Here is a 44,688-nt window from a genome sequence, read left to right on the forward strand (position 1 = left end):
GGACGGGCCACGTCCTCGAGGATGACGAAACGCAGCCGGGACCCACGGCTCTTCTTGTCGCGTCGCATCGCGGCGAGCAGGGCGTCCCAGCGGTCGCCGCGGTAGGTCACCGGCAGGCCGAGGCTCTCGAGCACGCTCCGGTGCCGGGCGACCACGACCTGGTCGAGGCGACCGGCCAGCCGGGCGAGCTCGGCGACGTAGACCATGCCCACGCCGACCGCCTCGCCGTGCCGCCACGAATAGTGCTCGACCTGCTCGATGGCGTGCCCGAAGGTGTGGCCGTAGTTGAGGATCTCGCGGCGCGAGGCCTCCCGCAGGTCGGCGGCGACGACGTCGGCCTTGACCCTGACGGAGCGTTCGACGAGCTCGCGCAGCACGGGGCTGTCGGCCCGCCGGACCGCCTCGGGTCCGGCCTCGACGAGGTCGAGGATGACCGGGTCGGCGATGAAGCCGCACTTGACCACCTCGGCGAGACCGGCGACGAGCTCGGCCTCGGGCAGGGTCGCCAGCACGGACAGGTCACACAGGACCCCGGCCGGGGGGTGGAAGGAGCCGACGAGGTTCTTGCCCTCGGGCGTGTTGATGCCGGTCTTGCCGCCGACGGCGGCGTCGACCATGGCGAGCAGCGTCGTCGGCACGTGGACGACCCGGACGCCCCGCAGCCACGTCGCGGCAACGAACCCGGCCAGGTCAGTCACGGTCCCGCCGCCGACGGCCACCACGGCGTCCGAGCGGGTGAAGCCGGCCCGCCCGAGCGCGCCCCACAGTTCGGCCGCCACGACCGCCGTCTTGGCGTCCTCCGCGTCGGGCACGACCTCGAGGTGCACGCTCATCCCGGCCCGGGTCAGGCGATCGCCGATCAGCTGCGCCATGACCGCCATCGCCGAGGCGTGCACGACCATGACCCGCTCGACCCCGTCCGCGAGCAGGTCGGGCACCTGCTCGACGATCCCATGCCCGATGACCACGTCGTAGTCGTCTCCGACCGGGATCGTCGTGGTCGCGCTCATCGAAGCCCCCCGAGCCGGTCGACGATGTCATGCGCCACCTCGAGCGGGGTGCGGCCGGCAGTGTCGACGCGCAGGCCGGCGAGCCTGTCGTAGACCGGACGGCGGGTGTTCATCATCGCGATCCACGACGCGCGGGGGTTGACCGACAGCAGCGGCCGGGACCGGTCGAACCCGATGCGCCGGGCGGCGTCGGCGATGCCGACGTCGAGGAAGACGACGGCGTGCCCCTCGAGCAGCTCCTGCGTGTCGGGGTCGATGGGCGCTCCCCCACCGAGTGCCACGACGCCGGGCTCGGCCTGCAGGGCGCGGGCGACCTCGGCGCGCTCGAGGGCCCGGAAGGTCACCTCCCCGTCGTCGACGAAGATGTCCGAGACCGACCGTCCCTGGGCCGCCACGATCGCCTCGTCGGTGTCGTGGAAGGCGACCCCCAGCAGTCCGGCGAGCTCCCGGCCGGTCACCGTCTTGCCCGAGCCCGGCGGCCCGATGACCACGGCCACGGGCCGGGTGGACGGGTCGGGACGGGTGGACGGGTCGGGCCGGGTCGACCGGTTCGACTCGCCGGGCTGGCCCGGCGCCGATGTCACCACGTGCGCAGCCGCTGCGGGACGGAGGCCAGATAGCTGTCGTGGTTGCGCCGGGTCTCGGGGACGCTGTCGCCGCCGAACTTCTCGACACACGCCTGCGCGAGGACGAGGGCCACCATCGCCTCGGCGACGACACCGGCGGCCGGCACGGCGCAGACGTCCGAGCGCTGGTGGATGGCCTTGGCCGGTTCGTCGCCGGCGACGTCCACGGTGTCGAGCGAGCGCGGCACCGTCGAGATCGGTTTCATCGCGGCGCGGACCCGCAGGACCTGACCCGTCGACATGCCGCCCTCGGTGCCGCCGGCGCGGCCGGTCCGGCGCTGGATCGTGCCGCCCTCGGCGCGTTCCATCTCGTCGTGCGCCGCGGAGCCGCGGCGCCGCGCGGTGGTGAACCCGTCCCCGACCTCGACGCCCTTGATGGCCTGGATACCCATCAGCGCGGCCGCGAGCTGGGAGTCGAGCCGGCGGTCCCAGTGCACGTGCGAGCCGAGGCCCGGGGGCACGCCGTAGGCCAGGACCTCGACGACCCCGCCGAGGGTGTCGCCGTCCTTGCGGGCCTCGTCGACCTCGGCCACCATCGCCGCCGAGCCGTCGACATCGAGGGTGCGCACCGGGTCGGCGTCGAGCCGCTCGACGTCGTCCGGGTGCGGCAGCGGCGCGTCGTCCGCGACGCCGGCCGTGCCGACGGACACCGTGTGCGAGACGAGCCGGATGCCGTAGGCCTGCTCGATGAAGTGGGCCGCCACGGCGCCGAGGGCAACGCGTGCCGCGGTCTCGCGGGCCGAGGCCCGCTCGAGGATCGGCCGGGCGTCGGTGAATCCGTACTTCTGCATGCCGACGAGGTCTGCGTGGCCTGGCCGGGGACGGGTCAGGGGCTTGTTGCGCGCGAGCTCCTTCTCGGCATTGACGTCGTCGGCCGCCTCGAGGGACGCCTCGTCGACGGGATCGGGGCTCATCACCGTCTCCCACTTCGGCCATTCGGTGTTGCCGATCCGGATCGCGATCGGGGACCCGAGTGTCAGTCCGTGACGCAAGCCGCCGAGGAACTCGACCTCGTCCTGCTCGAAGCTCATCCGGGCCCCGCGGCCGAAGCCAAGGCGACGCCGCGCCAGGGCGGCGCCCACGTCACGGCTGGTGACCTCGACCCCGGCGGGCAGCCCCTCGAGGACCGCCACGAGGGCAGGGCCGTGGGACTCACCGGCGGTCAACCAACGCAGCATGGCGCGATCCTGTCACGCAGCACCGGGCCGTCCCTCAGCCACCCAGCATCTGGAACCGGACGAAGACGGCCGCCAGCACCCCGATCAGGATGTAGGGGCCGAAGGCGATGTGGCTCTTGAGGGTCAGCCGGCGCAGGGCCAGACCGACGAGGGCGACGATCCCGGAGGCGACGTAGGCGGCGACGAGGGCGATCACCGGCGCCCCCCAGCCGAGGTAGCCCAGGGGCAGCGAGACCAGCCCGCCGAGGGTCGCGTCGCCGAGGCCGAGGCCACCCGGTGAGATCAGCGCGAGGACGATGTAGACGAGCCACACGCCGACTCCGCACGCAAGGGCCCGACCGAACGAGCCCCAGCCCCCGTCCGTCGCGCTGGCGACGAGGAGCAGCACCACGAGGGCGGCAACGCTCGGCAGGGTCAGCCCCTCGGGCAGCCGGTGCACGTCGACATCGATCCAGAAGAGCGCGACACCGACGACCGCGAGGAGCAGGTATGCCGGGAGCAGGGCACCCGCGGCGAGCCCACCGAGCTGCCACGCGAGCAGACCCCAGAGCACCGGGACCGCCGCTGCGACGAGAAGACTCCACCTCGATGGTGGGCGGTCCTGCTCGTCGTCGAGCCGGTAGGTCCCACTGGTCAGGATGCGCGCGAGGAGGACGCCGACCAGCGCGCCGACGACGACCACGACGACCACGATCCAGACGGGTGCGGGCGCGGCGGTCGTGAGGGTCATGGCCGGTCCGGCGCCGCGAGCGCCGCGGCCAGGGCGCGTCGCATCGCCTCCAGGGGAGGCGGTTCACCAGTCATCAGCCTGACCTGCTCGCCCGCCTGGTGGAGGAGCATCTCGGTGCCCGACACCACGGCATACCCCTTGCTGCGGGCGATGGTCATCAGGGCCGTGACCCCTGAGCCGTAGACGACGTCGAGCAGCACCCCGCCCCCGTCCGGCAGGCAGGCCGACAGCTCGGCGGTGGCCTCCGGGGGCGTGGTGTTGACGACCAGCTCGACGTGCGACGGCCAGAGCCCGAGCGGCGTCTCCCGGACCTGCAGTCCCAGGTCCTGCGCGGCGGCGACCGTCGAGGGTCGAGCCGCGGCGCGCACCATGAACGTCACCTCGCACGCCCCGAGCCGGGCGGCAGCGGCGACGGCAGAGCGGGCCGTGGCTCCCGAGCCGACGATGACGGCGGACCGCACCGACCCGACGCCGACCTCCCGCAGTGCCTGGACGATCCCGTGGACGTCGGTGTTGTCGCCTGCCCAGCCGTCGGCGGAGCGCACGAGCGTGTTGATCGCGCCGGTGGTGCGCGCGACCTCGCTGGCGCGCGTGGCCACCTCGAAGGCGACCTCCTTGAGCGGCATCGTCAGGCTCAACCCCCGCCATGCCGCGTCCAGGCCGGCGACATGGGCCACGAAGGCGTCGGACCCCACCTCGACTCCGTCGTAGTGCCAGTCGGTGAGACCGAGCTCGCGGTATGCCGCGTTGTGCAGCACCGGGGAGAGCGAGTGGGCGATCGGTGAGCCGCGGACCCCGGCGCGATGTCGCACCACCTGCGCCGCGGTCACCGGCTCAGCACTGCCCCTTGTTCGCGGCGCACCAGGCCTGGAACTCGGCGACGCCCTTGTCGTGGTCCTCCTTGGTGACGGCGAACTTCGTCTCACCCGAGGTGGGGTTGACCGCCACGAAGAAGAGCCACGGCCCGGGCACCGGGTTGGCCGCGGCCTCGATGGCGGCTGCCCCCGGGTTGCCGATGGGGCCCGTCGGGAGGCCGTCCATGGCGTAGGTGTTGGAGCCGTTCACGACCAGCCGTTCGGCATCACTCGTCGTCAGGGCCCGCTTCTGGGCGCCGTAGCTGACCGTCGAGTCCAGCTGGAGCCGCATCGGCTTGGCCAGCCGGTTCTCGATGACCCGGGCGATCTTGGGACGGTCCTCCTCGCGGCGGCCCTCGGCCTCGACGATGCTCGCGACGATCATCGTGCGCTCGATCTGCTCCGGCGCGATGGCAAGGCGGGTCAGCTCGGCGACCGACTTCGAGACCATGGCACGCAGCTGCTCCGCCGCGCTCGCCTTCGGGGCGAACTCGTAGGTTGCGGGGAAGAGGTAGCCCTCGATGTTGCCCTTCGCGGCGGCGGGCAGGCCCAGGGCCGCGGCGTCCTGGGCGGCCTTGTCGTAGTCGGCGAGGGGCACGCCCGTCTGCGTCGACAGCTGCGCGAACGTCTCGCCCTTCCAGAGGCCCTCACGCAGCGTCACCCGCGGCGCGGTGCGGTTCTTGCTGTCAGAGAGGAACGCCACGGCGTCGGAGGCCTTCATCTGGGTGAGCATCGTGTAGCTGCCCGGCTGGATCGAGATGCTCGCTGGGTTGTCCTTGGCTGCGTCCGAGAAGGCCTTCGCCGACTTCACGACCCCGGCCTGCTCGAGCGTGGACCCGATTTTGGGCGCGAAGTCTCCCTCGCTGACGATCACCTCGACCGCGCCGCTGCCCGGGCCCGCGTAGTCGTTGCTCTCGCGGATGCCGCTGACCATCGGCTTGAGGACGCTGAACGCGGCGACGGCCGCCACGGCGACGAGTGCCAGCGCGGCGAGGAGCACGACGAGGCGCTTCGCGGCGCGCCCGGCGCGTCCCCCGCGCCTGCGGCCACGACGGGCCGGCAGGCGCCTGTCGTCGGCGTACTCCTCGTCGAAGGCGTGGTCGTCGAAGGCGTGGTCGTCAAGGGCGTGGTCGTCCTCGATGGCCTGGACCAGCTCCGCGGCGTCGTAGCCGTCGTAGCCCTCGTGGTCGACGTCGTCGGTGTAGCGGTGGTCCTCGGCCCAGGCGCCGGCGTCGCCCGAGTGGCCTCGTCCGTGGAGCAGGCCGAGGTCCTCGTGGTCGAAGACCTCCTCCTGGCCCCGTCGCCCGGGCGCCGACTCGCGCGGGTTCGTCATCGCCTGTGCTCCTTCGTACGGGGTCGTCGCGGGAGGCTGACCGGCTCGCCGGGTGCCCGGCCGGAGAGCCCCTCGGCATCGAGGGCGGACTGCAGGATCAGCACCGCGGCGGCCTGGTCGACCACCGCCCGGTGCGCGCGACCGGCCACACCGCTATCGCGTAGTTTGCGGTGCGACTCCACCGTGGTCAAGCGCTCGTCGACCAGCCGCACCGGCGTGGGGGCGACGAGCCGCGCCAGGTCCAGGGCGTAGGCCCGCGCCAACCGGGCCGCTTCACCCTCATGTCCGGACAGTGACCGAGGGAGCCCGACGACGATCTCGAGGGCATCCCGCTCCCCGGCCACGGCCGAGATCCGGGCCTGGTCGGCGCGGGTGTCGGACAGGTCACGCACGAGCGTCTCGACGGGCGAGGCGAGCAGTCCCGACGGGTCGCTGGCCGCGAGGCCGACCCGGACGCTCCCGACGTCGACCCCGAGGCGCACACCAGGACGTGACATCCGTCCAGTTGACCACACCACGGGCCCGAGGTCGTGGACCTCAGGCCTGCCGGGCACGCAGGGCGTCCTCGATGCCCCCGAGGGCCTCCGAGACCTTCGACGGGTCCGTCCCGCCCCCCTGGGCGAGGTCGTCCTTGCCGCCGCCGCCGCCGCCGAGCGTCTGCGCCGCCCGACGCACGAGGTCGCCGGCCTTGACCCCGGCGTCGCGCGCCGCCGCGTTCGTCGCGACGATGACGACCGGGCGCCCGTTCGCGACGGTCGCCATGGCGACCACAGTGGCCCGGTCGTTGCCGAGCCGGGTGCGCACGTCGAGGACGAGTGAGCGCAGGTCGTCGGCGGCCAGCTGCGCCGCGTCGTGGCTGACGAAGGTCATGCCGCCGATGTCCCGGCCCGAGGCCACGAGTCGGGACGCGCCGGCCAGGGCCTTCTCCTGTCGCGCCGCGGCGATCTCGCGCTCGGCGTCCTTGAGGCGGGCGAGGATGCCCGAGATGCGCTCCGGCAGCTCCTCGGGGCGGGCCTTGAGGACCTCGCTCAGCTGACCGACGATGGCGTGCTCGCGGGCGAGGAAGGAGTAGGCATCGGCCCCGACGAGGGCCTCCACCCGCCGGACCCCGGAGCCGATCGACGCCTCACCGAGCAGCTTGACGAGACCCAGCTGTCCGGAACGCTGGGCGTGCGTGCCACCACAGAGCTCCCTGGCCCACTCCCCGACCGAGATCACCCGGACGGCGTCGCCGTACTTCTCGCCGAAGAGCGCCATCGCCCCGATGTCCCGCGCCTGCTGCTGGGTCATCACCTCGGCCTGCACCGGCAGGTCCTCGAGCAGCAACGCGTTGACCTCGGCCTCCACGTCGCTCAGGACGCTGACCGGCACGGCCTGTTGGGCCTTGAAGTCGAACCGGAAGCGACCCGGCGCGTTCTCCGAGCCGGCCTGGGTCGCCGTGTCCCCCAGCGCTTCGCGAATCGCCTTGTGCACCATATGGGTTGCCGTGTGGGCACGCGAGATGGAGCGACGTCGCTCGACGTCGACCTCGGCATTGGCGACCATGCCCGTCGCGACCTCACCGAGGACGACGGTCGCGCGGTGGACCACCAGCCCGGAGATGGGCCGCTGCACGTCGCGGACCTCGATGACCGCGCCGTTGGCGAGCTCGACCCGCCCGCCGTCCGCGAGCTGGCCGCCGCCCTCGGCATAGAACGGGGTGCGGTCGAGGACGAGCTCGATGTCGTCGCCGGTGCCGGCTGCGTCGACGTTGCGGCCGTCCCGGATGATGCCTGCGACGCGCGACTCGGAGACGACCTCGTCATAGCCGGTGAACTCCACGTCACGTCCGAGCGCGTCGGCCACGTGGCGGTAGACGCCGGTGTCGCCGTGGGCGCTCTTCTTGGATTTGGCGTCGGCCTTGGCGCGGGCGCGCTGCTCGGCCATCAGCCGGCGGAAGCCCGGCTCGTCGACGGCCACGCCCTGCTCGGCCGCCATCTCGAGGGTGAGGTCGATCGGGAATCCGTAGGTGTCGTGCAAAGCGAACGCCTGGGCGCCGCTGAGCGGCGTCGATCCCGCCGGGTCGGCCTCCTTGAGGCGGGCCACCGCGGTGTCGAGGATGGTCGTGCCCGAGGCGAGGGTACGACGGAAGGCCTCCTCCTCGGCATACGCGATCTGGCTGATCCGGGCGAAGTCGGTCCGCAGCTCGGGGTAGGACCGGCTCATCCGCTCCATGCTCACCGGGAGCAGGTGGGGCAGCGACGGCTCGTCGAACCCCAGCAGCCGCATCGATCGGACGGCTCGGCGCAGCATCCGGCGCAGGACGTAGCCGCGGCCCTCGTTGCCCGGGGTGACCCCGTCGCCGATGAGCATCAGCGAGGTCCGCACGTGGTCGGCGACCACCCGCAGCAGCACGTCGTCGGGGTGGCTCTGCGACGCGATCTTGCTCGGGTTGGCGCCGTAGGTCTTGCCGGTCATCTCCGCGGCCCGGGCGAGGACGGGGAAGACCTCGTCGGTCTCGTAGAGGTTGTCGACGCCCTGCAGGACGCTGGCGAGCCGCTCGAGCCCCATGCCCGTGTCGACGTTGCGCGCCGGGAGGGGCCCGCGGATGTCGAAGTCCACCTTGGCGCGGACGGCGCTCAGCTCGTCCTGCATGAAGACGAGGTTCCAGATCTCCATGAACCGGTCCTCATCCACGGCCGGCCCCCCGTCCCGGCCGTACTCCGCGCCGCGGTCGATGAAGATCTCGCTGCACGGCCCGGCGGGCCCGGGAATGCCCATGTGCCAGTAGTTGTCGGCCTTCCCGCGCCGGACGATCCGCTCGGCCGGGATGTCGGTCAGCTCGAGCCAGAGGCTGCGGGCCTCCTCGTCGTCCTCGTAGACGGTCGCCCACAGCTTCTCCGGGTCGAGGCCGTAGCCCCCCTCGGCCTGCGAGGTGGTGAGCAGCTCCCAGGCGTAGGCGATCGCGCCCTCCTTGAAGTAGTCACCGAACGAGAAGTTGCCGTTCATCTGGAAGAACGTGCCGTGACGGCTCGTCCTGCCGACCTCCTCGAGGTCAGGTGTGCGCACGCACTTCTGAACCGACGTCGCCCGGGTCCACCTCGGGGTCTCCTGACCGATGAAGTAGGGGACGAACGGCACCATGCCGGCGGCCACGAACAGCAGGTTCGGGTCGTCGAACGGCAGGGGGGCACTGGGGACGACGGTGTGGCCCTTCTCCTCGAAGAAGGTCAGCCAACGGCGCCTGATCTCGGCGGTTTCCATGGGTGTTCGCTTCCTGGCGTGAGGGGTTCCGGCTGGCGGCTGGGTGCGGTGCCGCGCGCTCGTGAGGGGTCCGGCGCGCCGGGCCCCTACCGGGCTCGCGGGCCCGACGGGTCGTCGAGCAGCGCCCGGATGCCCTCGGCGTCGAGCCGACGGTCCTCGGGGAGGGTGTGGGTGTCGAGACCGAGCGCGAAACGCAGCTCGTCCTCGCGCTGGTCCATCCCCTCGCGCACTGCGGAGGCCAGCTCACGCAGCCCGTCCCCGAGGTGGGCGATGCTCTGTGAGATGCCTTCGGGCGTGTACTGGTGCGCGGCCCGGCTCACCTTGCGGACGACGAGGACACCGACCGTGGCGCCGACGCCGATCCAGAAGAGTCTGCGCATGGCTCAGCCCCGCCGTCCCCGGCCGCCGGCGTGGCGGCCCTGGCCCCGCAGTGCGGTGCGCACGCCGTAGCTGAACGCTGCGACCTTCACGACCGGGGACCCGAGGGTCGCCGCGAAGAGCGACGTCAGCGCGTTGACGTTGGTCGACATGCTGGCGACGTTGGTCGTGATCGTGTCCACGCGCACGAGCTGCTCGTTCGTCGCCGCGACCGTGCTCGTCACCTCACCCAGGAGAGGGACGGTCTGGTCGGACACGCCCTTGACGCCGAGCTTGGCCTCGTCGAGGATCTCGCCGGCCTTGCCGACGACGCTCCCGAGCCGGAAGACCAGGTAGGCGAAGGCGAGCGCGGCGATGACGCCGGCGATGTCACCGACGGTGACTTCGGCGAGTTTCATGAGTACACCTCTGAGGGCTCCTGTATGCCGTGTGCTCGGCTCGTTCGGACGTCGCCAACCCTAGCCGACGGGGCGCCACGACGGCTGACGGGCGCAGGCGCCGAGCGGCTCAGACCGCCTCGGCCGTAAGGGTGGTCTTGATCTCCGGGAAGTGGCAGGCGATGGTCTGCCCGCGGCCCCCTCCGGGCTTCGACTCGAGTGGCGGCTCCGTCGTGGCGCAGACGTCCTGGGCCTTCCAGCACCGGGTCCGGAAGCGACATCCGCTGGGGGGGTCGATCGGGCTGGGCGGGTCTCCCTGCAGGCGGATCCGCTCCTTCGGGGGGATCCCGCGCACGACGTTGATGTCGGGCGCCGCCGAGAGCAGCGCCTGCGTGTAGGGGTGCTGCGGCTCGTTGTAGATGCTCGCCTTGTCACCCATCTCGACGATCTTGCCGAGATACATCACCGCGATCGTGTCGCAGAAGTGGCGGATCACACCGAGGTCGTGGGCAATGAAGACGAAGGAGAGGTTCAGCTCCTCCCGGAGGTTGGCCAGCAGGTTCATCACCTGCGCCTGGATCGAGACGTCGAGCGCCGAGACGGGCTCGTCGGCGATGATCAGCCTGGGCTCCACCGCCAGGGCCCGGGCGATCCCGATGCGTTGGCGCTGGCCGCCGGAGAACTCCGACGGATAGCGGTTGATGTGCTCCGGGTTCAGTCCGACAAGCTCGAGGAGCTCCTTGGTGCGGGCCTTCTCCCGACCCTTGGCGAGCCCGTGCACCTGCAGCGGGGTCCGCAGGATCGCGCCGACGGTCTGGCGGGGGTTGAGGGAGGAGTAGGGGTCCTGGAAGATCATCTGAATCTCCCGACGCAGGGGGCGCAGCGCCTTCTCCTTCATCACGGCGATGTCCTGGCCGCGGTAGCGGATCGCGCCGGAGGTCGGCGCCTCGAGCCGGGTGATGAGCCGCGACGTCGTCGACTTGCCGCAGCCCGACTCGCCGACCAGGCCCAGGGTCTCGCCCTCGGCGACGGTGAAAGAGATGTCGTCGACGGCCTTGACCGTCGACCGGGTCAGGGACAGGCCCTGGATCTCGCGCACGGCGAAGTGCTTGACGAGGTGCTCCAGCTCCAGCAGGGGCGCCCCGCCGGAGCGGTCCCGCCGCACCCGAACTGCCACGTCCTGCACGACCGCGTCCTGCACGACAGCGTCCTGAACCACTGTGTCCCGCGGGACAGGGGGCTCGGCGTGGTCGGCACTCGAGGTCATGAGGAGATCTCCTCGATCATCGTCTGCTCCGGGTCGGGCAGGTGGCACCGCAGCTGACGTCCGTTGCTGAGCGTCCGCAGCTCGGGCAGCGTCGAGACGCACAGGTCGCCGGGGACCTGGTCCCGGAAGTCGCAGCGGGGGTGGAACGAGCAGCCGCTGGGCAGGTGGACCAGGCTGGGCGGCGTGCCGCGGATCGCCCGCAGCTCGTCCACCTCGTCGGAGGCGGACGGGATGCTCAGGAGCAGGCCCATCGTGTAGGGGTGGTTCGGCTGGGAGAGGACGTCCTTGGCCAGGCCGCGTTCGACCGCGCGCCCGGCATACATGACGAGGATGTCGTCGGCGACCTCCGCGACGACGGCGAGGTCGTGGGTGATGAGGATGACCGCGGAGCCGAACTCCTTCTGGAGGTCGTTGATGAGGTCGAGGATCTGCGCCTGGACGGTGACGTCGAGCGCCGTCGTCGGCTCGTCGGCGACGAGGAGCTTGGGGTCGTTGACGAGGCCGAGTGCGATCATGGCCCGTTGGCGCATCCCGCCGGAGAACTCGTGGGGATACTGCCTGGCCCGCCGGTCGGGGTTCGGGATGCCGACCCGCTCGAGCATCTCGACGGCGCGCTTGTCCGCGATGGCCCGGGACACGTCGTGGTGGGCCCGGTAGGCCTCGGCGATCTGCTTGCCGACCCGGAAGAACGGGTGCAGCGATGACTGCGGGTCCTGGAAGACCATCGCCACGGTGCTGCTGCGCAGCCCGCGCATCGTCTCCTCCGTGGCCCCGACGATCTGGGTGCCGTCCAGGACGATGCTGCCGGTGATCATGCTGCGCTTGGGGTTGTGCAGGCCCAGCAGGGTCATCGACGAGACGGACTTGCCCGACCCCGACTCCCCGACGATGGCCAGGGTCCGGCCGAGGCGGGCCTCGTAGCTGAGGTTCTGGACGGCGTTGACCGGACCCTCGTCACTGGGGAAGCGCACCGAGAGGTCGTCGACCTTGAGGACGACGTCAGCGGCGGCGACCTTGACCTGCCACGCCGCCGAGCTGTCCGATGTCGGTTGGGCGCTCATGCGAGCCTCACCCTCGGGTCGATGGCGGAGTAGAGCACGTCGACGAGGAGGTTCATCAACACCACGATGACCGCCGACATCAACACCGTGCCCATGATGATCGGCAGGTCGTCCTGGCCCAGTGAGACGATCGCCAGGCGGCCCATCCCGTCCAGCTCGAAGATCGACTCGGTGATCAGCGTGCCCGACAGCAGACCGGCCATGTCGAGGCCGAGGATGGTCAGGACGGGGCTGAGCGCTCCGCGCAGGGCGTGCTTGTAAGTCACGGTCGTCGTGGAGATGCCCTTGGACCTGGCGGTGCGGACGTAGTCCTGGGACAGCGTGTCGACCATCTGCGCCCGGGTGTAGCGCACGTAGGTCGTGGCGTAGACGAGGCCGAGGATGATGGCCGGGGCGATCATGCCGACGAGCCACGGACCGATGCCGTCGGAGAACGCGGCTGCCCTGGGCAGGATCGAGTTGAGGCGGGTGAGGTAGAGCGCGAAGAGCAGGGCGACGATGTAGAAGGGGATGGCCCCGACCACCTGGGAGACGCCGACGACGGTCCGGTCGGTCTTCGTGCCCCGTCGCCTGGCCGCATAGACCCCGGTGGTGATGCCGATCGAGAGGAAGACGACCATCGACATCAGGGCCAGGGCGGCCGTCGTCGGGAAGCGGCTGAACACCTCCGTCTTCACGTCCCGGTGGCTGCGGAAGGAGTAGCCGAGACACGGCGCGGTGCAGCGCTTGGTGGTGCCGCCGTCGATGACGTCACGGCCGACGAACAGCCCGGTGAAGTACTCGGAGAACTGCACCGCGATCGGCCGGTCCAGGTGCAGGGACTTGCGGATCTCCACCAGCTTGGCCTGGTCGCAGCGCAGCTCCCCGCACAGGGACTGCGCGGGGTCCGCAGGACCGGCGTAGAAGAGCACGAAGGTCGCCACCAGGGTGACGAGCACAACGCTGGCGGCCAGCGCGAGGCGGCGCGCGATGTAGATCAGCATGGGGTGTCCTCACGGCGCTGTTCCAGGGTCAGCCGTGGGGTGTGGGCGCAAGCCCACACCCCACCACTCGAGACGCGTCTCCCAGTCGTCAGACCGGGCCGGTGGAGCGACTTACTGGTCGACCCAGATGCCGTCGAGGATCGGCATCCCGTGGTTGGCATCGTTCAGCACGTTGTGCACCTTGGTGCCGAACGTGAAGTTGCCCTTGTCCCAATACCACGGCAGGACGGGGACGTAGTCGGTCAGGAGCATCTTGTCGAACTTGCCCCACTCGGCGCCCTGGTCGGCGATCTTGAGCTTCTGGATCCGCGCCATCTCAGCATCGAGCTTCGGGTCGGAGAGGTTGCCCCAGTTGGTCCCACCCGTCGAGAGCTGGGTCGAGGACACGGTGGGTGGGAAGATCGAGTCCGCGGACGGCCAGTCGAAGCACCAACCGCCGGCGGGCGACTGGCCCATGTTGGTCGGGGCGTCGGGCTTCGACACGAGCTTGCGGCGCTCCTTGTTCGGCACCCCGAGGTCCTTGACGGTGAAACCAGCCGCCTGGAGCTTGGTCTTGCGGATCTGGTTGATCGTCTGGGCCTTGTTGCTTGGGTCGTCGTTCGTGTAGTAGTAGGAGAGTTCGAAATTCTCCTTGCCTGCGGCCTTGAGCATCTCCTTGGCCTTGGCCTGGTCACCGTTGCCCTTGCCATCGAGGCCGGGGACCGTGAAGTCGAGCCAGCCCGGGATCTGCGGTGGGATCAGGCTGTGCGCTGGCGTCTGCGACACCTCGGTCCCGCCGTTGGCCTTGTTGATGTCATCCCACGGGTAGGCGACCGCGAGGGCCTTGCGGACCTCAAGGGGCATCTTGCGGGTGTCGAGGTTGACGGCGACGGTGCACGACGACGGCCCGCTGACGAACTGCTTCGCCTTTGCGCCGGTGACCTGGTCGATCAGGGAGGAGTCGACGCCGTCCCAGTTGAGGCTCGTGGCGTCGACGCCGTTGCTCGCGAGGATCGCCGTCTGGGTCTTGACCTCGTCGACGCCGAACTTGAAGTCGTAGCCGTCGAGGTACTGGGTGCGGGCCGGGTCGCTCGAGGCGTCCCAGTTGGGGTTCTTGACCAGCTTGAGCTCGGAACCCTGGGTGAACGACTCGATCATGTAGGGACCCGTGGAGAGCGCCTTCGCGCCGTAGGACGTGTCCTTGGTGTCCTTCGCCTCCGGGATGGGCGAGACCTGGGTGAAGGTCGTGAAGTAGGGGAGGGTCTCCCACTGCTTCTCGAGGTGGAACACCACGGTCGAGTCGTCGGTGGCCTCCACGCCGCCGAAGGTGTCACCGGACTTGAACGGGCCCTTGTAGTCGGCGCCGCCCTTGAGGAAGTCGACCTGGTAGGTCGGACCGGTGTCGGTGAAGGCGAAGGAGCGCTTCACGGCATACGCGACGTCCTTGGCGGAGACCGCCGAGCCGTCGCTGTACTTGATGCCCGGCTTGAGCTTGAAGGTCCAGGTGAGGCCGTCGGCGGAGACCTGACCGAGGTCGGTCGCGAGGTCGGGCACGAGCACCTGCTTGCCGTCGCGCTGGACGAACTGGGTCAGCGACCGCATCGTCAGGCGGGTCATGATGATGCCGGTGTCCTGGTAGAACTGCGCGCTGGGGTCCATGTCGGCCGGCGTCGTGGAGTAGGGGACGGTCAGGGTGCCGCCCTTCTTGGCGCCCGCCACCTCGGGAGCGGGCCCCTTGGCGTTGGGGTCGAGCGACGCGGCGGCGGTGTCGACTGCGCCCCCCTGGGTGCTGTTGCCCGACGAGCCGCTCGCGTTGTTGGCCGGTGCAGAACACGCTGCAACGAGGCCGATTGACGCAGCAGCTCCCACGGCGAGGACGTGAGTCCAGCGCATATGTGATCCTCTTTCATCTGCAGTCCCGACGACGTGTGGTCGGGAGCTTCGTGACGGTGGCGGGAATCCGCTACCGACGGGTGTTGGGGTCGAAGGCGTCGCGGATCGCCTCGCCGAGCAGGCTCAGGGCCAGGACGAGGATGGCGATCGAGGCGACGGGCGGCCACAGGAAGAGCGGGTAGGCCGCGTAGGTGTTCTGGGCCAGGGCGACGGTCCGCCCCCAGGACGCAGTGGGCTCGACGAGCCCGGCGCCGAGGAAGGACAGCGTTGCCTCGGCGGTGATGTAGGCCGGGACGGCGATCGACGCGGAGACGATGATCGGGCCGACGAGGTTGGGCAGGATCTCGCGGAAGAGGATCTGCCGGGTCGGCACGCCGATGACTTTGGCGGCCTGGACGAACTCCCGCTCCCGCAGCGAGAAGACCTCGCCGCGGATGAGCCGGGCGAGCCCGATCCACCCGAAGAAGATGAGCACCCCGATGAGCACGGCGAAGCGCACGGTGGATGTCTGCTCCGACGTGAGGATCTGGCCTCCGCCGACGCGGTTCGTGACGATCGGGACGAGCGCGATGACCAACAGCAGGTAGGGCAGGCTCAGCAGCAGGTCGATGACCCAGCTGATCACCTTGTCGACGACGCCGCCGAGATAACCCGCGAGGAGTCCGAAGATGATGCCGAACATGGTGGAGGCGATGGCGGCCACGAAGCCGATGACCAGTGATGGTCGGGAGCCATAGGCCCAGAGGGCGAAGAGGTCACGGCCGGTGCGTGGCTCGACGCCGAACCAGTGGTCGGCCGTCGCGCTGATCAGCGGCAGGGAGTTGCGTGCAGAGATCAGGTCGGAGTGATAGGCGTTGAGCGTCTCGCCCTCCAGCGCGACGAGCAGCGGAGCGAAGACCGCCACGAGGACGAAGAAGACGAGGACGGCGAAGCAGCTGGTGGCGAGTCTGTCGTGCCGCAGTCGCTCCCATGCGATCTGCGACGGGGACCTGCCAGAGCGGTGGTCGTCACCCGTGATGCCGGGATCCGGCTCGAGGGCTGTCCCGATGCTGTCGGTCACCACCACCGAGGGTCCAAGCGACAAGATCGACTCTCCGTCCTGGTTGGGGAGGCTGGCTACTGCGTCGGGGACTGGCTGGCTACTGCGTCGGGAACTGGTCGTCTCCTTGGCCGTCAGGGCTGGTCATGCAGCCCGCGTGAGTCGCACCCTGACACACAAATGTCGGTGTTGAGCGGATACGTGGCCCTAGCGATGACAAATCGTTACCGGGTAGGGCGTCACGACACGTATTTGTGACGTTGACGGTGGCGTGGCGCTGTGACGTGGATGGTGAGATGTGGACGCCGTCCTGGGCACTCCTCAGTGACCCCGCAGGCGGTCCTTGAGCCACGCGAGGCGCACCGAGAGCCGCTCCTCGAACCCGCGACCGGTGGGCCGGTAGTACTCGGTCGTGCCGGCCAGATCGTCGGGCAGGTACTGCTGGGCGACGACGCCGTCCTCGCCGTCGTGCGCGTAGCGGTAGCCGTCGCCGTGCCCCAGCCGAGCGGCCCCGGCATACCCGCTCCCCCGCAGGTGGACCGGCACGGGCCCGCCCTTGCCCGCCCTGACGTCAGCGATGGCCTCGTTGATGCCGAGGTAGGCGGCGTTGGACTTCGGCGCGAGCGCGTTGTGGACGACCGCCTGGCCGAGGATGATCCGCGCTTCAGGCATGCCGATCTGGGCCACGGCGTGCATCGCCGCGACTGCCGTCTGCAGCGCAGTGGGGTCGCCCATGCCGACGTCCTCGCTCGCCGCGATGACGATGCGGCGGGCGATGAACCGGGGGTCCTCCCCCGCCTCGAGCATCCGCGCGAGGTAGTGCAGCGACGCGTCGACGTCGCTGCCGCGCATCGACTTGATCAACGCGCTCGCGACGTCGTAGTGCTGGTCACCGGCGCGGTCGTAGCGCACGGCTGCCTGGGCCACCGCCTGCTCCACCTGCGCCAGACTGATCTGCAGGGGAGCATCGGTATGCCGTCCGGCCGGCTCGGCGTCCACGGCCACCCCGGCGGCCGCCTCGAGCGACGTCAGGGCCCGCCGCGCGTCCCCGCCCGCCATCCGGACGATGTGCTGGCGGCCGTCGTCGGTCAGGGTGTGCTCGCCGGCCAGCCCGCGCGGGTCCACGAGGGCGGCGTCGACGACCTCGACGACCTCCTCGTCGGAGAGGGGCCCGAGGGTGACGAGCACCGAGCGCGACAGCAGCGGCGAGATGATGCTGAAGGACGGGTTCTCCGTCGTCGCGGCGACGAGGATGACCAGCCGGTTCTCGACCGCCGGCAGCAGGGCGTCCTGCTGCGCCTTGGTGAAGCGGTGGATCTCGTCGAGGAAGAGCACCGTCTGCCGACCGTAGAGGTCGCGGTCCCTTGTCGCGGCGTCCATGACCGCTCGCACGTCCTTGACGCCGGCGGTGACCGCCGAGAGCTCGACGAACCGCCGCTCGGCAGCGGTCGCGACGAGGTGGGCAAGGGTCGTCTTGCCCGTGCCGGGGGGGCCCCAGATGATCGCCGACAGCGGACCGGCGGTGCCGCCGCTGCCCTCGATGAGACGCCGCAGCGGACTGCCCGGCCGCAGGGCGCTGGCCTGGCCGCGCACCTCGGCCAGGGTGCGCGGACGCATCCGCACGGCGAGCGGCGGGACGCCCGCACCGGACGGGTCCGGCGTGCCCTCGGTGCGGGCCGCCGCGAACAGGTCCTCGCCACCGACCTCGCTCATCGCGCCGACCGTCCTCACCTGGGTCCTGCGGGTCCGGGCGGGCATCCGTGCACGCGCCCCACGGTGCAGGCTATCCGCAGCCGGGGCCCGGTCCGGGACCGAGCGGGACGGCGTGCGAGGCTGGCCCGGTGCCCGACAGCGTCCCCACCCGCGTGACGCGACTTGCCCGGCTGGGCGCGACGTCCGCACGCCACCCCTGGCGGTTCATCGCCACCTGGGCCGTGCTGAGCGTCGTCGCCTTCGCGGTGGCCGTCGGCGGGGTGACGGGCGAGTCCCTCTTCGAGCGGTTGCAGTCCGGCTCGCCCTCGGGCCCCGGTGAGGCCCGGGCGGGCAGCGACCTGCTCAGCCGTTCCGAGCCGACGCTCGAGACCCTGATGCTCCAGGTCCGCGGCGCCGACCTGGTCTCCCCGGACGGGCAGCGGGCGGCCGCCGCCGTCCAGGCCGCCGCCGCCACGGCCACCTTGGCCACGATCCCCGGGGTGGGCTCCGTGACGTCGCCCCTGCTGCTGCCCGAGGGGGTCACGAACCCCCAGTCGGTCCCCCTGCTCTCCGGGGGCACCCCGACTGCGGGCGGCTTCATCACCGTGGCCCAGTTCAGGCCGGGCCTGACCAAGACGGAGCAGGCCGCCGCCGACGCGGCCATCCGCTCGTCCTTCGACGGCATCGTCGCGGCCCTGCCCGGCGCCACCGGCGAGGTCGGCGGGGTCACGCCGCTCGTCGACGCCATCACCTCGCAGGTCGAGACCGACCTGCGGGCCGGGGAGGGCATCGCCCTGCCCTTCTCCTTCATCCTGATGGTCTTCGTCTTCGGTGGCTTCGTCGCGGCCGGCATGCCGATCATCGGCGCCGTCACCGCGATCGGTGGCGCGCTCGCGTCGCTCTTCGCCTTCTCCCACGTGATCAGCCTCGACGCCAGCGTCGTCAACGTCGTCACCCTCCTCGGGCTCGGTCTCTCGATCGACTACGGCCTGCTCACCGTGAGCCGGTTCCGCGAGGAGCTTGCCGTCATCGGCGCGGCTGACCACGACCATCGGCGGCACCGCTTCAGCCGTGAGGAGGTCGTGACGGCGACGTCCCGCACGGTCGCCACTGCCGGGCGGACCGTGCTCTTCTCGGGGCTGACCGTGGCCATCGCGCTGGCCGGCCTGCTCATCTTCGACGCGGAGATCATGCGGGCCATCGGCGCGGCCGGGGTCTCGGTCGTCCTCGTGGCGCTCGTCGTCGACCTCACGCTCATCCCTGCCCTGTGTGCCGTCGGCGCCCGTCGCCTCGTCACCCGCGGTCGGGGTGACGCGCCGGACCGAGGGGTCTTCTCCCGGCTCGCGAGCATCGTCCAGGCCCGGCCGGTGACGATCATCGTCGTTACGCTGGCTGCGCTGACCGCCCTGGCCTGGCCGGCGACGTCGATGCGGCTCACCTCGTCCGGGGCCGGGCTGTTGCCGGTGACCTCCCCCGAGCGGGTCTTCTTCGAGCGGCTTGCGCGGGACTACCCGCAACTGAGTGCGCCCAACGTCACCGTCGTTGCCCGCGCGCCGCTGTCCGAGGCGCAGGCGTGGGCGAACTCAACGGTCGCGGCCCTGCCGGGTGTGCAGCAGGCGATGGCTCGTGCCGTGACACCCGATCTCAGCGCCGTCGCGATCCGGGTCAGCGGGGGGCAGGAGGGGCCGCAGACCGAGGACGTCATCACGGCGATCCGGTCCGACCGGCCGGCCTTCGAGACGTTCGTTACCGGACCGGCGGCCGACCAGCGCGACTTCCTCTCGGGGATGGCCGTCCGCGCCCCGTATGCCGCGGGCCTCGTCGTCCTCGGGACGTTCGTGCTGCTGTTCCTCATGACCGGCTCGGTTGTCATCCCCTTGAAGGCCCTGCTGCTCAACGTCGTCTCGCTCGGAGCCGCGCTCGGGGTCCTTGTGCTGGTCTTCCAGGACGGCCACCTCGAAGGACTCGTGGACTTCACCTCCGTGGGGGCGATCGAGTCCCTGATCCCCTTCCTGGCGTTGGCCTTCGGGTTCGGGCTGTCGATGGACTACGAGGTCTTCCTCCTCGCCCGCATCGCGGAGCTCTATCGCCAGGGGCTGCCCAACGACCAGAGCGTCGCACTCGGGCTGCAGCGCTCCGGACGCATCATCACCTCGGCAGCGCTGCTCGTCATGATCGTCTTCGCCGGGTTCGCCGCCGGAAAACTGTTGGTGATCAAGGAGATCGGCGTCGCCCTCGTCGCTGCGGTGGCGCTCGACGCGACCCTGGTCCGGATGCTCCTCGTGCCCGCGACGATGACCCTGCTCGGCCGGTGGAACTGGTGGGCGCCCCCTCCCCTGCGGCGCTGGCACGAGCGACACGGCATCGCCGAGTGACCGGGATGACGCCCCCACCCGACGGACTGATCGAGGGACAGGGACGCGACGGGCGCGTCGCAGCCAGGGGTCAGCCGGTTTGTCCGCCACGACGCCTTCGTGGACGACCGACCCCACCTGGTATGCCGTGCCCGGCGCCGTCGGCTCCTCCGGCAGCAGCCTCTCCGGTCACCTTTCCTGGACCCTTCTCGGTGAGCGATTCGCGAACGCGAAGGCAAAGGCGCAGCGTGCGCTCTCCGAGAGCGACGTGGGAGCCCCCTTTGGGGCATTCGCAGACGACCTGCTCGTCGCCGATCTGGGTATCGGCCGATGCGGTACAACGGCGTGCTACCAGAGCGTCGGCACCGACGAGGAGCACCGGCGGCGCGGGCTGGCGTCGCACCTCCTCGGCGTTGCCGCTCGGTGGGCCGCTGACCAAGGCTGCGACCGATGGGTCATCGTCACCGAAGCCACCAACCCGGCCGGACGCGTCTACCGCAGCGTGGGCTTCGAGCCAGACGTCGGCAGCGTCCTGGCGTACCGCAAGCCGCCCCGGTAGGGCACGCCCCAGCAGATGAGCCATCACTGCGTCGGATCCGATGACCTAACCGACAACGCACTCATAGGCGCGGATAGTGCGCTCTTGATGCACCGATGACGGATCGTCATCTGGCACTTTGCGGCGACCGCCGTGCGTCGGGGGCGCCGCGCCGATCGGTGCCGCAGGCCGTTCGGTGAACGGTCCCCGTGCTTCGGAGGTGTCGGCGGGTGACGCCGGAGCGGGCTCGTCAGGGCAGTTGCGTGTGCGAGGCTGGGGACATGGCTAACGAGGCGGTGGACATCACCGAGAGGCTGTCGTTGTTCTCCGAGCACTGGTCGCCGAAGGTGGTGGCCCGACTCAACGACTACGAGATCAAGGTCGTGAAGGTCAAGGGTGAGTTCGTCTGGCACACCCACGACGACACGGATGAGCTGTTCATCGTCGTTGCTGGTGATCTGACCATTCAGCTGCGCGATGGCGACGTGAGGCTCAGCGCCGGCCAGTTGTTCGTCGTACCGCGAGGTGTCGAGCACTGCCCGGTCGCGGATGGGGAAGTCCACGCACTGCTCATTGAGCCCACGGGTGTCGTCAACACTGGCAATGCGGGTGGCGCCTTGACCGCTGCCTACGACGACTCGCTGGCGTAGCTCGCGGCGGTGTCCGACGTCCCGCAGCAGGTTGCCAACGGGGACGCCCGGCCAACGACGAAAACTACCGAATCTGCCGGCGTAAGGAGGCCGGATCAGTCGGAGATGGTCGTCAGGAGATCGTCGAACATCCGGTCGAGCGCACCAACGCCGATGGACAGGTGGCCCTCGGCCTGCTGCAGTCGCGGCGTCGCGCCGGGGATGTGCGCGGCGAGCCATTGTCCATGGGCGAACGGCACCATCAGGTCCTCGCTGCCTTGCCACACGAAGGCGGGCACGGCGATCTCGGCCAGGCTGAAGCCCCACGGCGCGACGAAGGCGAGATCGTCGTCGACCCACCCGTCCACGCCAGTACGTAATCCCTCGGCGAAGTTGGCTGCCAGATCTTCGCCGAACTCAGCAGTCAGGACCGCGCGATCGACGTCGGGCAGCAGCGTAGCCATCCCCTCGATCAGGCCGGCTGCATCGGTGTTGCGCAGACCCACGGCCTCCGCTTCATTGCTGGGCCGGATCGCCTCCTCGCCCTGGAGCGCCAGGCCGAACTCGTCGATGTTCTGCTCGCCCATACCCTCGAGAAAGTTCAAGCCCTCCGCGTCATAAGGCGCGACGCCGGCGATGCAGAGGATGCCGGCGACCTGCTCGGGGAGGCGGGCGCCGGTCGCCAATGCATGCGGGCCGCCTCCGGACCAGCCGGCGACGAGACAGCGTGGGGTGCCGAGGTGCGCGAGCACGGCAGCGACGTCGGCCACAGCGTCGACGACCCTGCGCCCGGGCTGTCGCGTCGAGGCCCCGTAACCAGGGCGCGAGAACGTCACCAGCCGCAAACCCCGCTCGTGGGCTGCCCGCTGGATCGCTCGGAATTGGCGTACCGAGCCCGGAGTGCCGTGATGGAAGACCAGAGGTATGCCGTCTTCCGGCCCGGACACGTCCAGGTCGAGGGATCGTCCGTCAGACAGGTCGATGATCGTCATGTCCGCGATCGTGCCATGGACCGAGCGTCAACGTCCTCACATAGTTACTCAGTCCGTGCGTTCGATAGGGGATCCGTATGCGGTCACACTCCAGGTCCCTGTCGAGGATGAGCGCCCGGGCGTTCAGGCGGTCACGATGTCGGCGACGGGCATGTCGTGGAGGCGCCGGTCGGTCGTCACCAGATGACAGCCAAGCATGGTGGCGAGTTCGACATAGAGTGCGTCTGCCAGGCGCAGCCGGTGACGTCGTACCCAGGCGCCGAGGAGGAGGTCGTTGATCGCGTGCCACGTGATTGGCGCCGACGTCAACAGGGCCAGCTTGGTCTCGACGTCATCCGCATCGAGGTCGCCGGCCCGATGCAATCGTCCAAGCGCGGAAAGAACCTCGGCGTCGACGTGGGCCGGAGCGTGGAGATGGTGTCCCGCGACACGTCGGCCGACCGCCTGGCCCAACTCGTTGGCCAGCAAGAGATCGACCAGCGCCGACGCATCCACCACGAGCTCACCCATGCCGGGTCGGCGGCTCGTCGCGGATTTCGTCTAGCGCTTCCAGAGCTCGGTCGTGCGTCACGGCGCCGATTGACGTCAACCGCAGCGTTGACAGCCAGGAATCAGTCGAGCGCGCGGCGAGGGTCCGCCGAACCGCATCCTGCGTGACGGCAGAGAGGTTGAGACCAGCCTCTTTGGCCTGAGCCGCGAGTTCGTCGGGCAAGTACACGTTCAACCGAGTCATAACACACACTATACACACTTGATGGTGAGGATCGTTTCCGTTGCGCGAGAGTCGCGTGTTTCTTCCAGCCGGGCTACACCTTGATGGCCCGACTGGCTGAGCGTGCTCGCCCCCCTGGGCCTACAGACCGGCCGGGAGGTGTCCTGCTCGAGCTCGACGCCAAGGATTTCGCGCAGCCAAGGTCAGCTGAAGGTCCAGCGGGTGCGAACCGCCCACCATCACCGGCAGCGTCCGCAAGCTGGAGCCCGCAGGTTCGTCGTCCGCCGCCCGTCACCGACCGACGGCCGGGTCACCATGTGGCGGAGCTCAGCGATCTGGGTGCAAGCCCTGATACCTAGGCTCAAGGAGGCTGGCAGCAGCTCGCCGAGCAAACCGTCGCCGGCCTCACCTCGACCCCGCTCGATCAGCTCACCGATGTGCTTATCGACGTCGCAGCGGGCCGAACGGGCCACCGACACGCACGCTGCTTGCGCCGCTGTGGCACAAGATGACGTCGCCGTCCCGCAGCAGGTTCGCTTGCGGGACGGCGCCGCTCGTGCGGCGGCTGAGACCACCTCGTCAAGTTCGGCGACGGTCTGGGCGCGATCCTCGGGCGCCGTGGCATATCTGAGCCGTAACCAGTCAGCGCGGTGCACAAGCCCCTGAGCTGGTCCGGGGGTTGTCGTTCGGGTCGGTCGCGAACCGGTACGAACGCTACCGGCTCGACTACCCCGACGAGTCGGTCGACGCGGTGTTGCAGTGGCCGGACGACCCCTTCGTTCCGCGCTCGAGGTCGGTGCCGGTACCGGGAAGGCGACCCGCCTGTTCGCCTCGCGAGGCATCGAGGGTCACCGCCCTCGAACCCGACGCGGAGATGGCCCACGTGCTCGAGCGAACGACTTGCGGATATCGGGTGGAGCCGGTGGTGACCACCATCGAAGAATTCGGAACTGCTCGCCACTTCGACATGTGTATGCGGCGGCGGCCTGGCACTGGACCGACCCGGCGCGCAGATTGTCCGCGCCGTCGAGATGCTCGTTCCCGGAGGTGTGCTGGCACTGTTCGGCATGCCGGCCGAGCTCAAGGACCCGGATCTGTTCGCAGCCGTCGACGAGATCGAAAAGCAGGTGCTGCCCGACGACAATCCAGCCGTTGTCTACCCGTGGTCGGTCCACGACATGGCGTTGGAGCACGGCCCGATCGATGTCGCGCGGAGCGACATGCCTTGTGTCCGTGACGACGGCTGCCGCGGACTTCGTGGATCGACTGGCCACCGTCTCGGCGCTTACCTCATGCTGAGCCCTCAAGCACGTGCCGACGCCCTGCACTGAGTCCGCGCGGTGCTCCCCGACCGCTTCGACATCGACGCCACGGTGCGACTGTCCCCGGCTCGACGGGCCTGACCGCCGCCCGAGACCTGCGGGCTTCCACGTTTCATGTCCGGGGGGCATCCGGACGCGCGACGCTGTACACCGGGGCACGCGGGGCCGGAAAGACCGTCATCCTGAACGCGGTCGAGGACCGCGCGAAGGAACGCGGCCTGTCGTCGTGCAGTACACCCGCCCCCGAGTTCGCGCGGCTGGCCCGCCGCTACGCCAGCGCCGGGATGCCGTCAGAGAGATGGGCCGCCACCGGGACGTGCGCGGGAGGTCGTGACGCGCCTTGACGGCCGAGGGCGACACTCAGCTGTTCTGGAGGTCGGTGACCGCGCGGGTCAGCCATTCAGTCATCAGGGCCCGTTCGGCATCGGTAAGTGTCGCCAGGTGGGGGACGACGGTCGCGAACGCGATGGTGAGCGCGGCGGTGCCGGATCCTGACGGGGCGGGGACATCGAGGAGGATCGCTCGAGCGACCGAGTCGAACATCGACTTCTCGAATGCAGGATCACGCTCGTGGGCCGGCTTCGACAGGATCGCCAGGATGGTGCCGTTGCCGGCGGCGTGGAACATCTCGGTCGCGCGCTGCTCATCGACCCGCAGCATTCCGGCAGCGGCGAGTCGATGCATCCGTGCACGCAGGACCCGTTGGCCGGCGCCGATGGCAGGTGACTGCCGGCTTCGCGTCTGCGCGTTGAGCAGGACATACAACTCGGCGTTGGCGAGCCCGAACGCGACGTGCCTCAGCCAGCCGCTGCGCAGATCGGCACCGAGGTCAGCGTCCGGCGCCCCGAGTCGGTCGGGTTTCGCGGCGACGTAGGTCTGCATGACGTGCTCGGCCACAGCATCGAGCAGCCCGTCCTTGTCGCCGAACAGTCGATAGATCGTGGGGGCCTGCACGTCGGCCGCGTGCGCGACGGCTCGCGTGGTGACCCCGGCCATCCCCTGCTCACGCAACAGGCGGGCGGCCGCGCCGACGATCGTCGCCCGCGTGTCCGCCCGAGCCCCTGTCGCCGCCACCTCGGTCACGACCCAACGATAACAGCAGACTGTTAGCATCGCCAATTCGATGATACGCTAAACATGTTTCCAACGATAGGGTGTCGATGCTCATTGTGACCGGAGCCACCGGGCGCCTTGGTTCCCAGATCGTCGATCGACTCCTCGAGCGCGTCCATGCAGACGAGGTCGGCGTAAGCGTTCGCGACGTCGGCAAGGCCGCGGCTCTCGCCGAGCGGGGGGTGCGGGTGCGCGGCGGCGACTTCACCGATCCGCCCACCCTGGCGGCAGCGTTCGAGGGCGCCGATCAGGTCCTTGTCGTGTCGGCCGCCATCCGCGGTGGCAGCGCGTTCGAGGCCAACCGCGCAGCGATCGACGCGGCCAGCGCCGCCGGGGCGCGACGCATCCTCTACACCAGCCACCAGGCCGCGTCACAGGACTCGCTGTTCCCCCCACAACAGGTGCACGCCGCGACTGAGCAGTACCTGACGCAACTCGGCATATCGTTCACCGCCCTGCGCAACGGCTTCTACGCCAGCACGCTCGGCATGTACCTCGGTGACGCGTTCACGACCGGCACCATCGTCCTGCCGGAGGACGGGCCGGTGTCGTGGACGGCGCACTCCGACCTGGCCGAGGTCGCCGCCATCGCGCTGAGCGACGAGAGTGCGCTCGACGGCGTCACCCCGCCACTCACCGCACCGGACATGCTCGACTTTGCAGCGGTCGCCGACCTCATCAGCGACATCACCGGGCGCCCCATCACCCGCGTGGTCGCCGACGATGCGGAGTGGACGGCCTCAGCGATCGAACGCGGCATGCCTCCGCAGGCCGCTGACTTCTCCCTCGGCATGTTCCGCGCCGCCCGCCGAAACGAGTTCGCTGTCACCGGACCGACGCTGGCGACGATCATTGGGCACCCGCCCACATCGGTGCGCACCATCCTCGAGAACCTTGCAGCCCCAGCGTAGAAGATCTTGAGGACAGCCCCAGCACGGCCCGGCGAGCGGCGCCGTGGCGCGGCGCGGCTGGGTCCACTGCCTTGCCGCTCCAGCGAGCTCTGACGGTCAGTCCCGCGGGTCGCCTGGCGTCCGCTCATCGTCGGCGGCATTGGGCTTGGCGTCGACGCCCGCGTCCCGGCGCTGCTCCGGGGTGATCGGCGCCGGCGCGCCGGTCAGCGGGTCGAACCCGCCACCGGACTTGGGAAAGGCGATGACCTCGCGGATCGAGTCCATCCCGGACAGGAGGGCGCAGATCCGGTCCCAGCCGAAGGCGATGCCACCGTGGGGCGGAGCCCCGAAGGCGAAGGCGTCGAGCAGGAACCCGAACTTCTCCTGGGCGTCCTGCTCGGACAGGCCCATCACCGCGAAGACCCGCTCCTGGATCTCGCGGCGATGGATACGGATCGAGCCGCCGCCGATCTCGTTGCCGTTGCACACCATGTCGTAGGCGTAGGCGAGCGCCTCTCCCGGCGTGGTGTCGAAGGTGTCCTCGAACTCCTGCTTGGGCGACGTGAAGGCGTGGTGAACGGCGGTCCAGGCGCCGGAGCCGACGGCGACGTCACCCGCGGCGACGGCCTCACTGGCCGGCTCGAAGAGCGGGGCGTCGAGGACCCAGAGAAAGCTCCAGGTGCCCTCGTCGACGAGCCCGCAGCGCGTGCCGATCTCGAGCCGGGCCGCGCCGAGCAGACCGCGCATCGGCTTGGTCGCGCCGGCACCGAAGAAGATGCAGTCGCCGGCCAGCGCCCCGACGTGCGCCGCGAGCCCGGACCGCTCCGCGTCCGTGAGGTTCTTGGCCACCGGTCCGCCCAGCTCGCCGTCCTCGCCGACAAGCACGTAGGCCAGGCCCTTGGCGCCGCGCTGTTTGGCCCACTCCTGCCAGGCGTCGAGCTGCTTGCGGGGCTGCGACGCGCCGCCGGGCATGACGACGGCGCCGACGTAGTCCTGCCGGAAGACGCGGAACGTGGTCTCGGAGAAGAACTCCGTGCAGTCGGTCAGCTCCTGGGCGAAGCGCACATCGGGCTTGTCGCTGCCGTAGCGGGCCATCGCGTCGGCATACGTCAGCTGTGGGAACGGTGTCGGCAGCTCCACCCCGATCAGCCGCCACAGGGACACCGCGATCTCCTCGGCGAGCGTGATGACGTCGGCCTGCTCGACAAAGCTCATCTCGACGTCGAGCTGGGTGAACTCCGGCTGCCGGTCGGCGCGGAAGTCCTCATCCCGATAGCAGCGGGCGATCTGGTAGTAGCGCTCCATGCCCGCGACCATCAGCAGCTGCTTGAACAGCTGGGGGCTCTGCGGCAGGGCATACCAGGACCCCGGCTGCAGGCGTGCGGGCACGATGAAGTCCCGGGCGCCCTCCGGCGTCGAACGGGTCATCGTCGGAGTCTCGATCTCCACGAAGTCGTGCCCCGCCAGGACCGTCCGCGCCGCGGCGTTGACCTTCGACCGCAACCGGATCGCGTCGCCCGGCGCGGCCCGCCGCAGGTCGAGGTATCGGTACTTCAGCCGGGCCTCCTCGCCCACCGTGATCCGCTCGTCGATCTGGAACGGCAGCGCGGCGCTGGGGTTGAGCACCTCGAGCCGCGCCGCGACGACCTCGATCTCGCCGGTCGGCAGGTCGGTGTTGGCGTTGCCCTCGGGACGCGCCCGCACCTCGCCGGTGACCCGCACGCAGTACTCGTTGCGCAGGTCGTGGGCCTCACCCTGGGCGAGGACCTCGTCACGCACGACGACCTGCGAGACGCCCGACGCGTCGCGCAGGTCGAGGAACGCCACTCCACCATGATCGCGCCTGCGGGCGACCCAGCCCGCGAGCGTGACGGTCTGGCCGGAGTGGTCGGCGCGCAGGGTGCCGGCCTCGTGAGTGCGGAGCACGGAGGATCCTTCTGGTGGGTGGAGGGGGCCTGTGCCGGGCCCCGGTCGGGCGGACGGCCCGCCCATCCTACGGACTCGTGCGGGGGCCCTTCGACTCCATTACTCCCCGGCCGCGGGCCCGGTGGGCCCGGTGGGTCGCCAGGTCGACGACCGCCGCACCGCGACGACCAGCGCCCGCGCGAGCATCCAGCGGGCCCGGAGGATGACCCGCAGGCTGCGCCAGTGCAGCGGGGTCTGGTTGGCGTCGTGCAGCCGCCGGGTCACCGAGGGGGGCTCCAGGTGGGTCATCTGCCGGTGGGTGTTGCCGACCAGCGCGAACCAGAGGTCGTGCGACTCGTCCACCCAGGCGGGGATGGGCAGTGCGGACGACAGGATGTCGCGGCGCAGCCCCATCGCGCACCCGGTGTAGCACCGCACTCCGATCATCGTGGCCACGACGTTGGCCACGTGACGCGTCGAGTCGCTCGCCCGCAACGGCCAGCGCGGGGGCTTCAGCGGCTCCCCGAGGACGGCGACGCTGGTGGCGACGACCGCCGTCGACGCGAGGGCGTCGAGCATCGCCTCGAGGCGGCCGGGGACCCACACGTCGTCCTGGTCGGAGAGCAGCACGAACGCCCCGCGACTCAGGGTCATCGCCCGCTCGAACGCCCGGACGTAGCCAACGTTGATCTCGTTTCGCACCAGCCGGATCCGCGGGTCCCCGATGGCTTCGACGACGGCAACCGTCTCGTCCGTGCTGGCGTCGTCGACGACGACGACCTCGTCGTGCGCCCCGAGCTGCTCGAGGATCGAGGCGAGCTGTTCCCCGATGTGGGCGCCCCCGTCGTGCGCGGCCAGGCAGACGCTCGCCCGCACGGTCGGCGCGTCAGGCATCCGCGCTCGCGGCCGGCTCCCCGTCGACCGCCCGGTATGCCGGGTGCCAGGGCCAGGGCTCGTCGCGCCCCCGCAGTGTGGCCCAGCCCCGTTGCTTCGCACCCCAGGCCGCCATGATGCCGACCACGGCGCCGGGGTTGTGCACCCGGCCAGCCAGCACCGCGGCATACGCGTCGTCGAGCGGCACCCAGAGCCCACGGATCCCGGCCTCCTCGCCGCTGCGGGCGAACCCGTCGCCGCCGGCCGCCCGCACGTCGCGCGCGACGAAGACCCGCAGGACCTCGGAGAGGCCGCCGGGGGAGGAACAGAAGTCGATGAGGACGTCCCAGCGACCGGCGAGGAGGTCGACCTCCTCGAGCAGCTCCCGCGCGGCCGCCTCCCACGGGGGCTCCCCCGCGACGTCGAGCAGGCCGGCAGGCAGCTCCCACTCGGTGGCGCGGATCGGGTGGCGATACTGCCGGATCATCACGACGTGGTCGACGCCGTCGATGACCCTGAGCCCGACGACGACGACGGCGCCCGGGTGGTCGATGTACTCCCGCTTGACCGACCCGGCGTCCCCGAGGTCGACGGTGTCACGTCGCACGTCCCAGACCAGTCCGCGGTAGACGACCTCCGATGCCGTGACCGGTCGCCCGCCGACCTCGTCAACGAGGTCCTCGAAGGACCCGGTGGGCAGCTCCACCTCAACGCGAGGTGGCCGGGACGGACGCCTCGCCGACGGCCTCGACGTCCTCGACGGCCCCGTCGTCCCCGTCGAGACGCGCCCGGGGACGTTCGACCTCGACGAGCCGCTCCCCCCGCTGTCGCTCGAGGGCGGCCCCGACGAGTCCGGCGAAGAGCGGGTGCGCCCGGTGCGGCCGGGAGAGGAACTCGGGGTGGGCCTGGGTCGAGACGTAGTAGGGGTGCACGTCCGCGGGCAGCTCGACGAACTCGACCAGCTCGCGGTCCGGGGACAGCCCGGAGAAGACCAGTCCGGCGTCCTCCAGCTGCTGGCGGTAGCTGTTGTTGACCTCGTAGCGATGCCGGTGGCGTTCCTGGACCTCGCGCTGCCCGTAGGTCCGGGCGACGACGCTGCCCTCGGCCAGCAGCGCCGGGTAGAGGCCGAGCCGCATCGTGCCGCCGAGGTCGCCCGCGCCCTCGACGAAGGCCTTCTGCTCCTCCATCGTGGCGATCACCGGGTCCGAGGTGTCCGGGTCGAACTCGGACGACGACGCCCCGGTGATGCCGGCGACGTTGCGGGCGAACTCGATGACCATGCACTGCAGGCCGAGGCAGATGCCCAGGGTCGGGATCTGACGCTCACGGGCCCACTTCAGCGCCCCGAGCTTGCCCTCGATGCCGCGGACACCGAAGCCACCGGGGACGAGGACCGCGTCCACGCCACCAAGGGCCCGCTGGGCTCCCGCGTCGCTGCGGCAGTCGTCGCTGGCGACCCAGCGGATGTTGACCTTCGCGTTGTGCTGGAAGCCCCCGGCCCGCATCGCCTCGGTGATCGAGAGGTAGGCGTCCGGGAGGTCGATGTACTTGCCGACCAGGGCGATCTCGACGTCGTGCTCCGGGTCGTGGACCCGCTGGAGCATCAGGTCCCAGTCGTGCCAGTCGACGTCGCGGAAGTTCAGCCCCAACCGCCGGATGACGTAGGCGTCGAGTCCCGCGCGGTGGAGGACCTTGGGGATGTCGTAGATGCTCGGTGCGTCGGCGGCGGTGGCCACGGCTTCCACGTCGACGTCGCACATCAGCGAGATCTTGCGCTTGATGCCCTCGGGGATCTCGCGGTCAGCACGCAGGACGAGCCCGTCGGGCTGGATACCGACCTGGCGCAGGGCGGCGACGGAGTGCTGCGTCGGCTTGGTCTTGAGCTCGCCGCTGGGCGCGAGGTACGGCACGAGCGAGACGTGCAGGAAGAAGACGTTATCGCGGCCGATCTCGTGACGCACCTGACGGGCCGCCTCGAGGAACGGAAGCGACTCGATGTCGCCGACGGTCCCGCCGACCTCGGTGATGATGACGTCGGGCGCGTCCGGACGTCCGGTGGCCAGCTGGCGCATCCGCGCCTTGATCTCGTTGGTGATGTGGGGGATGACCTGGACGGTGTCGCCGAGGTATTCGCCGCGGCGCTCCTTGGCGATGACCTCGCTGTAGATCTGGCCGGTGGTGACGTTGGCCGAGCCCACGAGGTCGACGTCGAGGAAGCGCTCGTAGTGCCCGACGTCGAGGTCGGTCTCGGCGCCGTCGCCCGTGACGAAGACCTCGCCGTGCTGGAACGGGTTCATCGTCCCCGGGTCCACGTTGAGGTAGGGATCCAGCTTCTGCATCGTCACCCGCAGGCCACGCGCCCGAAGCAGGTGGCCGAGGCTCGAGGCCGTCAGCCCCTTGCCGAGAGAGGAGACAACGCCTCCGGTTACAAAGATGTGTTTCGTCTGCTCCGCCACGGGGTTGCAGTCTACTGTGACCCGGCGTCGGGCGCATACCAGGACACCCAGCGGATGGCCGTGGCCTCCCCGTCGGGCCAGGTCCGGGCCTGCTCACGACCGCGCCGGGACAGCCCGGCGCGCCGCTCCGGGTCGCCCAGGAGGTCCTCGACGGCCCGGGCCAGGGCATCGGCCCGGGCGACCGGGACGAGCACACCCGCCGCGCCGACCAGGTCGCGCAGCCCGCCCACGTCCGTCGCCACGACCGGGGTCCCCGCCGCCATGGCCTCCTGGACGACCAGGGCTCGGGCCTCCCAGACGCTGGGCAGGACGAGGATCGTCGCAGCCCGCAGCCATGAGGCAACGTCCGCGCTCGGGCCGACGAACGCGACCCCGGTGCCGAGCGCAGCATCCTCGAGCCGCCCCAGCAGGGCCCGGTCCCCGTCACCCACCACCGCCCAGACCACGGGCGTGCGCAGCGCCGCGGCGGCCGCGACGAGGACGTCGAGGGACTTCTGCGGGGCGACCCGCGAGATCGTCAGGACGAGCGGGAGCGAACCGTCGGCCCTGGGCAGGAGCGTGGCGGCCAGCGCCGCGCGATCGCCTTCGGACGGGAGCGGTTGGTCCAGGAGCCCGGGCACCCGGGGCGACGGCACGGGAGCGAGCTCGACCACGCGGGCGCCCAGGGCCACGGCGACATCGACGAGGTCGCTGCTCGCGCCCGTGACGAGGTCCGCCGACCGCACGACGAGGCCCTCGACCCCGGTGGCCAGCCGGGCCCGCGCGCCGCGGACGGGCACCGAGCCGGGCACGGTCACCGCGCCGGGCACGGAGCCGGACAGGGAGCTGTGCAGGGCGTTGTGCAGGGACAGGACGGACCGGGGTCGACTCCGTCGTCCGACCAGGGAGCAGGCGAGCGAGCAGGCGACGAGCGTGCCCGCCCGCAGGCCGTGGGCGTGGACGACGTCGGCCCCGGCCAGCAGTCGGCGCACCCGCGGCAGCCAGCGCACCCCCTCGCGGCCGGCCGGCCACCAGCGCAACGCCTCGTCCCAGCCGAACCGCTGCGCCGTGAGCGGATCGGTGACGATGACGACGTCGTGCCCGAGCCGTCGCAGGTCGGCCGTCAGCTGCCCGACATGGGTGCCGATGCCCCCGGTGCTGCGGCCGACGACCATGACGATCCTCACGACCGCCTCCGCGCCCGGGTGACGGCCGCCCCGGCCGCCCCGGCCGTCTCCTTGTCGGCGAGGGCGACGACGGCCCCGGCCACGAGCATCGCCGACAGGCCCGCCACCAGCCCCTGCACCACGGCCGGGCCGAGTCCGTCCACGGTCCACACCGTTGTCAGACCCAGCCCGGTTGCCGCGGCGAGCCCCGCCGCGCCCACGGAGACGATCGTGGTCCGGCGTAGTCCGCCCACGGCCGCGCTGCCCCAGGAGCGGGCCGTGGCCGCGACGAGGTCGAGCGCCGCGATCGTCATGCCGACGGAGCTCGCGAGTCCGAGGACGACGAGAGCGTGCGCGGGGTCACTTCCCGGGAGGACGAGGACCAACGGCACGGAGCCGGCAACGAGCCATCCCGCGGCGACGGCCGAGCCGGCGAGCAGGGGCCGACCGCGGACGTAGAGGGCACGGGTGAGCAGGGCCGCGACGCACAGAGACGGCAGCCCGGGGGCGAAGGCGAGCACCGCGTCGGGCATCGCCGCGAGCACCTCGCCGCCGGCGTTGGTCGACCGCCCGGCATCGAGGTTCGCGAAGAACTCGCCGATCGGTCGCGACACAGCGGCAAGCACGCCCGCTCCCACGGCCCCGAGCAGGAGTACGGCCCGCAGGCTGCGCGCCAGCACCGGGACGGCCGCGTCGTGCTCGGAGCCCGCCGCACCCCGGGCCGAGGCGGAGGTGGCCCCGTCCATCGTGGCGAGCGCCGGGAAGGTGGAGATCGCGAGCGGCACGGCGAGCACGGCATACGGGAGCAGGTAGACCGCCTGGACGTAGGTGTGGACGTTGAGGACCCCGGCCCCCGAACGGTTGGTGACGACGATCGTCGCGACGAGGGCGTACTGCTGGGCGAGCAGCGCGAGGATCCCCGCGCCCGCGAGGTGGCGGATCCGCGCGGCTGCGCCGGGCGGGAAGCCCAGGGTTGGGCGCAACCGGATCCCCGTGCGCCACAACGGGATCACGAGGGGAAGGCTGAGCATGACGACGCCGAGGGTGGTGCCGCCCGCGAGGGCGAGGGTCGCGGAGCCGGGGACGTCCGCGATGGACGTCGTCCCTGCCGCGAGGTGTCCGTAGGCCGCGTAGCTCGCGATGACGACGAGGCTCGACAGCAGCGGTGCCAGCGCCGCCGCGAGGAACCGGCGGTGGGCCTGGAGCACCCCGCCGAGCACGATACCGATGCCGTAGAGCAGCACCTGGGGGGCGAACAACCGCAACAGGTATGCCGCGAGCTCACCTCCCCCCGGACACTCCCCCTCGTCGACGAGCCAGCGTCCGATCGGCCCGGCGAGCAGTGCGAGCAGGATCGTTGCCGGCGCGAGGAGGGTGACCGTCCAGGTGAGGAGCGCAGACCCGATCCGGTCGGCCTCGGCCGGTCGGCCCCGGCCGATCGCCCCCGCGACAAGGGGCACCGCGACCGCGGCGAGGGCGCCGCCCGCCGCCACCTCGAAGAGGACGTTGGGCAGGCTGTTGGCGGCCTGGTAGACCGTGCCGACGCAGGTCGCGCCGACGGACCTGGAGAACTCCAGCCAGCGGGCGAACCCGACGATCCGGGCCGCGAGGGTGACGAGGGCGATGAGTCCCGCCGCGGCGGCGATCCCGCGCCCCGTCCCGCGGTGCGCGCGTCCGGTCGATCCTGGTCCGGTCGATCCTGGTCCGGTCGATCCTGGTCCGGTCGATCCGCGTCCGGTCACGCCGCGTCCGGTCACGCAGGGACCTCAGGTGCCGCCCTCGTCGCCCGCCCCCACGCGTCGACCTCACGCAGCCCCGGCGTCGACTCGATCACCGCGGTGAAGCTGACCTTCTCCGAGACCAGGGTCAGGCTCGTGAGGACGGCGAGGGCGACGAGCCGGCCGCGACCACCGAGTCGTTCGATGAGCGCGACGCCGATGAGCGCGCCGGCGGCGTTCGCCCCGGTGTCCCCCAGCATCGAGACGCCCGCCAGGTCGCCCGGAAGTGCCGCTGCGGCGGCGCCCGCCGCCGCCGGCGCGGTCCGGGAGCCCCACAGCGCCAGCGGGCCGCTGAGGAGCAGGGTGGCCTTGAGGGCGCGGCCCGGGCGCAGGTCGAGGAGGTTGACCAGGTTGGCACTCCCCGCGACGACGGCACCTCCCACGACGAGGTCGAGGACGCCACGCAGCACCCCGGCTGGCTCGACCGCGGGCCGTACCGCGCGCAGCCACGCGGGTCGCGGCGGGACGGGGCGGCCGTCGCCCCGACGGGGCGCTTGCGCGCCGGCGAGCGCCGCCGCGGCGACGCCGGTGGCGGCGAGCCCGACGATCTTGACCGCGCCGGTCGTCACCCGACCGTGGGCCAGCGCCGAGAGGTGGCCCGACAGGCCCTTGCTGGTGGCGTCGCCGGCCAGGTCGTCGAGGGCCCCGAGGGCCCCTGCTCCGAGCGCCGCCAGCGCTCCCGCGAGCGACCCGCCCGCCACAGCGCCGGCCGCGGCACCCAGGACGAGCGAGGGACCTTCGAGGAGGGTGACGGTTCGGCCGGCGTGGTTGGTCCGGGTCCACCGGTCGGCGCCGCCGGGCGGTGACGACCCGAGGATGCGTGAGATCGCCGCGGTCCCGACCCCGGCGACCACCGCAGCGCACAACGCCCGGACACCCGTCCCGGCCCTCACCGGGATGGAGGCACGACGGCCTGCGCGTCCGAGGAGATCCCGAAGTGCCCCGTCGACCCGAGGCGCTGACGCGCCAGCGCGAGGACGATGACGCCGGCGCCGGTCATCGTGTCGGCGTGGTCCACCGTCGAGACCGCCTTGGACGCCTGCCCGTTCTTGCGGATCACGGTCACGAGGCTCGTCGTCTGCTCCTGCCCGACGGCCGTCGAGGGCGGGCCGGTGGCCGCGACGAGTCCCGCGGACTGCGTGTCCAGCGCCGTGGCGAGGCTCAGCAGGGTGCTGGACTGCGCGGTGACCGCCTCGGTGGTCCCGGCGATCGGTCCGGTGAGCATGACGGCGAGGTCGGCGCGCTGCAGGTCGCTCTGGCTGTAGTCGATGAACCCCGCGTCCTTGACCTTCCTCAGGGCGTCGGCGCCGGCGCCGAGTGGCTGCCCGGAGCCGCTGCCCGGCTGCCCGGAACCGCTGCGTGGGTGGACGAGCACCGTGGCGAGGACGTCCGCGAGCAGCGCGTCCCCTGTGTCACCGGTGGTGAGGCCGAGGACGGGAGCGACCTCGCTCGCGCTGGTGGCGCGCTCGCCGGCCTTGCCCGGGTCCCGGTAGTCGTCCTTGAGGGTGACGATGGTCGTGATCCTGGCGCCCCCCTGTGTCAGCGCCTGCTGCACGTCCTGCGAGAACCTGCCTGCCGCGTCGGGGCTGACCACGAGCGCCACCGTCGCGTCACCGAGCGCTCCGGCGAGCGCCGTCGGCGCGACGAGCCCGGCATACTGCTCCTGCGCCTTGACGGTCTTGGTGGCGTCGTCGAGCTGGGTCCGCAGCGTGTCCTTCTCCTGGCGGAGCTGGCTGACCTGGTCGGTGAGCTGGGTGCCAATGCTCCCCTGCAGCGGCCCGGCGCCGAGGACGATGCCCACGGCGAGCGCCAGGAAGATCGAGACGATCGAGACAAGGTGGAACCGGAAGTCGATCACGTGACGAGCCCCACGATCCATGACGAGATGTCGTCCCAGCGGGCAGCAAGGACCTGCAGCAGGGTCCGGCCCGCCGGGGTCGAGGCGAGGGCGACGAAGAGGGCGAAGAGCCCGACCACGAGCATGCCGACGAGCGAACGGGTCGGGATGCGGGCCCGGTAGAGCTGGCTCACCCCCTTGGCGTCGACGAGCTTGCCCCCGACCCGGAGCCGGGTGAGGAACGTGCTGGCCATGCCGGACCGGCCCTTGTCCAGGAACTCGATGAGGGTGGCGTGGGTGCCGACGGCCACGATGAGCTGGGCGCCGCTGTCGTCCGCGAGCAGCATGGCGACGTCCTCGCTCGTCCCGGTCGCAGGGAAGAGCACGGGCTCGATCCCCAGCGCCCGGACCCGCTCGAGGCCCGGCGCCCGACCGTCCCGGTAGGCATGGACGACGATCTCGGCGCCGCAGCGCAGCGTCGAGTCCGTGACCGAGTCCATGTCGCCGACGATCAGGTCGGGCTGATGACCGGCCTCGACGAGGGCATCCGCCCCTCCGTCCACCCCGATCAGGACGGGACGGTACTCACGGATGTAAGAACGCAGCGTCTTCAGGTCCTCCGTGTAGTGGTAGCCGCGGACGACGATGAGGGCGTGGCGGCCGTCGATCTGCGTCGTGATGTCGGGGATCCCCACGCCGTCGAGGAGCAGTTCGCGCTCCTTGCGGAGGTATTCCATGGTGTTGCCGGCGAAGGCTTCGAGCTGCACGGCGAGGCCTGCCCGCGCCGCATCCATGGCCTCCCGCACCAGCTCCTTGGTCAGCACGGTGCCCGTGGCCACGACCGCGTCCCCGAGGAGCAGGGTGCCGGCATCCAGGTGCGCCCGGTCGCCGTCCCTGAGCACCGCCATCACGTCAGTTCCTACGTCGTCGACCAACGGCACGCCCGCGTCGAGGAGGATGCCCGGGCCGAGGTTGGGATAGCGGCCGGACGTGGATCTTGCCGCGTTGACCACCGCGACCGGGCGGCAGGCGACGAGAGCCTCGGCGCTGACCCGGTCGAGATCGAGGTGGTTGATGACGGCGATGTCACCCGGGCGCAGCCGCTTGGTGAGGTCCTTCGTGCGGGCGTCGATGCGCACCGGGCCGCCCAGGTCGTGGGGGTCCGGCTCCTGGGCGCGACGGCGCCGGAGCGAGAGGGACATGGTGATCCATCGTGCCACGCAGAGCACGGGGGCCACGGCGGCGCTGGCGGTGAGTCGGTTTTCGGTCTCATGAGCTGCACGGCATACGTGTACTCACCCGGGGCCGGCCGCGCCCGTCGGCTCAGCCGCCGGTCGCCGGGGCTGCGGCCCGCCTCCGCCGCGTCCGCCGCGCGTCGGGGGCAGCGACGTCGGGGGCGGCGACGTCGGTGCCGGCGGCCCGGGCCCTCGTGGCCTGGTCGAGCAGCTCGCGCGCATGCTCGAGACCGGCGGCCGACCCCGCATCTCCGCTCATCATCCGGGACAGCTCACGCAGACGCTCGTCGTCCAAGACCCGCGTGACGCTGCTCGAGGTGACCCGGCCGTCGTCGTCCTTGCGGACGACGAGGTGACGGTCGGCAAAGGCGGCAACCTGCGCGAGGTGGGTGACGACGATGACCTGAGAGGTGCGGGCAAGGACGGCGAGCCGGGCTCCGACGTCGACCGCGGCCCGGCCCCCCACCCCGGCGTCGACCTCGTCGAAGACGAAGGTGGGCACGCCTCCGGCGCCGCCCGCGCCACTGACTACCTCGAGGGCGAGCATGACCCGCGACAGCTCGCCACCGGAGGCGGCCCTCGCGACGCTGCGGGCCGGGCTCCCCGGGTTGGCGGTGAGGAGGATCTCCACGTCGTCGGCGCCGTGCCGACCGAAGCGCACGGGCTCCCCGGCCACCGGCAGGCCCTCCGGGTCGGCGCGTGGGGTCACTGCGACGCTGATCCTTGCGCGGCCCATGGCCAGGTGCTGCAGCTCGGCGCTGACCCGTTCGCCGAAGTCACGACCGACCTCCTGTCGGGCGCTCCTCAGCGCCTCGGCCTCCGTCGAGAGCAGCTCCCGCAGCCGGACCGTCTCCTCGTCGAGCAGCGCAACCCGGTCGTCCGCGCCGAGGAGGTCGGTGAGGGTCACCGCCGCGTCCTTCGCCCACGCGAGGACGTCGTCCGTGGTCTCGCCGTACGCGCGGGTCAGCACCCCCAGGTCGGAGCGCCGTTGCTGCACCACCGCGAGCCGTCCGGGGTCGACGTCCGCGTCGGAGAGGTAGGAGGCGAGGTCCGCGGCCAGGTCTGCCGTGAGATAGCTCAGCTCCCCCGCCCGCTCGTCGAAGTCCTGCACGGCCTGGTCGTGCTCGATCATCGGTGCCAAGGCCGAGCGGACGGCCACCAGGCCCTCGCTGACGCTCGTCCGCGCGTCCACGACGGCCGCGTCCTCGCCGACCAGGACGGCGTGGGCCTGCTCCGCGGCGATCCGTAACCCGTCGGCGTGGGCCAGCCGCTCGTCCTCGGCCCGCAGCGCGGCGTCCTCCCCGGGCTGGGGATCCGCGGCCTCGATCTGGTCGAGCCCGGCCCGCAGGAGGTCGATCTCGCGGGCCCGTTCACGGCCCAGCCGGCGGAGGCGGTCACGTTCGCGGGTCGCCGCCGCGAGTGCGTCGAAGGTCTGCTGGTAGGCCAGCAGGGGCCTGCCGATGCGCGCGCCGCCGAAGCTGTCGAGCACCTCGCGGTGCTGATCACCCTGGCGCAGCCGCCACTGGTCCGCCTGACCGTGGACCGCGACGAGCATCTCGCCGAGCTCGGACAGCAGTCCGACCGGGGTGCTGCGGCCACCGACGTGCGCCCGCGAACGTCCCTCTCGCGTCACGGTCCGAGCCAGGACCAGGTCGTCGCTCACGTCGGCGCCCGCCTCGGCCGCGCGTTCTCGCGCGGGGTGTCCCTCGGGCAGGGTAAGGATCCCTTCGACGAGAGCCGCGGACGCGTCGGCCCGCACCAGCCCCGAGTCGGCTCGGGCACCGAGCAGCAGCCCGAGTCCCGAGATCACCATGGTCTTGCCCGCGCCGGTCTCGCCCGTCACGACGTTGAGGCCGGGGCTCAGCTCGAGGACGGCGTCGTCGATGACGCCGACACCCTTGATCCTGATCTCCTGGAACACACCGACACCCTACGGGCCTGCGGTGTCACCGATCTCGACCGTTGCCGCGCCAGCCGGCCACCGACAGGTCGAACTTCGCGACGAGCCGGTCGGTGAAGGGCGACGCGTTGAGTCTGGCAAGCCGCACTGACGTGTTGCTGCGGCAGACCTCGATCCGCGCCCCCGGCGGCAGGTCGACCTGACGCCGTCCGTCGCACCACATCACCCCGTGCCCCTGCGTCCCCCGGATCACCTCGACGGCCAGGCGCGACCTCGGCCCGACGACGACGGGACGGGCAAAGAGGGCGTGGGCAGAGTTGGGGACCATGAGGATGGCCTCGACGTCGGGCCAGATCACCGGCCCACCCGCCGAGAACGCGTATGCCGTGGAGCCGGTCGGGGTGGCGACCAGCACCCCGTCGCACCCCCAGGTCGACAGCGGCCGGCCGTCGATCTCAACCGTCACCTCGATCATCCGCTCCCGGGCTGCCTTCTCGACACTGACCTCGTTGAGGGCCCAGGACGACTCGACCCGGCGGCCGTCGTGGTGGACGACGACGTCGAGCGTCATCCGCTCCTCGACGACGTAGGTCCGCCGGACGATGTGGTCGACCGTTGCGGCCACGTCCTCGCACTCCGCCTCGGCGAGGAACCCCACGTGGCCGAGGTTGACCCCGAGCAGCGGGGCCTGCGTGCCCCGGGCGTGCTCGGCCCCACGCAGGATGGTGCCGTCGCCGCCGAGCACACAGACCAGCTCACACCCGTTCGTCGCCTGGGAGGGATCGGCGGTGACCACGGGCCCGATGTCGATGGAGGCGAAGGCTGCGGCCTCGTCCTTCGCCAGGGCGACCTCGATCCCGGCCTCGGTCAGGCGGGCGACGACGCCGCGCGCGATCTCGACGACCTCGGGGCGCGTGGGGTGGGCCACGAGGAGGATGCGGCGTGTCACGGTCGTCCCTTCACCTGCTCGATGAGCGCCTCGACGGCGTCGTGGTCCAGACCCTCACCGGGGCGTGGTGACATCCAGAGTAGGTACTCCCGGTTTCCGCCTCCGCCCCGGAGGGGACTACCGGTGAGACCGAGCACCTGAAGGCCCAGACTCGCCCCCACCCCGGTCACCTCGCGCAGGACCCTGGACTGCTCCACCCACGAGGTGACCACCCCGGTGCGACCGACCCGGTCACGGCCCACCTCGAACTGCGGTTTGACCAGGACGACCAGGTCGCCGTCGGGGCGCAGCTGCCCCCGCATCGGGGCGAGCGTGAGCTGCAGCGAGATGAAGCTGAGGTCAGCCACCACGAGGTCGAAGGGGGGGCCGAGCGCTCCCACGCGGACGTCCCGGATGTTGGTGCCGGAGCGTTCCTCCACCCTCGGGTCGTCGGCGACGGTCGGGACGAGCTGCCCGTGGCCGACGTCGAGCGCCGTGACGTGGGTCGCCCCGGATTCGAGGAGCACCTGCGTGAACCCCCCCGTGCTGGCACCGACGTCCAGGCAGCGCCGTCCCGCGATCGTCAGGCCCGACGCGCCAAAATGCTCCAGCGCGCCCAGCAGCTTGTGGGCCGCGCGACCGACCCACCGTTCGGGTTCGCTCGTGAGCAGGAGGGGCGTGTCGGCGCGGACCCTCACACCGGGCCTGGTCTGGGGTGCCCCGTCTACGGACACCGACCCGGCGACGATGAGGTCGCGGGCCTGGCCACGCGACCGGGCCAGACCACGCCGCACCAGCTCGACGTCGAGACGGGCACCGGCCCCGGGCGCGGTCACTCTCGGGTTCCCCACCCGCGCCGGTGGGGGGTCACTCCCCGCCCAGGTCGGAGAGCCGGCCCTGGAGCGTGCGGTGGAGCGTCTCACCGGCCTCGATCTGGTCGTCGAGAGAACCCGAGGACACGCTCTGCTCGAGCTGCGTCGTCGCTGAGTCGATGGCCGTGTCCCCGGTGCGCGGCGACGCCGCGACGGGAGTCGGAGACGCGACGTCCCCGTTGTCGACGTGGTCGTGCAGGGCGCTGTCGACGGCACCGAGGAAGGGTGTGGCGCGGGGGGTGGTGACGGGGACGTCGGGGCGGGCGTCCTCGCCGGGTCCTGGCTGATCTGTCATCAGGGCCGTTGCTCCGTCTCGGTGGTCTTCTGCGGCGACGACGTCTGGGGAGAGGCGGCGACGGGTGCTCTCGACGCGCTCTTCCGTGCCGCCCCTCGCTTCGTGGGTGTGCCAGACCTGCCGGTCGCCGCTGCAGTCTTGGTCGCCGCTGCAGTCTTGGTCGCCGCCGCTGTCCTGGTCGCCGCCGCAGACTTGCGGCTCGGCGTCGCCGCCTTGGTGACAGGTGCCGCCGCCGACTTTCGTCGGGCCCCTGCGCTCTTCTGCGCACTCTTAGTGACTGAGGCCGTCCTGGTGACCACGGCCTTCTTCCCGGAAGCCGCTCGCTTGGCGGACGTTGCGCCGGCGGATCCGCTCTTGACCGGACTGGCCTTCTTCGCCGCACCGGCCTTCTTCGCCGCACCGGCCTTCTTCGCCGGACCAGCCTTCCCCGGCAACGTCGTCCTCGGGGCAGAGGCCGTCCTGTTTGCCCCGGCGGGCGCCCTCACCTCAAACCCGTCGGTGCCGAGATCGTGCGCACTCCCGCGCACCACCTGACCGGTCAGGGCGCCGATGGCCGCCACCCCCGTCTCCGTCACCGATCTGAGCGCCGCGGAACCCAGGATCTGCTCGCGAAGCTCCTCGATGTCTGCCGAGAGCCTGGCCAGCCCGGCCCGGGCCCGATCGAGGTCAGCGGCCGGCACCAGCCCGGCCCGCTCCACCGCGTTCTCGACCTCCGACCGCACGAGCGCCAACAGATTCGCGCGATTGGTCGTTGCCGCGGCAAGAAGCTCATCGGCCAGTGCCGTCACCTGGGTCACCATTGGCGCCGACGTCACCGCCGCGGGCAGCATCAGCACCGCGTGGGCCGCCTCGGTGGCCTTGGCCCTCGAGAGCTCGGTCAGTCCTGAGGCGAGCTGGATGTAGCCACGGATCGCGTCAATCGCCATCTTTTTCCTCCGTCGTCATGTGGGAACTCAGGCTACTGCGCGAAGGACGTGGAACCTTCTCTAGCCAAGTCGGGATGTGAGGTCCTGCGCCGCCATCTCCAGTCGACCCCGGTCTGTCCCACCGACATCACGCAGAGTCAGGAGGGCGCGAGATCCCGCTGACAGCAGGGCAGATCGGGACGTCACCCGATCGACGCCCGCTTCCTCGGACACCGACACGAGGTCGTCGGCTGCCGGGTCGAGGTCGAGCCGGACTCGCGTGCTGCCGCAGCTCCACCAACCGTCTGACTGGCACACCACCTGCGCGGGGGCAGACAGGGCCCGCAGGTCGAACCCGACATGGGTCGGCGCGAGCCCGTCAGGCGATCGGACGAGCGACAGCAGGTCATCGACGCCCGTGAGCACCCACAACGAGTCGAGCCCCGCCCGCATCGCGCCGAGGATGTCCGTGTCGAGGCGGTCCCCCACAGCGAGCACGTCCCTCGGCGTCAGCCCGAGCCGGGACACCGACAGCTCATACAGCGGTGCCTCGGGCTTTCCGACCACGACTGGCTGTCGTCCGGTCGCGGTCACCACCGCCTCCACCAAGGTCCCGTTGCCGGGCGCGGGGCCACGATCGGTCGGCAGCGTCAGGTCACGGTTGGTTGCCACCCAGATGGCACCGGCCCTCACGGCACAGCTCGCCTCGGCCAGATCGCCTGCCGTGACGTCGCGGCCATACCCCTGCAGCACGGCCACCACGCCCTCCTCGGCTCGGCGCACGGGTTGCAGCCCCACCATCACGAGGGCCTCCAGCACACCTGCGCCACCCACGGCGAGCACCAACGCTCCCGGCGTCACGAGCCCGGTCAGGTGCGCGGCGCCAGCCTCGGCGCTGGTGACCACCTGCTCGGTCCCGACCCGCAGGCCGAGCCTCATGAGATGCGCGGCCACCTCGGACGACGGTCTCGAGGCGTTGTTCGTCGCGAATACCAGGCCCGTCCCCTCTGGTCGGTGAGCCAGCTCATCGATCGCATACGGCACGGCGCCGGCTCCGCGGTAGACCACGCCGTCGAGGTCACAGATGAGACCCCGGTAGTCCTGCAGCAGTGACCCGCCAGTGGTCTTCAGCGGTGCTCCGAGCGACCGTGGCCGCCCTCGCCCCCACCGCCGCCGTCGTCCCCGTCGCCCTCATCGTCCTCGAGAAGGTCCAACTGGGCCACGCCATCCAGCTCATCCAGACGTTCGGTGGCGTCCGTGTCCAGGTCCTCGTCGGCGTCGACGGCGTGGGCGAACCAGTCGCGGGCACCGGCTCGGTTGCCCAGTGCCAGCAAGGCCTCCGCGTACGCGTAGAACAGCCGCGCACTCCACGCCTTGCGTCCGGCGGCTTTGAGCTCCGGGATCTCCAAACCGGCTGCTGCGGCCTCATGCTGTCCCAGATCACGACGGATGCCCGAGACGACGATGGCCAGCTCGACGCGTTCGTCGCGGGCCAGCGTCCGTGCCTCGGGGGACGACGCGAGGTCGAGCGCGCGGTCGAGCCGGCCCAATCCTCGTTCGCAGTCCACCATGAGTGCCATCAGATGCGACGAGCCCGAGAGGCGACGTACTGTCCGGAACTCGGTGAGGGCTCGTGACCATTCCCCTTTTCGGTAGGCCACCAGGCCCAACGCCTCACGCGCAGCAGGCACCCGACCCGCCCGTCGCACGGCCGTCTCGGCATGCGCCTCCGCCCCGGCGATGTCGTCGTCGAGCAGGGCCGCCACCATGACCAGGTGCTGAGCGACGCCAAGAGCATTCTCCTTGCTCAGGGTCCGCAACTGCGCCCAGACCGACCGGTCCAGCTCCTTGCCGGTGATGCCATCGGCAATGGCCGGCTCGGGCAGTCGGGGGCTCTTCGGGGCGAGCCTGGTCCCGCCGCGCTCGTCGCGTCCCTCGCCACCACGTGCCCCCCTGATGGGATCCGCGGACGGGCGACGCGGCCCGGATGACGTCCCCCCCCTGGCGGCACGTGATGGCGGACCACCGCGACCGCTCGGAGGGCCACCTCGAGCGGGCTCCCGCCCCTGCCCATGAGGCCGCCCACGCTCGGACCGGTTGCCTGCGGAGGAGTCGTCACGAGGCGTCATCAGTGGCACTTCCGTTTCACGTTGGTGTCGGTAATTCTAGAGGCTCGTGGCCGCGGACCGGCCCAGCCGCAACGGTGCCCGAGGCAAGAGGCCTAGAACCTGCCCTTCAGCGGGCAGCCAAAGACGCCCTACCTGGATGTCTCCGGGTAGGGCGTCTGTGAATGGTTGTCCGGCTGCGTCCTACTCTCCCACACCGTAACCAGTGCAGTACCATCGGCGCTGAAGGGCTTAGCTTCC

The 44,688-nt window shown here is 71.2% G+C and carries 41 protein-coding genes; 5 read left to right on the forward strand and 36 right to left on the reverse strand.

Annotated elements, in window-relative coordinates:
• The 16 genes from aroB to ACLL9L_RS05770 form a co-directional block, all read right to left on the reverse strand.
• The coding region (gene aroB, locus ACLL9L_RS05695) for a 3-dehydroquinate synthase (protein ID WP_411283671.1) at positions 1–1,010 on the reverse strand (1,010 nt) is incomplete at its 3' end.
• Complete coding sequence (locus ACLL9L_RS05700) at positions 1,007–1,507, reverse strand: shikimate kinase (RefSeq protein ID WP_411283710.1); 501 nt, start codon at positions 1,505–1,507, stop codon at positions 1,007–1,009. The genes aroB and ACLL9L_RS05700, both read right to left, overlap by 4 nt.
• Before the next feature lie 83 nt (positions 1,508–1,590).
• Positions 1,591–2,814: a chorismate synthase gene (gene aroC / locus ACLL9L_RS05705; RefSeq protein ID WP_411283672.1), complete on the reverse strand. Its 1,224-nt coding sequence runs from the start codon at positions 2,812–2,814 to the stop codon at positions 1,591–1,593.
• A 34-nt stretch (positions 2,815–2,848) separates the two neighbouring features.
• Positions 2,849–3,544, reverse strand: a complete 696-nt coding sequence (locus tag ACLL9L_RS05710) for a prepilin peptidase (RefSeq protein ID WP_411283673.1) — start codon at positions 3,542–3,544, stop codon at positions 2,849–2,851.
• Positions 3,541–4,374: a shikimate dehydrogenase gene (locus ACLL9L_RS05715; RefSeq protein WP_411283674.1), complete on the reverse strand. Its 834-nt coding sequence runs from the start codon at positions 4,372–4,374 to the stop codon at positions 3,541–3,543. The genes ACLL9L_RS05710 and ACLL9L_RS05715 overlap by 4 nt, the downstream gene beginning before the upstream one ends.
• A gap of 4 nt (positions 4,375–4,378) precedes the next feature.
• Entirely contained in the window at positions 4,379–5,731 is a 1,353-nt protein-coding gene (gene mltG / locus ACLL9L_RS05720) for an endolytic transglycosylase MltG (RefSeq protein ID WP_411283675.1), read from the reverse strand.
• Positions 5,728–6,228: a Holliday junction resolvase RuvX gene (ruvX, locus tag ACLL9L_RS05725; RefSeq protein WP_411283676.1), complete on the reverse strand. Its 501-nt coding sequence runs from the start codon at positions 6,226–6,228 to the stop codon at positions 5,728–5,730. The genes mltG and ruvX overlap by 4 nt, the downstream gene beginning before the upstream one ends.
• 40 nt (positions 6,229–6,268) lie before the next feature.
• A complete protein-coding gene (gene alaS / locus ACLL9L_RS05730; protein ID WP_411283677.1) occupies positions 6,269–8,974 on the reverse strand; it encodes an alanine--tRNA ligase in 2,706 nt (901 codons plus the stop codon).
• 86 nt (positions 8,975–9,060) lie between these two features.
• On the reverse strand, positions 9,061–9,354 hold the full coding sequence (locus tag ACLL9L_RS05735) for a DUF6167 family protein (protein WP_411283678.1): 294 nt from the start codon (positions 9,352–9,354) through the stop codon (positions 9,061–9,063).
• 3 nt (positions 9,355–9,357) lie between these two features.
• A complete protein-coding gene (locus ACLL9L_RS05740) occupies positions 9,358–9,750 on the reverse strand; it encodes a DUF948 domain-containing protein (protein WP_411283679.1) in 393 nt (130 codons plus the stop codon).
• 109 nt (positions 9,751–9,859) lie between these two features.
• A complete protein-coding gene (locus tag ACLL9L_RS05745; protein WP_411283680.1) occupies positions 9,860–10,996 on the reverse strand; it encodes an ABC transporter ATP-binding protein in 1,137 nt (378 codons plus the stop codon).
• Complete coding sequence (locus ACLL9L_RS05750) at positions 10,993–12,057, reverse strand: ABC transporter ATP-binding protein (protein ID WP_411283681.1); 1,065 nt, start codon at positions 12,055–12,057, stop codon at positions 10,993–10,995. Before ACLL9L_RS05750 ends, ACLL9L_RS05745 begins: the two co-directional genes overlap by 4 nt.
• On the reverse strand, positions 12,054–13,040 hold the full coding sequence (locus tag ACLL9L_RS05755; RefSeq protein ID WP_411283682.1) for an ABC transporter permease: 987 nt from the start codon (positions 13,038–13,040) through the stop codon (positions 12,054–12,056). Before ACLL9L_RS05755 ends, ACLL9L_RS05750 begins: the two co-directional genes overlap by 4 nt.
• A gap of 111 nt (positions 13,041–13,151) precedes the next feature.
• Positions 13,152–14,912 (reverse strand): ABC transporter substrate-binding protein, encoded by a 1,761-nt coding sequence (locus tag ACLL9L_RS05760; RefSeq protein WP_411283683.1) that lies wholly within the window; start codon positions 14,910–14,912, stop codon positions 13,152–13,154.
• Between the two features lie 70 nt (positions 14,913–14,982).
• Positions 14,983–15,972 (reverse strand): ABC transporter permease, encoded by a 990-nt coding sequence (locus ACLL9L_RS05765; protein WP_411283684.1) that lies wholly within the window; start codon positions 15,970–15,972, stop codon positions 14,983–14,985.
• A 300-nt stretch (positions 15,973–16,272) separates the two neighbouring features.
• Complete coding sequence (locus tag ACLL9L_RS05770) at positions 16,273–17,664, reverse strand: replication-associated recombination protein A (protein ID WP_411283685.1); 1,392 nt, start codon at positions 17,662–17,664, stop codon at positions 16,273–16,275.
• A gap of 128 nt (positions 17,665–17,792) precedes the next feature.
• Between ACLL9L_RS05770 and ACLL9L_RS05775 the strand changes: the two genes are divergently transcribed.
• From ACLL9L_RS05775 to ACLL9L_RS05785, 3 genes are all read left to right on the forward strand, one after another.
• Positions 17,793–20,018 carry an MMPL family transporter gene (locus ACLL9L_RS05775; RefSeq protein ID WP_411283686.1) on the forward strand — a complete coding sequence of 742 codons (2,226 nt, stop codon included), beginning with the start codon at positions 17,793–17,795 and terminating at the stop codon, positions 20,016–20,018.
• Between the two features lie 79 nt (positions 20,019–20,097).
• Positions 20,098–20,556 (forward strand): GNAT family N-acetyltransferase, encoded by a 459-nt coding sequence (locus ACLL9L_RS05780; protein ID WP_411283687.1) that lies wholly within the window; start codon positions 20,098–20,100, stop codon positions 20,554–20,556.
• Positions 20,557–20,765: 209 nt separating this feature from the next.
• Positions 20,766–21,185, forward strand: coding sequence for a cupin domain-containing protein (locus ACLL9L_RS05785; protein WP_411283688.1), 420 nt, complete (start codon positions 20,766–20,768; stop codon positions 21,183–21,185).
• A gap of 95 nt (positions 21,186–21,280) precedes the next feature.
• Here the strand turns inward: ACLL9L_RS05785 and ACLL9L_RS05790 are convergent, their stop codons facing one another.
• The 3 genes from ACLL9L_RS05790 to ACLL9L_RS05800 all read right to left on the reverse strand — a co-directional run bounded on the left by ACLL9L_RS05790 (position 21,281) and on the right by ACLL9L_RS05800 (position 22,889).
• A complete protein-coding gene (locus tag ACLL9L_RS05790; protein ID WP_411283689.1) occupies positions 21,281–22,156 on the reverse strand; it encodes an alpha/beta fold hydrolase in 876 nt (291 codons plus the stop codon).
• 123 nt (positions 22,157–22,279) lie between these two features.
• Positions 22,280–22,666 carry a type II toxin-antitoxin system VapC family toxin gene (locus tag ACLL9L_RS05795; protein ID WP_411283690.1) on the reverse strand — a complete coding sequence of 129 codons (387 nt, stop codon included), beginning with the start codon at positions 22,664–22,666 and terminating at the stop codon, positions 22,280–22,282.
• The gene (locus ACLL9L_RS05800) at positions 22,659–22,889 is read right to left on the reverse strand and encodes a type II toxin-antitoxin system CcdA family antitoxin (RefSeq protein WP_411283691.1); all 231 of its coding nucleotides are present in this window, start codon (positions 22,887–22,889) and stop codon (positions 22,659–22,661) included. Before ACLL9L_RS05800 ends, ACLL9L_RS05795 begins: the two co-directional genes overlap by 8 nt.
• 1,028 nt (positions 22,890–23,917) lie before the next feature.
• On the opposite strand from ACLL9L_RS05800, the gene ACLL9L_RS05805 reads away from it, so the two are divergent.
• Complete coding sequence (locus tag ACLL9L_RS05805; RefSeq protein WP_411283692.1) at positions 23,918–24,199, forward strand: hypothetical protein; 282 nt, start codon at positions 23,918–23,920, stop codon at positions 24,197–24,199.
• Between the two features lie 351 nt (positions 24,200–24,550).
• On the opposite strand, the gene ACLL9L_RS05810 is transcribed toward ACLL9L_RS05805, so the two are convergent.
• Positions 24,551–25,273, reverse strand: coding sequence for a TetR/AcrR family transcriptional regulator (locus ACLL9L_RS05810; protein WP_411283693.1), 723 nt, complete (start codon positions 25,271–25,273; stop codon positions 24,551–24,553).
• Positions 25,274–25,350: 77 nt separating this feature from the next.
• Here ACLL9L_RS05810 and ACLL9L_RS05815 point away from each other — a divergent pair, with 77 nt between their 5' ends.
• Positions 25,351–26,214 (forward strand): NAD(P)H-binding protein, encoded by an 864-nt coding sequence (locus ACLL9L_RS05815; protein WP_411283694.1) that lies wholly within the window; start codon positions 25,351–25,353, stop codon positions 26,212–26,214.
• 96 nt (positions 26,215–26,310) lie between these two features.
• Here ACLL9L_RS05815 and aspS read toward each other — a convergent pair whose 3' ends face one another.
• The 16 genes from aspS to ACLL9L_RS05895 form a co-directional block, all read right to left on the reverse strand.
• Positions 26,311–28,119: an aspartate--tRNA ligase gene (aspS, locus tag ACLL9L_RS05820; RefSeq protein WP_411283695.1), complete on the reverse strand. Its 1,809-nt coding sequence runs from the start codon at positions 28,117–28,119 to the stop codon at positions 26,311–26,313.
• A gap of 99 nt (positions 28,120–28,218) precedes the next feature.
• Complete coding sequence (locus ACLL9L_RS05825) at positions 28,219–28,992, reverse strand: glycosyltransferase (protein WP_411283696.1); 774 nt, start codon at positions 28,990–28,992, stop codon at positions 28,219–28,221.
• A complete protein-coding gene (locus ACLL9L_RS05830) occupies positions 28,985–29,677 on the reverse strand; it encodes an NUDIX domain-containing protein (protein ID WP_411283697.1) in 693 nt (230 codons plus the stop codon). The genes ACLL9L_RS05825 and ACLL9L_RS05830 overlap by 8 nt, the downstream gene beginning before the upstream one ends.
• A 1-nt stretch (position 29,678) precedes the next feature.
• Positions 29,679–31,427, reverse strand: coding sequence for a CTP synthase (locus ACLL9L_RS05835; protein ID WP_411283698.1), 1,749 nt, complete (start codon positions 31,425–31,427; stop codon positions 29,679–29,681).
• 11 nt (positions 31,428–31,438) lie between these two features.
• Entirely contained in the window at positions 31,439–32,593 is a 1,155-nt protein-coding gene (locus ACLL9L_RS05840) for a glycosyltransferase family 4 protein (protein ID WP_411283699.1), read from the reverse strand.
• Entirely contained in the window at positions 32,590–34,329 is a 1,740-nt protein-coding gene (gene murJ, locus ACLL9L_RS05845; protein WP_411283700.1) for a murein biosynthesis integral membrane protein MurJ, read from the reverse strand. The genes ACLL9L_RS05840 and murJ overlap by 4 nt, the downstream gene beginning before the upstream one ends.
• Positions 34,326–35,243: a hypothetical protein gene (locus tag ACLL9L_RS05850; protein WP_411283701.1), complete on the reverse strand. Its 918-nt coding sequence runs from the start codon at positions 35,241–35,243 to the stop codon at positions 34,326–34,328. Before ACLL9L_RS05850 ends, murJ begins: the two co-directional genes overlap by 4 nt.
• A complete protein-coding gene (locus tag ACLL9L_RS05855) occupies positions 35,240–36,208 on the reverse strand; it encodes a copper transporter (protein ID WP_411283702.1) in 969 nt (322 codons plus the stop codon). Before ACLL9L_RS05855 ends, ACLL9L_RS05850 begins: the two co-directional genes overlap by 4 nt.
• Positions 36,205–37,389, reverse strand: coding sequence for a putative cytokinetic ring protein SteA (gene steA, locus ACLL9L_RS05860; RefSeq protein WP_411283703.1), 1,185 nt, complete (start codon positions 37,387–37,389; stop codon positions 36,205–36,207). Before steA ends, ACLL9L_RS05855 begins: the two co-directional genes overlap by 4 nt.
• Positions 37,390–37,510: 121 nt before the next feature.
• Complete coding sequence (gene recN, locus ACLL9L_RS05865) at positions 37,511–39,343, reverse strand: DNA repair protein RecN (protein WP_411283704.1); 1,833 nt, start codon at positions 39,341–39,343, stop codon at positions 37,511–37,513.
• 25 nt (positions 39,344–39,368) lie between these two features.
• Positions 39,369–40,271 carry an NAD kinase gene (locus tag ACLL9L_RS05870; protein ID WP_411283705.1) on the reverse strand — a complete coding sequence of 301 codons (903 nt, stop codon included), beginning with the start codon at positions 40,269–40,271 and terminating at the stop codon, positions 39,369–39,371.
• A complete protein-coding gene (locus ACLL9L_RS05875) occupies positions 40,268–41,086 on the reverse strand; it encodes a TlyA family RNA methyltransferase (RefSeq protein WP_411283706.1) in 819 nt (272 codons plus the stop codon). The genes ACLL9L_RS05870 and ACLL9L_RS05875 overlap by 4 nt, the downstream gene beginning before the upstream one ends.
• Positions 41,087–41,117: 31 nt before the next feature.
• A complete protein-coding gene (locus ACLL9L_RS05880) occupies positions 41,118–41,417 on the reverse strand; it encodes a hypothetical protein (RefSeq protein ID WP_411283707.1) in 300 nt (99 codons plus the stop codon).
• Complete coding sequence (locus tag ACLL9L_RS05885; RefSeq protein ID WP_411283708.1) at positions 41,417–42,343, reverse strand: hypothetical protein; 927 nt, start codon at positions 42,341–42,343, stop codon at positions 41,417–41,419. The genes ACLL9L_RS05880 and ACLL9L_RS05885 overlap by 1 nt, the downstream gene beginning before the upstream one ends.
• Before the next feature lie 60 nt (positions 42,344–42,403).
• Complete coding sequence (locus tag ACLL9L_RS05890; RefSeq protein ID WP_411283711.1) at positions 42,404–43,453, reverse strand: HAD-IIA family hydrolase; 1,050 nt, start codon at positions 43,451–43,453, stop codon at positions 42,404–42,406.
• Positions 43,450–44,091: a hypothetical protein gene (locus tag ACLL9L_RS05895; protein WP_411283709.1), complete on the reverse strand. Its 642-nt coding sequence runs from the start codon at positions 44,089–44,091 to the stop codon at positions 43,450–43,452. Before ACLL9L_RS05895 ends, ACLL9L_RS05890 begins: the two co-directional genes overlap by 4 nt.
• Positions 44,092–44,688: the final 597 nt, after the last annotated feature.

Source organism: Lapillicoccus sp., from assembly GCF_046595215.1.
In the GTDB taxonomy this organism is placed as follows: Bacteria; Actinomycetota; Actinomycetes; order Actinomycetales; family Dermatophilaceae; genus Lapillicoccus.

Bases quoted from the DNA above. Each gene is read 5' to 3' on its own strand.
- ACLL9L_RS05885 (WP_411283708.1), bottom strand. From the start codon at position 42,343: ATGGCGATTGACGCGATCCGTGGCTACATCCAGCTCGCCTCAGGACTG.
- ACLL9L_RS05800 (WP_411283691.1), bottom strand. From the start codon at position 22,889: ATGACTCGGTTGAACGTGTACTTGCCCGACGAACTCGCGGCTCAGGCC.
- ACLL9L_RS05815 (WP_411283694.1), top strand. From the start codon at position 25,351: ATGCTCATTGTGACCGGAGCCACCGGGCGCCTTGGTTCCCAGATCGTC.
- ACLL9L_RS05790 (WP_411283689.1), bottom strand. From the start codon at position 22,156: ATGACGATCATCGACCTGTCTGACGGACGATCCCTCGACCTGGACGTG.
- ACLL9L_RS05760 (WP_411283683.1), bottom strand. From the start codon at position 14,912: ATGCGCTGGACTCACGTCCTCGCCGTGGGAGCTGCTGCGTCAATCGGC.
- alaS (WP_411283677.1), bottom strand. From the start codon at position 8,974: ATGGAAACCGCCGAGATCAGGCGCCGTTGGCTGACCTTCTTCGAGGAG.
- ruvX (WP_411283676.1), bottom strand. From the start codon at position 6,228: ATGTCACGTCCTGGTGTGCGCCTCGGGGTCGACGTCGGGAGCGTCCGG.
- steA (WP_411283703.1), bottom strand. From the start codon at position 37,389: ATGTCCCTCTCGCTCCGGCGCCGTCGCGCCCAGGAGCCGGACCCCCAC.
- ACLL9L_RS05740 (WP_411283679.1), bottom strand. From the start codon at position 9,750: ATGAAACTCGCCGAAGTCACCGTCGGTGACATCGCCGGCGTCATCGCC.
- ACLL9L_RS05750 (WP_411283681.1), bottom strand. From the start codon at position 12,057: ATGAGCGCCCAACCGACATCGGACAGCTCGGCGGCGTGGCAGGTCAAG.
- ACLL9L_RS05710 (WP_411283673.1), bottom strand. From the start codon at position 3,544: ATGACCCTCACGACCGCCGCGCCCGCACCCGTCTGGATCGTGGTCGTC.
- aroC (WP_411283672.1), bottom strand. From the start codon at position 2,814: ATGCTGCGTTGGTTGACCGCCGGTGAGTCCCACGGCCCTGCCCTCGTG.
- ACLL9L_RS05895 (WP_411283709.1), bottom strand. From the start codon at position 44,091: ATGGTGGCGGCCCTGCTCGACGACGACATCGCCGGGGCGGAGGCGCAT.
- ACLL9L_RS05770 (WP_411283685.1), bottom strand. From the start codon at position 17,664: ATGAGCGAGGTCGGTGGCGAGGACCTGTTCGCGGCGGCCCGCACCGAG.
- ACLL9L_RS05825 (WP_411283696.1), bottom strand. From the start codon at position 28,992: ATGCCTGACGCGCCGACCGTGCGGGCGAGCGTCTGCCTGGCCGCGCAC.
- ACLL9L_RS05795 (WP_411283690.1), bottom strand. From the start codon at position 22,666: ATGGGTGAGCTCGTGGTGGATGCGTCGGCGCTGGTCGATCTCTTGCTG.
- ACLL9L_RS05755 (WP_411283682.1), bottom strand. From the start codon at position 13,040: ATGCTGATCTACATCGCGCGCCGCCTCGCGCTGGCCGCCAGCGTTGTG.
- ACLL9L_RS05880 (WP_411283707.1), bottom strand. From the start codon at position 41,417: ATGACAGATCAGCCAGGACCCGGCGAGGACGCCCGCCCCGACGTCCCC.
- mltG (WP_411283675.1), bottom strand. From the start codon at position 5,731: ATGACGAACCCGCGCGAGTCGGCGCCCGGGCGACGGGGCCAGGAGGAG.
- ACLL9L_RS05745 (WP_411283680.1), bottom strand. From the start codon at position 10,996: ATGACCTCGAGTGCCGACCACGCCGAGCCCCCTGTCCCGCGGGACACA.
- ACLL9L_RS05735 (WP_411283678.1), bottom strand. From the start codon at position 9,354: ATGCGCAGACTCTTCTGGATCGGCGTCGGCGCCACGGTCGGTGTCCTC.